Annotated in this window: 68 protein-coding genes and 1 tRNA gene (2 of these 69 only partly in view); 60 read left to right on the top strand and 9 right to left on the bottom strand. The window is 42.7% G+C overall.

Annotation, left to right across the window (positions count from 1 at the left end):
* From fliS (ES017_RS07255) to ES017_RS07160, 20 genes are all read left to right on the top strand, one after another.
* Window positions 1-222: the 3' portion of a flagellar export chaperone FliS gene (fliS, locus tag ES017_RS07255; RefSeq protein WP_021095714.1), read on the top strand. 192 nt of this gene lie to the left of the window's left edge; 222 of the gene's 414 nt are visible here — the last part of the coding sequence; the start codon falls outside the window, past its left edge; its stop codon occupies window positions 220-222.
* Window positions 223-235: 13 nt separating this feature from the next.
* Window positions 236-1051, top strand: a complete 816-nt coding sequence (locus tag ES017_RS07250) for a flagellin N-terminal helical domain-containing protein (protein WP_055441498.1) — start codon at window positions 236-238, stop codon at window positions 1049-1051.
* Between the two features lie 82 nt (window positions 1052-1133).
* Window positions 1134-1571 (top strand): YaaR family protein, encoded by a 438-nt coding sequence (locus ES017_RS07245; protein ID WP_035063520.1) that lies wholly within the window; start codon window positions 1134-1136, stop codon window positions 1569-1571.
* Between the two features lie 13 nt (window positions 1572-1584).
* A complete protein-coding gene (locus ES017_RS07240) occupies window positions 1585-1986 on the top strand; it encodes a TIGR03826 family flagellar region protein (RefSeq protein ID WP_021095717.1) in 402 nt (133 codons plus the stop codon).
* Between the two features lie 62 nt (window positions 1987-2048).
* The gene (gene flgM / locus ES017_RS07235) at window positions 2049-2309 is read left to right on the top strand and encodes a flagellar biosynthesis anti-sigma factor FlgM (protein ID WP_235045452.1); all 261 of its coding nucleotides are present in this window, start codon (window positions 2049-2051) and stop codon (window positions 2307-2309) included.
* A gap of 14 nt (window positions 2310-2323) precedes the next feature.
* Window positions 2324-2776: a flagellar protein FlgN gene (locus tag ES017_RS07230; RefSeq protein WP_021095719.1), complete on the top strand. Its 453-nt coding sequence runs from the start codon at window positions 2324-2326 to the stop codon at window positions 2774-2776.
* Window positions 2777-2788: 12 nt separating this feature from the next.
* Complete coding sequence (flgK, locus tag ES017_RS07225; RefSeq protein WP_171334931.1) at window positions 2789-4318, top strand: flagellar hook-associated protein FlgK; 1530 nt, start codon at window positions 2789-2791, stop codon at window positions 4316-4318.
* 11 nt (window positions 4319-4329) lie between these two features.
* On the top strand, window positions 4330-5202 hold the full coding sequence (gene flgL / locus ES017_RS07220) for a flagellar hook-associated protein FlgL (protein WP_021095721.1): 873 nt from the start codon (window positions 4330-4332) through the stop codon (window positions 5200-5202).
* Between the two features lie 14 nt (window positions 5203-5216).
* Window positions 5217-5771, top strand: coding sequence for a DUF6470 family protein (locus tag ES017_RS07215; RefSeq protein WP_021095722.1), 555 nt, complete (start codon window positions 5217-5219; stop codon window positions 5769-5771).
* Between the two features lie 13 nt (window positions 5772-5784).
* Window positions 5785-6222: a flagellar assembly protein FliW gene (gene fliW, locus ES017_RS07210; RefSeq protein WP_021095723.1), complete on the top strand. Its 438-nt coding sequence runs from the start codon at window positions 5785-5787 to the stop codon at window positions 6220-6222.
* Between the two features lie 12 nt (window positions 6223-6234).
* Window positions 6235-6483 carry a carbon storage regulator CsrA gene (gene csrA / locus ES017_RS07205; RefSeq protein ID WP_042894877.1) on the top strand — a complete coding sequence of 83 codons (249 nt, stop codon included), beginning with the start codon at window positions 6235-6237 and terminating at the stop codon, window positions 6481-6483.
* The gene (locus tag ES017_RS07200) at window positions 6473-6658 is read left to right on the top strand and encodes a hypothetical protein (protein WP_009362420.1); all 186 of its coding nucleotides are present in this window, start codon (window positions 6473-6475) and stop codon (window positions 6656-6658) included. Before csrA ends, ES017_RS07200 begins: the two co-directional genes overlap by 11 nt.
* Window positions 6659-6796: 138 nt before the next feature.
* On the top strand, window positions 6797-7642 hold the full coding sequence (locus ES017_RS07195; protein WP_042894880.1) for a flagellin N-terminal helical domain-containing protein: 846 nt from the start codon (window positions 6797-6799) through the stop codon (window positions 7640-7642).
* A gap of 590 nt (window positions 7643-8232) precedes the next feature.
* Window positions 8233-9453, top strand: a complete 1221-nt coding sequence (fliB, locus tag ES017_RS07190; RefSeq protein ID WP_055441497.1) for a flagellin lysine-N-methylase — start codon at window positions 8233-8235, stop codon at window positions 9451-9453.
* Window positions 9454-9497: 44 nt separating this feature from the next.
* Window positions 9498-10568: a glycosyltransferase family 2 protein gene (locus tag ES017_RS07185; RefSeq protein WP_240468856.1), complete on the top strand. Its 1071-nt coding sequence runs from the start codon at window positions 9498-9500 to the stop codon at window positions 10566-10568.
* Window positions 10569-10701: 133 nt separating this feature from the next.
* Complete coding sequence (flaG, locus tag ES017_RS07180) at window positions 10702-11076, top strand: flagellar protein FlaG (RefSeq protein ID WP_021093739.1); 375 nt, start codon at window positions 10702-10704, stop codon at window positions 11074-11076.
* Window positions 11077-11088: 12 nt separating this feature from the next.
* Window positions 11089-12642 (top strand): flagellar hook-associated protein 2, encoded by a 1554-nt coding sequence (locus ES017_RS07175; protein WP_042894883.1) that lies wholly within the window; start codon window positions 11089-11091, stop codon window positions 12640-12642.
* Window positions 12643-12657: 15 nt separating this feature from the next.
* Window positions 12658-13050, top strand: coding sequence for a flagellar export chaperone FliS (gene fliS / locus ES017_RS07170; RefSeq protein ID WP_042535029.1), 393 nt, complete (start codon window positions 12658-12660; stop codon window positions 13048-13050).
* A complete protein-coding gene (gene fliT, locus ES017_RS07165) occupies window positions 13050-13400 on the top strand; it encodes a flagellar protein FliT (protein ID WP_021093736.1) in 351 nt (116 codons plus the stop codon). The genes fliS (ES017_RS07170) and fliT overlap by 1 nt, the downstream gene beginning before the upstream one ends.
* Before the next feature lie 8 nt (window positions 13401-13408).
* Entirely contained in the window at window positions 13409-13798 is a 390-nt protein-coding gene (locus ES017_RS07160) for a DUF8042 domain-containing protein (RefSeq protein WP_035062849.1), read from the top strand.
* 65 nt (window positions 13799-13863) lie between these two features.
* On the opposite strand, the gene ES017_RS07155 is transcribed toward ES017_RS07160, so the two are convergent.
* Window positions 13864-14946: an HD-GYP domain-containing protein gene (locus ES017_RS07155; RefSeq protein ID WP_021093734.1), complete on the bottom strand. Its 1083-nt coding sequence runs from the start codon at window positions 14944-14946 to the stop codon at window positions 13864-13866.
* A 174-nt stretch (window positions 14947-15120) separates the two neighbouring features.
* Between ES017_RS07155 and hpf the strand changes: the two genes are divergently transcribed.
* The 12 genes from hpf (at window position 15121) to ES017_RS07095 (ending at window position 26654) form a co-directional block, all read left to right on the top strand.
* The gene (gene hpf / locus ES017_RS07150; RefSeq protein WP_021093733.1) at window positions 15121-15669 is read left to right on the top strand and encodes a ribosome hibernation-promoting factor, HPF/YfiA family; all 549 of its coding nucleotides are present in this window, start codon (window positions 15121-15123) and stop codon (window positions 15667-15669) included.
* 62 nt (window positions 15670-15731) lie between these two features.
* Window positions 15732-16310 carry a coiled-coil domain-containing protein gene (locus tag ES017_RS07145; RefSeq protein ID WP_021093732.1) on the top strand — a complete coding sequence of 193 codons (579 nt, stop codon included), beginning with the start codon at window positions 15732-15734 and terminating at the stop codon, window positions 16308-16310.
* A 118-nt stretch (window positions 16311-16428) separates the two neighbouring features.
* Window positions 16429-18933, top strand: coding sequence for a preprotein translocase subunit SecA (gene secA / locus ES017_RS07140; protein ID WP_021093731.1), 2505 nt, complete (start codon window positions 16429-16431; stop codon window positions 18931-18933).
* Window positions 18934-19014: 81 nt separating this feature from the next.
* A protein-coding gene (gene prfB / locus ES017_RS07135; RefSeq protein ID WP_108912075.1) for a peptide chain release factor 2 occupies window positions 19015-20122 on the top strand; the annotation gives its coding sequence in 2 pieces (ribosomal slippage) (window positions 19015-19086 and window positions 19088-20122; 1107 coding nt in all).
* Window positions 20123-20206: 84 nt separating this feature from the next.
* Window positions 20207-20464: a hypothetical protein gene (locus tag ES017_RS07130; protein ID WP_021093729.1), complete on the top strand. Its 258-nt coding sequence runs from the start codon at window positions 20207-20209 to the stop codon at window positions 20462-20464.
* Window positions 20433-20693 carry a type II toxin-antitoxin system RelE family toxin gene (locus ES017_RS07125; protein ID WP_035062848.1) on the top strand — a complete coding sequence of 87 codons (261 nt, stop codon included), beginning with the start codon at window positions 20433-20435 and terminating at the stop codon, window positions 20691-20693. Before ES017_RS07130 ends, ES017_RS07125 begins: the two co-directional genes overlap by 32 nt.
* Before the next feature lie 89 nt (window positions 20694-20782).
* Window positions 20783-21643 carry a YitT family protein gene (locus ES017_RS07120; RefSeq protein WP_009362326.1) on the top strand — a complete coding sequence of 287 codons (861 nt, stop codon included), beginning with the start codon at window positions 20783-20785 and terminating at the stop codon, window positions 21641-21643.
* Window positions 21644-21701: 58 nt separating this feature from the next.
* Entirely contained in the window at window positions 21702-22028 is a 327-nt protein-coding gene (cccB, locus tag ES017_RS07115) for a cytochrome c551 (RefSeq protein WP_021093727.1), read from the top strand.
* Window positions 22029-22189: 161 nt separating this feature from the next.
* Window positions 22190-22876 (top strand): cell division ATP-binding protein FtsE, encoded by a 687-nt coding sequence (gene ftsE / locus ES017_RS07110; RefSeq protein ID WP_021093726.1) that lies wholly within the window; start codon window positions 22190-22192, stop codon window positions 22874-22876.
* Entirely contained in the window at window positions 22866-23759 is an 894-nt protein-coding gene (gene ftsX / locus ES017_RS07105) for a permease-like cell division protein FtsX (protein WP_041639043.1), read from the top strand. The genes ftsE and ftsX overlap by 11 nt, the downstream gene beginning before the upstream one ends.
* A 19-nt stretch (window positions 23760-23778) precedes the next feature.
* Window positions 23779-25041 carry a murein hydrolase activator EnvC family protein gene (locus ES017_RS07100; protein WP_021093724.1) on the top strand — a complete coding sequence of 421 codons (1263 nt, stop codon included), beginning with the start codon at window positions 23779-23781 and terminating at the stop codon, window positions 25039-25041.
* A gap of 176 nt (window positions 25042-25217) precedes the next feature.
* Window positions 25218-26654, top strand: coding sequence for a S41 family peptidase (locus tag ES017_RS07095; RefSeq protein WP_021093723.1), 1437 nt, complete (start codon window positions 25218-25220; stop codon window positions 26652-26654).
* A 37-nt stretch (window positions 26655-26691) separates the two neighbouring features.
* Here the strand turns inward: ES017_RS07095 and ES017_RS07090 are convergent, their stop codons facing one another.
* Window positions 26692-27105 (bottom strand): MerR family transcriptional regulator, encoded by a 414-nt coding sequence (locus tag ES017_RS07090; RefSeq protein ID WP_021093722.1) that lies wholly within the window; start codon window positions 27103-27105, stop codon window positions 26692-26694.
* Window positions 27106-27283: 178 nt separating this feature from the next.
* Between ES017_RS07090 and ES017_RS07085 the strand changes: the two genes are divergently transcribed.
* The 27 genes from ES017_RS07085 to ES017_RS06960 all read left to right on the top strand — a co-directional run bounded on the left by ES017_RS07085 (window position 27284) and on the right by ES017_RS06960 (window position 51394).
* Window positions 27284-28447, top strand: a complete 1164-nt coding sequence (locus tag ES017_RS07085) for a PDZ domain-containing protein (RefSeq protein ID WP_483296340.1) — start codon at window positions 27284-27286, stop codon at window positions 28445-28447.
* 2 nt (window positions 28448-28449) lie between these two features.
* The gene (locus ES017_RS07080) at window positions 28450-28674 is read left to right on the top strand and encodes a CsbA family protein (protein ID WP_021093720.1); all 225 of its coding nucleotides are present in this window, start codon (window positions 28450-28452) and stop codon (window positions 28672-28674) included.
* A gap of 108 nt (window positions 28675-28782) precedes the next feature.
* On the top strand, window positions 28783-30756 hold the full coding sequence (gene uvrB, locus ES017_RS07075; RefSeq protein ID WP_021093719.1) for an excinuclease ABC subunit UvrB: 1974 nt from the start codon (window positions 28783-28785) through the stop codon (window positions 30754-30756).
* Window positions 30757-30759: 3 nt separating this feature from the next.
* On the top strand, window positions 30760-33612 hold the full coding sequence (gene uvrA / locus ES017_RS07070) for an excinuclease ABC subunit UvrA (protein WP_075039268.1): 2853 nt from the start codon (window positions 30760-30762) through the stop codon (window positions 33610-33612).
* A 74-nt stretch (window positions 33613-33686) separates the two neighbouring features.
* Window positions 33687-34016, top strand: a complete 330-nt coding sequence (locus tag ES017_RS07065; protein ID WP_021093717.1) for a magnetosome magnetite crystal formation protein family — start codon at window positions 33687-33689, stop codon at window positions 34014-34016.
* The gene (locus tag ES017_RS07060; RefSeq protein WP_021093716.1) at window positions 34013-34210 is read left to right on the top strand and encodes a PspC domain-containing protein; all 198 of its coding nucleotides are present in this window, start codon (window positions 34013-34015) and stop codon (window positions 34208-34210) included. Before ES017_RS07065 ends, ES017_RS07060 begins: the two co-directional genes overlap by 4 nt.
* Complete coding sequence (locus ES017_RS07055) at window positions 34207-34551, top strand: phage holin family protein (protein WP_042535042.1); 345 nt, start codon at window positions 34207-34209, stop codon at window positions 34549-34551. The genes ES017_RS07060 and ES017_RS07055 overlap by 4 nt, the downstream gene beginning before the upstream one ends.
* 79 nt (window positions 34552-34630) lie before the next feature.
* A complete protein-coding gene (gene hprK / locus ES017_RS07050; protein WP_021093714.1) occupies window positions 34631-35566 on the top strand; it encodes an HPr(Ser) kinase/phosphatase in 936 nt (311 codons plus the stop codon).
* Between the two features lie 14 nt (window positions 35567-35580).
* The gene (gene lgt, locus ES017_RS07045) at window positions 35581-36390 is read left to right on the top strand and encodes a prolipoprotein diacylglyceryl transferase (protein WP_075039266.1); all 810 of its coding nucleotides are present in this window, start codon (window positions 35581-35583) and stop codon (window positions 36388-36390) included.
* A 13-nt stretch (window positions 36391-36403) separates the two neighbouring features.
* Window positions 36404-37339: a nucleoside recognition domain-containing protein gene (locus ES017_RS07040; RefSeq protein ID WP_075039265.1), complete on the top strand. Its 936-nt coding sequence runs from the start codon at window positions 36404-36406 to the stop codon at window positions 37337-37339.
* On the top strand, window positions 37329-37985 hold the full coding sequence (ppaX, locus tag ES017_RS07035) for a pyrophosphatase PpaX (RefSeq protein WP_021093711.1): 657 nt from the start codon (window positions 37329-37331) through the stop codon (window positions 37983-37985). The genes ES017_RS07040 and ppaX overlap by 11 nt, the downstream gene beginning before the upstream one ends.
* Window positions 37972-38460, top strand: a complete 489-nt coding sequence (locus tag ES017_RS07030; protein ID WP_021093710.1) for an acyltransferase — start codon at window positions 37972-37974, stop codon at window positions 38458-38460. Before ppaX ends, ES017_RS07030 begins: the two co-directional genes overlap by 14 nt.
* A gap of 154 nt (window positions 38461-38614) precedes the next feature.
* Complete coding sequence (locus tag ES017_RS07025) at window positions 38615-39793, top strand: ATP phosphoribosyltransferase regulatory subunit (RefSeq protein WP_021093709.1); 1179 nt, start codon at window positions 38615-38617, stop codon at window positions 39791-39793.
* Complete coding sequence (gene hisG / locus ES017_RS07020) at window positions 39793-40434, top strand: ATP phosphoribosyltransferase (protein ID WP_165551134.1); 642 nt, start codon at window positions 39793-39795, stop codon at window positions 40432-40434. Before ES017_RS07025 ends, hisG begins: the two co-directional genes overlap by 1 nt.
* Complete coding sequence (gene hisD / locus ES017_RS07015) at window positions 40424-41701, top strand: histidinol dehydrogenase (protein WP_075039264.1); 1278 nt, start codon at window positions 40424-40426, stop codon at window positions 41699-41701. Before hisG ends, hisD begins: the two co-directional genes overlap by 11 nt.
* The gene (hisB, locus tag ES017_RS15765; protein ID WP_075039263.1) at window positions 41698-42285 is read left to right on the top strand and encodes an imidazoleglycerol-phosphate dehydratase HisB; all 588 of its coding nucleotides are present in this window, start codon (window positions 41698-41700) and stop codon (window positions 42283-42285) included. The genes hisD and hisB overlap by 4 nt, the downstream gene beginning before the upstream one ends.
* Entirely contained in the window at window positions 42286-42918 is a 633-nt protein-coding gene (hisH, locus tag ES017_RS15760) for an imidazole glycerol phosphate synthase subunit HisH (RefSeq protein ID WP_021093705.1), read from the top strand.
* On the top strand, window positions 42918-43646 hold the full coding sequence (gene hisA / locus ES017_RS07005; RefSeq protein WP_021093704.1) for a 1-(5-phosphoribosyl)-5-[(5-phosphoribosylamino)methylideneamino]imidazole-4-carboxamide isomerase: 729 nt from the start codon (window positions 42918-42920) through the stop codon (window positions 43644-43646). Before hisH ends, hisA begins: the two co-directional genes overlap by 1 nt.
* Window positions 43643-44401, top strand: coding sequence for an imidazole glycerol phosphate synthase subunit HisF (hisF, locus tag ES017_RS07000; protein ID WP_075039261.1), 759 nt, complete (start codon window positions 43643-43645; stop codon window positions 44399-44401). The genes hisA and hisF overlap by 4 nt, the downstream gene beginning before the upstream one ends.
* A complete protein-coding gene (hisIE, locus tag ES017_RS06995; RefSeq protein ID WP_021093702.1) occupies window positions 44398-45012 on the top strand; it encodes a bifunctional phosphoribosyl-AMP cyclohydrolase/phosphoribosyl-ATP diphosphatase HisIE in 615 nt (204 codons plus the stop codon). The genes hisF and hisIE overlap by 4 nt, the downstream gene beginning before the upstream one ends.
* A gap of 83 nt (window positions 45013-45095) precedes the next feature.
* Window positions 45096-46538, top strand: a complete 1443-nt coding sequence (locus tag ES017_RS06990) for a tetratricopeptide repeat protein (protein WP_021093701.1) — start codon at window positions 45096-45098, stop codon at window positions 46536-46538.
* Between the two features lie 93 nt (window positions 46539-46631).
* Window positions 46632-47579, top strand: coding sequence for a thioredoxin-disulfide reductase (gene trxB, locus ES017_RS06985; RefSeq protein WP_035062832.1), 948 nt, complete (start codon window positions 46632-46634; stop codon window positions 47577-47579).
* A gap of 233 nt (window positions 47580-47812) precedes the next feature.
* The gene (locus ES017_RS06980) at window positions 47813-48271 is read left to right on the top strand and encodes an NUDIX hydrolase (protein ID WP_042894406.1); all 459 of its coding nucleotides are present in this window, start codon (window positions 47813-47815) and stop codon (window positions 48269-48271) included.
* 17 nt (window positions 48272-48288) lie between these two features.
* On the top strand, window positions 48289-49179 hold the full coding sequence (gene rapZ, locus ES017_RS06975; protein ID WP_021093698.1) for an RNase adapter RapZ: 891 nt from the start codon (window positions 48289-48291) through the stop codon (window positions 49177-49179).
* On the top strand, window positions 49176-50141 hold the full coding sequence (locus tag ES017_RS06970; protein ID WP_021093697.1) for a gluconeogenesis factor YvcK family protein: 966 nt from the start codon (window positions 49176-49178) through the stop codon (window positions 50139-50141). The genes rapZ and ES017_RS06970 overlap by 4 nt, the downstream gene beginning before the upstream one ends.
* Before the next feature lie 12 nt (window positions 50142-50153).
* Window positions 50154-51116, top strand: a complete 963-nt coding sequence (gene whiA / locus ES017_RS06965) for a DNA-binding protein WhiA (RefSeq protein ID WP_021093696.1) — start codon at window positions 50154-50156, stop codon at window positions 51114-51116.
* A gap of 20 nt (window positions 51117-51136) precedes the next feature.
* Window positions 51137-51394 (top strand): HPr family phosphocarrier protein, encoded by a 258-nt coding sequence (locus ES017_RS06960; RefSeq protein ID WP_035062829.1) that lies wholly within the window; start codon window positions 51137-51139, stop codon window positions 51392-51394.
* Between the two features lie 27 nt (window positions 51395-51421).
* Here ES017_RS06960 and clpP read toward each other — a convergent pair whose 3' ends face one another.
* A complete protein-coding gene (gene clpP, locus ES017_RS06955; RefSeq protein WP_075039260.1) occupies window positions 51422-52057 on the bottom strand; it encodes an ATP-dependent Clp endopeptidase proteolytic subunit ClpP in 636 nt (211 codons plus the stop codon).
* A gap of 168 nt (window positions 52058-52225) precedes the next feature.
* Here clpP and ES017_RS06950 point away from each other — a divergent pair.
* Window positions 52226-52297: transfer RNA gene (locus tag ES017_RS06950), tRNA-Arg, on the top strand.
* Between the two features lie 140 nt (window positions 52298-52437).
* Here ES017_RS06950 and ES017_RS06945 read toward each other — a convergent pair.
* The 6 genes from ES017_RS06945 to ES017_RS06920 all read right to left on the bottom strand — a co-directional run.
* On the bottom strand, window positions 52438-53571 hold the full coding sequence (locus ES017_RS06945; protein WP_171334930.1) for a tyrosine-type recombinase/integrase: 1134 nt from the start codon (window positions 53569-53571) through the stop codon (window positions 52438-52440).
* Window positions 53572-53629: 58 nt separating this feature from the next.
* The gene (locus ES017_RS06940) at window positions 53630-54142 is read right to left on the bottom strand and encodes an ImmA/IrrE family metallo-endopeptidase (protein ID WP_171334929.1); all 513 of its coding nucleotides are present in this window, start codon (window positions 54140-54142) and stop codon (window positions 53630-53632) included.
* A gap of 77 nt (window positions 54143-54219) precedes the next feature.
* On the bottom strand, window positions 54220-54939 hold the full coding sequence (locus ES017_RS06935; RefSeq protein WP_171334928.1) for a DUF5131 family protein: 720 nt from the start codon (window positions 54937-54939) through the stop codon (window positions 54220-54222).
* Window positions 54940-55005: 66 nt separating this feature from the next.
* On the bottom strand, window positions 55006-56151 hold the full coding sequence (locus ES017_RS06930; protein ID WP_171334927.1) for a three-Cys-motif partner protein TcmP: 1146 nt from the start codon (window positions 56149-56151) through the stop codon (window positions 55006-55008).
* Between the two features lie 158 nt (window positions 56152-56309).
* Window positions 56310-56936 (bottom strand): HIRAN domain-containing protein, encoded by a 627-nt coding sequence (locus ES017_RS06925; protein WP_171334926.1) that lies wholly within the window; start codon window positions 56934-56936, stop codon window positions 56310-56312.
* Window positions 56937-56959: 23 nt separating this feature from the next.
* On the bottom strand, window positions 56960-57354 hold the 3' portion of the coding sequence (locus ES017_RS06920) for a helix-turn-helix domain-containing protein (protein WP_171334925.1). Its footprint extends 22 nt past the window's final position; the window shows 395 of its 417 coding nt (coding positions 23-417); its start codon lies beyond the right edge, outside the window — the gene reads right to left on this strand; its stop codon occupies window positions 56960-56962.

Genomic DNA, 57354 nt, shown 5'->3' with positions numbered 1-57354 from the left:
GACGCAGGCATTATCGCTCATCAATTAGATGCGCTATACAACTATATGGCCGAGCGTCTTATTGATGCCAATATGAAAAAAGACGTAGCCATGATGCAAGAAGTGTTAACGATCGCCAAAGACATTGCGACAGCATGGAACGAGGCACTAAAAAAACAACCGACAACAAACGTTGTGGCAAAAAAAGCGGCGACATATGAACAATTTATTATGACAGAGTAAAGGAGAGAAAAAAATGAGAATCAACCATAACATTCAAGCATTAAACGCTTATCGTAACTTAGCGGTCAACCAATCGAATACAGCGAAAAACTTAGAAAAACTTTCCTCTGGTTTACGCATTAACCGCGCAGCAGACGATGCAGCAGGTTTAGCCATTTCCGAAAAAATGCGCTCGCAAATTCGCGGATTAGAAGTTGCAGAACGCAACGCATTAGATGCCATTTCGCTTATTCAAACAGCGGAGGGGGCGCTCAACTCGATTCACAGCATTCTTCAACGTATGCGTGAATTAGCAGTGCAAGCGGCAAATGGTACAAATACAGATGATGATCGTGGACATATTCAAAATGAAGTTGAGCAATTAATTGAAGAGATTGATCGCATTGCGAATAAAACAACATTTAATGGCACGCCATTGCTGGATAATAGTTTTATTAATGTTAAATTCCAGATTGGTGCAAATGAAGGAGAGGAAGTAGAAATAAGTATAGCAGGTATGACATCATCACTGTTAGGTGTTAGCGGTTTAGATGTTTCTACTGCAGCTGGAGCATCGAGTTCTATTACAACGATTGATGATGCGATTAATATAGTTTCCACAGAACGTGGCAACCTTGGCGCTTACCAAAACCGTTTTGAGCATGCAATCAACAACTTAAAAACAGCGCATGAAAATTTAACGTCTGCGGAGTCACGCATTCGCGATACAGATATGGCGATGGAGATGACGAACTTTACGAAAAACAACATTTTAAACCAAGCAGCACAGGCGATGCTCGCGCAATCAAATCAGCTCCCACAAGGAATTTTGCAATTGTTAAAAAGCTAATGGGTAAAAAGGGTAGGTCGATGCGACCTCGCCCTTTTTTTGTACGTGTGGCATAATAAAAAGAAAAAAGGTGTGAACGATGATGGAAGTGCAAAAAGTATCGCGGGCGTCGTTGAATCGTGTCGAAAAAAAAGACGATGCGCCGATGGAATCGGTGTCGTTTACGGAAGTGATGCATAAGAAAAAAAGCGACGTGTTATTTGAACGTTTTCAAACGATGGCGCAAGAAATTGAAGCGCAAGGGAAAAGGTTAGCTGAGTCGCAAACGGTAGAAGATTTAAAAAAATATAAAAAGCTTGTGAAGCAATTTTTAGACGATGCAGTGAAAAATAGTTTGCAGCTCGAGGAACAGCGCGGATTTAGTCGCGGGGGACGGACGAAAATTTATAAGCTTGTGAAAGAAGTCGATCAAAAGTTAGTCGAGCTGACAAATGCGGTGTTGGAAAAAGAAAAAAAGGGACTTGATTTGCTTGGACTCGTCGGTGAAATTCAAGGATTGATTATTAATATTTACACATAAGGGAGGGGAAAGCATGTTAGATAACTGTCCAAAATGTGGAAGTTTGTTTGTGAAGACGCAATTTCGAGATGTGTGCGAGGCATGTTATAAAGAAGAAGAAAAATTGTTTGAAAAAGTGTACGCATTTATTCGAAAACGGGAAAATCGAACAGCAACGATGCCACAAGTAGTGGATGCCACAGGAGTAGAAGAAGCGTTAATTGTTAAATGGATTAAAAAAGGACGCCTGCAGCTCGTTCATTTTCCGAACCTCGGTTATCCGTGCGAAAAGTGTGGAGCAACGATACGTGAAGGGCGACTATGTTCAAAGTGCATTGGTGGTATCCAGAAAGAAATGACGAAAATTCAACGAGAAGAGGAACGACAAAAACAAGCGAAGCGTCAAACGACATATTTTACAGAGAGAGACGACTAAACATTTTTTTCTTTTAGCCGATAATAATCATAAGGAAAGAAGAACGGGAAAAGCGAGGTGGGATGATGAAAATTAATCGTATTCAGCCGATGAGCGTCAATCCGTATGAACGGACGTCGCGCGTTGAAAAACCAACAAAAGCGACGAAAAAAACAGATCAAGTCGAAATTTCAAGCGCGGCGAAAGAATTGCAAGAAGCGGCGAAATTTTCTTCGGAACGGTTAGAAAAAATGGAGCGGTTAAAAGCAGAAGTGCAAGCAGGGACGTATGCGATCGATGCGCGTGCCATTGCGGAAAGCGTGTTGCGCTATTATAAACGATGACGGAGCGAATGAACATGATCGATCTTATGGAAAAGCTGCTGACATTTCACCGTGGACTGTTGCAGCTGGCACAACAAAAAACAGAAGCGATTAAAAAAGGCGACATTCATGCGTTGCAACAAATGATGGCGAAAGAACAAAAATATGTCATGGCCATTCGCCAGCTCGAGAGCGAACGAATGAGCCTTCTTTCACATTTACCTGAAGAAGAGCGAACGGTTCGTTGTTACGCAGAACAGTTGGAAGAAACGGAACGTACAAAGCTTCTCCACTTAGCAAGCGATTTAAGCGAAACAATCGCACGGTTGAAAGAGCAAAACGAGCTCAATATGCAACTATTGCAACAGTCGCTTCAGTTCATTCATTTTACCCTTGATCTCATGATACCGAACGAACAAGATGTGACGTATGACCCGAAGCGAACGGATGAATTGCCGCCACGGTCGTCGTTTGAAGCAAAAACGTAAGGGGGTTTTTTTGTGCTTTCAACATTTCATGGATTAGAAACGGTACGGCGCGGGATGACTGCCCAACAACAAGCACTATACGTCACCGGCCATAATATCGCCAACGCCAACACACCAGGTTATTCGCGTCAACGCGTCAATTTCGAACAAACGCCGCCGTATCCGTTTGCGTCGAAAAATCGTCCGGTTATGCCAGGACAAATGGGAACAGGTGTAGAAGGCGGGACAGTACAACGCATGCGGGAACAATTTTTAGATGTGCAATATCGAGGAGAAAATATGAAATATGGCTACTGGAATACGCGTGCGGAAGCGTTATATAAGATGGAAGAAATTATGAACGAGCCGTCGGACGAAGGGTTAGCAAAAACGCTCGATCGTTTTTGGCAGTCGCTACAAGATTTAGCCGTCAATCCTTCCAACTCCGGTGCCCGTTCAGTCGTTCGTCAGCGCGGCATTGCGGTAGCAGAGACGTTTCATTATTTATCAAGCTCACTCAAATCGATTCGCGATGATTTAAAAAATGAATTGGATGTCACAGTGAAAGCGATAAACTCGTTAGCCCGTCAGCTGAATGATGTAAACAAACAAATTAGTGAAGTAGAAGTGCACGGGTATTTGCCGAACGATTTATATGATGAGCGCAATCGGCTGTTAGATGAGCTGTCGCAATATGTGAATGTGAAAGTAACGACTGTATCAAGCGGCGGTAGCGCGTTAAAAATTGCCGAAGGACGTTTTACGGTCGAGTTAGTAGATCGAACAGGAAGCACTGTGATAGGTACGCTTGTCGATGGACGTTTAGGGACGGTCAATGAACTTCAAGTGAATTATCAAGATAACATAACAAAAACAGGACCGATTGTCGGTTTTTCACTCGGGAATACAACGTTTTCAACATTTGAACGTTTGAAGGAAAACGGAAAAGTAGGTGCTCTTCTTTATTCGTATGGGTATAGCGAAGATGGGGGTACAACGACGAAAGGGCTATACCCTGAGATGTTAGGTGATTTAAATGCGATGGCAAAAGCGTTTGTAGACGAATTTAACACCGTTCATCAAACAGGAAAAGGATTGACTGGCTCTACAAATATTCCTTTTTTTGCGTATGCAGATCCGAATGATGTGATGGGAACATTAGATATAGCAGACGACATAAAAAACTCTCTGGACAATATTGCCGCTGCTTCATTAACAGGTGCTGGGACAGGAGACGGAAGTAACGCCCAAGCGCTCGCTGAAGTGAAAAATAGTACACTTTCTATTACAGGAGTAACAACAACGATTCAAAACTTTTATGAAAGCTTAATCGGACAAATGGCAGTCAACGCGCAAGAAGCGAAACGTTTGTCGGAAAATAGCGAAGTGCTTCGTCAATCCGTTGATGAGCGTCGCCAGTCGGTCAGTTCCGTATCGCTCGATGAAGAGATGATGAACATGATGAAATTCCAGCATGCGTATAACGCCTCTGCGCGTATGATTACAATGATCGATCAAATGTTAGATAAAATTATTAATAATATGGGCATCGTCGGAAGGTAGGTGAGTAATTCATGCGTGTAACACAAATGATGCTTGCGAATAATACGCTTCGTAACGTAAGTAAAAGTTACGATAAACTCGGTACGTATCAACAACAATTGGCGACAGGGAAAAAAATTCATCGCCCATCCGAAGATCCGGTCGTGGCGATGAAAGGGATGCATTATCGTACGAGCTTAACAGAAATCGAGCAGTTTCAACGCAACCTTTCTGAAGCGTACACGTGGATGGAAAATTCGGAATCAGCGTTAGGTCATACAACAAGTGTATTGCAACGCGCTCGTGAGCTTGTCGTACAAGCGAAAAACGGCACGCTCGGTCCAGAAGACCGTCAAGCGATCGCGCGGGAAATTGAGCAGTTGAAAAAAGACTTAGTACAAGTCGCCAACACGAAAGTAGCAGGGAAATATATTTTTAACGGCACAAAAATTGAACAAGCGCCTGTGACAGACGGCACCCCACCGACGGTTAACAACAACAACGATGATTTTATGGTCGAAGTCGCCAAGGGAGTAAAACTAAAAATTAACGTCACGCCTAATAATGTATTTAACCAAGGATTGTTTAATACGTTGCAGCAAATTGAAAACGAATTAGCCAATCCAACAGGGAATTTAGACAATTTGCTTTCTCAATTAGACGGACATATAAACGACGTCCTTGCCGAACGGGCAGAATTAGGGGCGCGCGTCAACCGTCTAGAACTTGTTGAACAACGTCTTTCTGAACAACAACTGATCGCGAAACGAATGATTTCAGATAACGAAGATGCGGACATTGAAAAAATTATTACCGAATTAAAGTCGCAAGAAAGCGTTCATCGCGCTGCGCTTTCTGTCGGTGCGCGCATCATTCAGCCGACGCTCGTTGATTTTTTACGTTAAGGGGATGAGTTGAAATGAAAATCCCGCAGCTAACGATGCAAGCGACATTTCCGCAATTATCGATCACGATTGAGCGCGGATATATGCATATGCGCCAACAACAAGCCGAGCTGTCGATTGAACAACCGAAACCGCAGCTGGAAATGAAAACGACGCCTCCGCGCTTAACGATCGATCAAACGGAAGCGCGTGCCGATGTCGATTTAAAACATATTTTTCGCCGCATTGAAGAAGCAGCGCAAGACGGTTATGCGAGCTGGTTATCATATTTAGAAACGACAGCGATGCAAGGCGATGAATTAATGCGCATTGAACAAGGTGGCGACGTGCTTGCGATGCAAGCGCAAGCGAACAGCGAGCGCCCACCTTTCGACTATAACGTTGGGCTAATTCCACGCCCATTTAGCGTAAAAATCGGCTTCGAACAAGGGCGCATCGAGATGAATTGGCAAACGTCAGGAGCGCGCATTCATATCGAACCGCGCCCTGTACAAATCGACTATAAACCGAACGTCGTGCATATCGATTTAGCACGTCATAACAACTTGCGCATCGATGTGAGCGTATAAATGAGGGATGAAGATGAACATCGAAACGAAATATCACGGAACGATCGAGCTGTCTGACATGGCGATCGTTTCATTTGAAAACGGGCTACCGGGTTTTGAACATGAAAAGCAGTTTGCATTGCTGCCGATTCATGACTCACCATTTACAATTTTACAATCGGTACAAAATAAAGACGTAGCGTTTGTCATGATCGAGCCGTTTTCTTATTTTCCAACGTACGAAGTTGAACTCGATGATGCGACGTGCGAACAACTAAACATTCAAGCAGAAAACGATGTCGCGCTATACGTCATTTTAACGGTCGCCGAACCGTTTACAAACACGACGGCAAACTTACAAGCACCTATCGTCATTAACGTCCACGAACGAATCGGCAAGCAAGTCATTTTAACAAATACACCGTATAAAACGAAACATCGCTTGTTTCCAGAAACGGTTGAAGCGAAATAAGGGGGCGAGAACATGCTTGTGTTAACGCGCAAATTAAAAGAAGCGATCCAAATTGGCGATGACATTGAAGTCGTCGTTCTCGCCATCGACGGCGATCAAGTGAAACTTGGCATTCGTGCACCGAAACATATTGACGTGCATCGAAAAGAAATATATCTCGCCATCCAACAAGAAAACAACGCAGCATCACTCGCCTCCATGACTTCGCTTCAACAGCTATCTCATCGATTAAAGAAAGGAGGGGAAGAAAATGAGCGTTAGCATCGGCGGTGTTCAAGTCCCTGGCGTCATCGCTCGCATCGTTCAAGACAACAAAGCGATCGCCGAACAAGCATTAAACGAAATCATTAATAAACATAAGGACGATCCTGCTCGCATCGTCAAAGAAATACAACAACCATCGCCGTTTTCACAATTTCTTGACATTAAAGTATAAAATTTTTTTCGCAACCTATTAAACTTTGAAAAAAACAACCGATAATAAACGTGAGGGCAAGAAAGAAGGGCGGCCGACTTCATTCTTGCTAGCTAAACCACATGGACGTGGGAAAACAAATTCAAGGAGGAATATGAAATGAGAATTAACCACAACATCGCGGCGTTAAATACGCATCGTCAATTAACAATCGGGCAAAGCGCTACAGCAAAAAACATGGAGAAATTGTCTTCTGGTCTTCGTATTAACCGTGCAGGCGACGACGCAGCAGGTCTTGCGATTTCTGAAAAAATGCGTAGCCAAATTCGCGGCTTAGAGCAAGCATCTCGAAACGCACAAGACGGTATCTCGTTAATTCAAACAGCTGAAGGCGGTTTACAAGAAGTACATGCTATTTTACAGCGTATGCGCGAGTTAGCTGTTCAATCTTCAAACGACACGAACGTTTCACAAGATCGGGAAGCTCTTCAAGATGAGTTTGAACAACTTGGAAAAGAGCTAGAAAGAATTAAAGATAAGACGACATTCAACACACAAGAATTGTTCCAAGGTGCTTCGGGAAGCAATGTAAACTCTAGTGGTAAGCTTGTGCTACAGGTGGGAGCCAATAAAGATGATACCATCGAACTAGATTTGACAACTAAGGGAATTGACTTGAGTGATATCGTTAGTGATGCTCAAGGTGAAGATATTAGTACTCAAAGTGGAGCGGCCGGCGCTATTAGCAAGTTAGATGATTTGATTAAGACTGTTTCTGAAGGTCGTTCGTACTTAGGAGCAATGCAAAACCGCCTAGAGCATACGATTGCGAATCTTGACAATGCAGCAGAAAACTTAACAGCTGCGGAATCACGTATTCGCGACGTAGATATGGCGAAAGAAATGATGGAGTTTACGAAAAACAACATTCTTTCTCAAGCAGCACAAGCAATGTTGGCTCAATCCAATCAAATGCCACAAGGCGTATTGCAACTCCTTCGGTAATTTGATTGGAAGGGCGTCTTAGCTGGAAACGGCTAAGAGGATGACTGGGTGAATTGCTGGGAAGCCCTAAAGCTTTCCTTGCCACAACGAAGCTGGAAACGGCAGGCGTGACGGCGTGAAAAAAGGAAAGATGGAACAATGGGCAATCAGCAGCCAAGCTCCTGTGAGGAAACTCTGGAGAAGGTTCAACGACTAGGACATACCACCTAAGGCGAGGGCTATGGTGATGAAGTCTGTAGGGAAATTCCCGAAGTGCCCAGCCCTTCGCTAGCCAAATGGCTAGAAAGGTGAAGAGATAGTCTACACAACGATCGAAAGACGTTGCGGCATGGCAAGCCAACCAACAACCACAAGGAGTATTACAATTGCTCCGTTAATAAAGCAAAAAGAGACCTTAGGTTTGCTAAGGTCTCTTTTTCTATTTGATAGACGTAGTCGAAAATCGCCATCACTTACCGTAATAATCGTAATTTATTTTTTTACACGTTCCCCTTTGTTCAGAAGAGCAATAAATACTTTATGTTTTTGCTTTTTTGCCGATATTATGAGTAGAAGTCAATTTCTTAATACGTCTGTTAGGAGTGTTTCATGTGAACAAAAAGCGAACGGCAAAAATGTTAGTTCCGCAGTATATGCATTCGTTTCGATGTATTGGTGGGGAATGTGAGGATACGTGTTGCGTAGGTTGGAATGTATGGATTGATCGAGACACATATAAAAAATATAAAAAGACAACTCATCGTTTGTTTGCTGAAAATGAACAAGTGATCAAAAGAAATAAAAATAACACATCAAAATTTGATTATGCAAACATTCGAATGAACGAGAGTGGTGCATGCCCATTTCTCTCAGAAGAGAAGCTTTGTCGTATACATGAAGAGTTGGGAGAGGACTTTTTATGCTCCACATGTGCCATTTATCCACGCACATTTAATTTAGTTAACGATGTAGTGGAGAAAAGTGGTACATTATCTTGTCCGGAAATTGCACGATTGGTGTTGCTAAATCCAAATGGAATTGAGTTCGATGAAATAGAAGGAGAAGTAGAAAAAAAAGCTGCTTATCACTCTGCACTTCATTTAAATAATGAAAAAGGGGTAAGAAAATATTTTTGGCCGATTCGTGTCCTATGTATTCAAATTTTACAAGATAGAAGACTTTCTTTGGAGGAACGTCTCATCGTATTAGGAATGTTTTTGAAAAAAATTAGTGAAAACAAGGATCATATTGACGTTATGTTTGAACAAATTTGTCAATATACTTATCAAATGTTGGATGACTTATTCGTCAAACAGCATATAGCTACCCTTCCTAAAAAGCTAGGTATTCAACTTTCTATTTGTCAACAGCTTATCGAAATTAGAAAAAAGATGGGGCTTCAAAACAATAAATATGTACAATATTTAGAACAAATGATTCAAGGATTTGGTGGCAGTGATAACATTGAGCGAATGGCAGAGTGTTATGAAGAGGGGATTACGAAGTATTATGAGCCATTTATGAAAGAAAAAGGCTATATGTTAGAAAACTATTTGGTCAATTACGTGTTTAAAAATTTATTTCCAATTGACAAAGAAGATGTATTTGATAGTTATGTCATGATTGTTGTTCATTATACGTTAATTAGGTTACATTTGATTGGAATTGCTCGTTTCCATCGAGGGCTCAATGAGCAATTGGTGGTGATGTTGATTCAATCCTTTTCTAAAACAATTGAACACAATAAGCAATATTTAAAGACAGTATTAGATATACTGCGTGCAAATGATATAAATAGTATGAGCTTCATGACTGTACTTATAAATAGTTGATCTCATATTTTTCGGAAACGAAAACAGTTCAATGAGGTGAAATATTGAAAACATTAGCTCTAGTGATGATTGTAAAAAATGAAGAAAAACATTTAGCCCGCTGCTTACAAAGCGTTCAACATATCGTTGATGATGTTATTATTGTTGATACAGGCTCTACTGATGGGACAAAAGATATCGCTTGTTCATTTGGTGCAAACGTGTTTCATTTTGAATGGGTAAATGATTTTTCAGCAGCACGCAACTATGCGCTTATGCAATCGACGTGTGATTGGAATCTCGTGTTAGATGCAGATGAGTATATTGTAAATGACTGTAAACATATCATTCGACATTTTATTGAAACGAATGAGAGAACGATTGGGCGAATTAAGCGAATAGATGAATTTGTGCAAAATGGGGAGAAAAGATATGCACAGAGTTACTTATCGCGCCTTCTCCCTAAAGGTGTCACATATGTTGGGAAAATTCACGAACAAGTCGATTCACCTTTTCCGCGCAAAAATGTTGATGTGGAAGTGTATCATGATGGATATGTTTACACAAATAAAACGGAACGCAATTTACAGCTACTGTTGGAAGAACTAAGTCAACATCCGACAGATGATTATGTTTTATACCAAGTTGGTAAACAATATAAGTTATTGATGCAATTCAACGTTGCGGAAAAATATTTTGAGGAAAGTTATCGCCTTGTACCGCTTGGGGCATGGTATCGTCATAGTTTAGTCATTGATTATTTATATACATTGATCGCGAATCGTTCGTTCGAAAAAGGATTACAGGTCATTGCACAGGAACAAAAAAGGCTACATGATTCCCCTGATTTTCATTTCGTATGCGGGTTATTTTATATGGATGCGATGTTTTACAATATGGAGCGATACGCGTATGTATTTTCGTCCATCGAGCGATCTTTCATTCGCTGTTTAGAAATTGGTGAGACGGATAAATACGATCGTGTCCGCGGAACAGGTAGCTTTTTAGCGGCTTATAACCTTGGCGTTTTTTACGAAGTGACAGGACAAATGGGGAAAGCGATCCATTTTTACAAACAATCAGCACACGAAGGATATGAAAAGGCGAGTGAGCGATTAAAGGTATTGAGACAGTAGTAACCATGTTGATGGATTTTTAGTGTATTTAGCCTCTCTAACGAACGAGAGGTTTTTTCTTTTCCCCCTTCAAATTTCCCTTCTTCCATCCGATATAAACAGTAGGAACGTATATGCAAAGGAGCGAACGGTGATGATTGAACGAATTTCTTCTTCTCTTTCTTCCACATATATGTATGAAAAAACGGTGAGCGAAAAAACGACAGAACGCCCAGCAGAACAACCGAAACAAGAGCAAACCACTTTACAACAACTAAACGCAAAACAAGAAGAAGATCGTATTTCAAAAGAAAAACTTGAAGAAATCGTCAAGGGAATGAACGAATTTTTACAACCGAGCCATACGTCGTTAAAGTTTAACGTGCATGAAGATTTAAAAGAGTATTACGTCCAGCTTATTGATGAACGAACGAAAGAAGTCGTGCGCGAAATTCCACCGAAAAAGCTGTTAGATATGTATGCAGCGATGATGAAATTTGTCGGTTTAATTGTTGATCGAAAAATTTAGGAGGTGACACATATGAGCATGATGCGTATAGGTGGATTGGCAAGCGGTATGGACATCGACAAAATCGTTGGCGATTTAATGAAAGTGGAGCGTGCGCCAATTGATAAATTAAAACAAAAAAAGCAATTACTTGAGTGGCAACGCGATGCATATCGCGATATGAATCGTTTACTAGACGCATTAGATAAACATATTTTCGACGGCGTGATGCGCCAAAGCACGTTTTTGCAGAAAAAAGTGACGAGTTCGAATGAAAACGTTGTGACAGCAACTGGGACTCCGTCTGCTGCGAACCAAACGGTAGAAATTAGCAATATTACACAACTTGCGACAGCGGCAAGATGGACGTCTCAAAATACGATTAATATAAGTGCGAATGACCAGTTGAGCACATTATTTTTAGGTACAGAGGTAATGCCAACTTCTTTACAGTTTAAAGTAAAAAATCCAGGTAGCAGTGTTGAAGAAACGGTTACTATCTCACTTGACCCAAGTAAGGAAACATTGAGTACGTTGATTTCAAAATTGAATCAAGATACTAAATTAGGCGTTCGTGCGTTTTATGATGATTTTACACAGAAAATGGTCATTACTAAAAATCAAACGGGCAGTGGATCTTCTATTGAAGTTACAAGTGGTGCGGAGCTTTTCACTAAATTAGGATTTAACCTAGATATACAGGTTGATGCAAGCGATCCATTAAATGTAATCACGAAAACGTTTTTACAACAAGACGCGGGAACAGGTCAAAACGCCAAATTTACAATTAACGGTCTTCAAACAGAACGCACATCGAACACATTTACAATTAACGGCATGACATATACATTGAAAAATACGCATGCAGGCACGGTGACGATTACATCTTCAACAAACACCGATGCGATTTTTAATTCGATTAAATCATTCGTTGATAAATATAATGAAACGATCGATGAAATCAATAAGAAGCTAAAAGAAACGCGTTATCGCGATTATCAGCCGCTTACAGATGAACAGCGCGAGAAGTTGACGGAAAAGCAGGCGGAAAAGTGGGAGGAAAAAGCGAAAAGCGGCATTTTGCGCGGTGATTCGATTTTGTCAAACGCCCTCTCTAGCATGCGCCAAGCACTTTATCGAAAAGTGGATGGAGTGGCGGACGGATTTTCTCAACTTGCACAAATTGGCATTACAACGACGCCAAACTATTTAGAAGGCGGAAAGTTAATTATTGACGAAGCGAAACTAAGACAAAAAATTGAAGAAAATCCAGATGCGATTTATCGTCTATTTAGCAACAACGGTGAAGGAAATGCGAAAGGGATTGTCCGCCAACTTCGCGATGAAATTAAAAAGACGATCAAAAGTATTGAAGATAAAGCAGGAAATACGTTAAAAGCTACGAATCAGTATATCATTGGAAAAAGTATTATTGACATTGATACGCGCATTAGTGCGGCCGAAGATCGGCTAAAACGAGTAGAAGATCGCTACTGGAAGCAGTTTTCCGCGATGGAAAAAGCAGTGCAACGTGCAAACTCGCAAAGTATGTATCTCATGAATGCCTTTGGCGGTGGAGCACAATAATTAGGAGGTTGAAAGATGAACCCATATCAATCATATCAAACAAATGCGGTGCAAACAGCGTCACCGGGGGAATTGACGCTTATGCTTTATAACGGTTGCCTAAAGTTTATTGCGCAAGCGAAGAAAGCGATCGAAGAGAAAGATATTGAAGCGCGCAATACAAATTTATTAAAAGCGCAAAAAATTATTCAAGAGTTGATGGTGACGCTCAATATGGAATATGAAGTAGCCAAATCGATGATGACGATGTATGACTATATGTATCGTCGTTTAGTTGAAGCAAATATTAAAAGCGACATCGCGATTTTAGAAGAAGTTGAAGGATATGTCAAAGAGTTCCGTGATACGTGGAAGCAAGTGATTCAACTAAATCGTCAACGTCAATACGCGCAAGGCGGTCACGTGTAATGAGCGTTGTTTCGGAGCTTTTGGGCATAACAAAGGCAATGGTTGAATTGCTTCGCGAGCCGATTGAAAAAGAAAAACGTGATGCGGTGATTGAACAAATCGAGGAAATGCTTGAGAAGCGGGAACAGCTTCTCAAGCAACTGCCTGCAACGTTAACGGAAGAAGAAAAGAAAATGGGGAAACAGTTGCTTGCGTTAGATCGTGAGACAAACAATCTTCTTCGGCAATTTAAACAACAAATCCAGCAAGACTTAAAGCAAATTAAACAAACAAGAGAAGCGGTCGATCGTTATGACGACTTGTACGATTCGTTAGCGAGCGACGGCATGTTTTACGATAAAAGAAGGTAGGTATCATGATGACTCAGTTAACTCCAGAACAATTGACGGTCGTTCGTCACTATGCAGCGCTATTGGACACAATTGAAGAAGGATTTCATTACGTAATTGAAAGTTTTTCCAATTATGGGCGTACGCAAGGGGATGTTGTGCTTGCGGATATTTTTACAGCGTTCGGTCAAATTGAACAGACAAATGAGCGATCGCTTGCACATTTTTTCGCTGATGATGTCGCACTATTGAATGAGCTACAACGATTTTCCGCCGTCGTAGAAGAGGCGTGGAAATTAGACGGAAAACTACACGATCCAAACGCAAAGAAGCAAATTGTTGAAAAATATGTAGCGCCAGCGTTTGAAGCGTGGAAAGTAAGCATGATGCAACATCTTCGTCCATATGTTGAACAATAAGAAGAGGAGGGCAGACAGCTCTCCTCTTTGTCATATATTAACATATTCACAAAAACGGGTGCTGTTTAAAATGCTTCTACAATGGTGACGTTTACTTCTTTTCGCAAGTCGATTTCAAATGGTGATTTTAGCGTTTCACCGTTTGGGTTTTGTAAAATACGAACGACAGGACGAAGCGGATATTCTGGGAAAATGTTTGAGACGACGCCTCGGTATCCTGTGTTGAGTACAATGTTTGTGCCAAGCGGGTAAATGGCGACGTATTTTAAAAACGTTTTAATGAGCTCGTAATCAAACAGCGTGTTGCCAGCTGCGCATAAATATTCGGCCGCTTCGTGTGGCGAATGTTGTTGGCGATGATCGCGCGGTGAAGTGAGCGCATCGAACACGTCTGCGATCGCAATAATGCGCGCGAATTCGTGAATGTATTTGCCGGCTGCTTTGTGCGGGTAACCGCTCCCGTCAAAACGTTCATGATGTTGTAAGGCACAGTAAGCGGAAGATGGTGAAATATTATTTTGCTTTTTCAATAGTTCAAATCCAAATTCCGTATGATGTGATATAATTCGGCGTTCCTCAGGGCTAAGAGGCCCTTTTTTCGCCCAAAGTGCACTCGGAATTTGCGTCATGCCGATATCAAATAAAAGCGCCCCAACACCTAAATCGAGCAATTGTTGCGAGGAATAACCTTTCGCTAATCCGATGACACCTGCGATCGTTGCGACGTTGACCGAGTGATGAAAAAAATATCCCTTTGAAATAACAAGGTCGGATAAGTTAATGAGCAAGTTTTCCCTGCTCAATAAGTAGTCTAAAATTTCTTTAAATATTTTTTGATATTCTTGCCCGAGATCTAGCGAAGATACGCGTTGAACAGCTTTTTGTTCTTCGATGAGTTCCGTCATCGTTTCGTACACTTTTTTTACGGCTTGTTGTCGTACAACCGGGCTAATCGTTGGCTTTTCCTCAATGTCAAATGTAAAAATGTCGTGAATATAAATATGACGAATGCCGTTTTCGCGCAATCCGCGAATGTATGAGTCGGTCAGTTTGACTCCTTTAGCAAGCAAAACGGCACCGTTCGGTCCGTAAATATCGACGGCGAGCACATCGCCACTTTTTGCTTCAAATATATGCACTTTGCGCATGCGATCACACCTCAGCAGAAAAATACGAACGCTTTTTCATCATCTATAAATTATAGCATAATTATCCATCATTTTGTTCATCATTTTTTCACAAAAAATGTGACGATTGAGGAGGAGTTTTGTAGGGAATTGTAGAAATAAGTAATCAACCTTTCATAAAAGGAGGAACAGCGTATGAAATACAACATTCGCGGAGAAAACATCGAGGTTACACAAGCGATTCGAGAATATGTCGAGAAAAAAATTGGGAAGTTAGAACGTTATTTTGAATCAACGGAAGGAGTTACTGTTCACGTTAACTTAAAAGTATATAACGATAAACAATCGAAAATTGAAGTAACGATCCCAATGCCACAAATTGTATTGCGTGCGGAAGAGCGCCACGACGATATGTATGCGGCAATCGATTTGGTTGTCGATAAACTCGAACGCCAAATTCGTAAACATAAAACGAAAGTGAATCGAAAAATGCGTGAAAAAGAAGTAAACGGTGTGACGCTTACAACAACTGCTCCTGTCGCAACAGAAGAGCATGAGGAAGAAGAATTTGAAGTTGTACGTACGAAGCGTTTTAGCTTAAAACCGATGGATAGTGAAGAAGCGATTTTACAAATGAATATGCTTGGCCATAACTTTTACGTCTTTATTAATGCGGAAACAAACCGCACAAACGTCGTTTACAAACGAAAAGACGGCAAATATGGCTTAATTGAAGCGAACTAATCCTACCGCCCTCTGTCGACATAAGACAGAGGGTGGTATAATGTGAAAGGGGGTGAAAAAAGGTGGAAGCAATCTTACGTGAAATTTTAGGGAAGTTGACGAGTATTGAGAGTCATTTTTTGCAATTTCAACAAGAAGTGCGCGAAAGATTTGCGCAAATTGATGAGCGCTTTGCCCAGATCGATGAGAGATTTAAGCAAATTGATGAAAGATTTGCCCAGATCGATGAGAGATTTAAGCAAATTGATGAGCGCTTTGCGCAGATCGACGAAAGATTTGCGCAAATTGATGAAAGATTTGCCCAGATTGATAAACGGTTTGCGCAGATTGACGAGCGGTTTGCTAATATGGAAAGTCGGTTAGATGCGCTTGAACAAGAAATGAAAGAAACAAATGAGCGCATCAGTCGCCTGGAGGAAGAGATGTGCGATGTCAAGAAACGTCTCGAGCATGTTGAAACACAGCTAAGCGACGTAAAAGAAACAGTGCAACGTTTAGAAATTCAACTAGCCGACGATGTGCGCACATTACTGCAAAACATTTATAAAAAGATCGACGAAAAAGGATTTGAAATTTACGCCCTCAACAAACGCTTACTCAGAGTCGAAGCCTCTATCGAGCAACTACAATCGCAAGTGTAATCCAGCGAAGAAGCTGGTTTTTTCTTTTTTCCCATCCCCTTTTCCGTATGAGTTGTCACCTTTTCTTGTAAGTGATATGATGGTAATTAGCGACTATATAAGCAAGGGGCGTTTTTGTATGCTTGGAATGTTAAAAAAAGTGTTTGATCCGAATAAACGACAAATTGCGCGATTAGAAAAAATCGCGAATGAAATTGATGCGCTCGGTCCGCAAATGGCGCAGCTTTCTGATGACGAATTGCGTCAAAAAACAGAGCAATTTAAAGCTCGTCTTGAAAAAGGAGAAACGCTTGATGATTTGCTTGTTGAAGCGTTTGCGGTTGTTCGCGAAGCAGCAAAGCGCGTGCTTGGCATGTATCCGTATAAAGTGCAATTAATGGGAGGCATCGCGCTTCATGAAGGCAACATCGCTGAAATGAAGACTGGGGAAGGAAAAACGTTAACCGCAACGATGCCTGTCTATTTAAATGCATTAACAGGAAAAGGCGTCCATGTCGTGACGGTAAACGAGTACTTAGCTAGCCGCGACGCGAACGAAATGGGCAGATTGTATCAGTTTTTAGGCTTATCTGTCGGACTAAATTTAAGCAATATGTCGCGCGAAGAAAAACAAGCGGCTTACAACGCCGATATTACGTACGGAACGAATAACGAATTCGGTTTCGATTATTTGCGCGATAACATGGTGTTATATAAAGAACATATGGTACAACGTCCGCTTCATTATGCGATTATTGACGAAGTGGACTCGATTTTAATTGATGAAGCGCGTACACCGCTCATTATTTCAGGTACAGCGCAAAAGTCTACAAAATTGTACATTCAAGCGAATGCGTTCGTTCGCACATTAAAACGGGATGTCGATTATACGTACGATGAAAAAACGAAAAGCGTGCAGCTCACGGAAGAAGGAATGAACAAAGCAGAGCGCGCGTTTGGAATCGATAACTTATTCGATTTAAAACATGTGACGTTAAACCATCATATTAACCAAGCATTGCGTGCGCACGTTGTCATGCAGCGCGACGTCGATTATGTCGTTGAAGACGGAAAAATCGTCATCGTTGACCCGTTTACCGGTCGCCTCATGCGCGGACGCCGATATAGCGATGGGCTTCATCAAGCGATCGAAGCAAAAGAAGGGCTTGAGATTCAAAATGAATCGATGACGCTGGCGACGATTACGTTCCAAAACTATTTCCGTATGTACGAGAAGCTTGCGGGGATGACGGGAACAGCGAAAACAGAAGAAGAAGAGTTTCGCAACATTTACAATATGCAAGTTGTCGTCATCCCGACAAATAAACCAGTCATTCGTGATGATCGTCCAGACTTAATTTATCGCACGATGGAAGGAAAGTTTCGTGCAGTTGTCGAGGATATTGCGGAACGTCATGCGAAAGGACAACCTGTCCTCGTCGGTACGGTGTCGATTGAAACGTCTGAATTGTTGTCAAGCATGTTAACGAAGCGCGGCATTCGCCATAACGTATTAAATGCGAAAAACCATGCGAAAGAGGCAGAAATTATCGCCCAAGCAGGTCAAAAAGGTGCGGTAACGATTGCGACGAACATGGCAGGACGCGGAACGGACATTAAACTTGGCGAAGGTGTGCGCGAGCTTGGCGGTTTAGCGGTCATCGGGACAGAGCGTCACGAAAGTCGCCGCATCGATAATCAGCTGCGCGGTCGTTCTGGTCGTCAAGGAGATCCGGGGGTATCGCAATTTTACTTGTCGCTTGAAGATGAACTGATGCGTCGCTTCGGTTCAGAAAATATGATGGCGATGATGGATCGTTTAGGTATGGACGATTCACAGCCAATTCAAAGTAAAATCGTTTCAAAGGCGGTTGAGTCGGCACAAAAACGTGTCGAAGGAAATAACTTCGATGCACGTAAACAACTATTGCAGTACGACGACGTATTGCGTGAACAACGCGAAATTATTTATCGTCAACGTTTCCAGGTGCTTGATTCAGAAAACTTGCGCGATATTGTTGAAAAAATGATTCAATCGGTCATCGAGCGCGTCGTGCGCATGCACACGCCAGAAGATGAAATGCCAGAAGAATGGAACGTGCAAGCAATTGTTGATTATGTGCAAGCGAACCTTCTTTATGAAGGGGATGTGACGATTAACGACTTGCGCGGTAAAGATCCGGAAGAAATGATTGAATTCATTTGGAATAAAGTGCGCGCACGTTATGACGAAAAAGAAAGCCGCATTCCAGCCGAGCAAATGCGCGAGTTTGAGCGCGTCATCGTCTTGCGTGCTGTCGATATGAAATGGATGGAGCACATTGATGCGATGGAACAGCTGCGCCAAGGTATTCATTTGCGTGCGTACGGTCAAATTGATCCGTTGCGTGAATATCAAATGGAAGGATATGCGATGTTTGAAGCGATGATCGCTTCCATTGAAGAAGAAGTCGCACGTTACATCATGAAAGCGGAAATCGAAAACAACCTTGAGCGACAAGAAGTGGCAAAAGGTGAGGCGGTCCATCCGAAAGAAGGCGAAGAAGTGAAGCGCAAGCCGGTGAAAAAAGCGGTGGAAGTTGGTCGGAATGATCCGTGCCCGTGCGGAAGCGGAAAAAAATATAAACATTGTTGTGGACGATAAGTGAGGGACTTTTCCCTCGCTTTCGTTATGTTGCGTTCGTGATGACGTTTGAATACAATAATGGTTGAGGTGAATGACATGATCGATTTAGTAGAAATTAAGCAAGAGCTTGAGAAAATGGCTAAGCGATTAGCGGATATTAGGGGGTCTCTTTGACCTCGAAACGAAAGAAGCGCGCATTGAACAGCTAGAAGCACAAATGGCTGCCTCTGATTTTTGGGACGATCAAAAAGCTGCACAAGCGGTCATTAGTGAAGCAAATGCACTAAAAGATTTAGTTGGTGAGTTTCGTTCGCTTGAAGAGCGATTTGAAAATTTAGAAGTGACGTACGAGCTTGTTAAAGAAGAGCCAGATGAAGAATTGCAAAAAGAGCTCGTGTCTGAGGCGAAAAAATTATCGAAAGACTTTAGTGAATTTGAACTGCAATTGTTGTTAAATGAACCGTATGATAAAAATAACGCCATTTTAGAACTTCATCCTGGCGCAGGTGGAACAGAGTCGCAAGATTGGGCGTCGATGTTGTTGCGCATGTATACGCGCTGGGCGGAGAAAAAAGGATACAAAGTGGAAACGCTCGATTATTTACCGGGTGAGGAAGCAGGAATTAAAAGTGTCACGTTGTTAATTAAAGGGCATAATGCATACGGATATTTAAAAGCGGAAAAAGGCGTCCATCGCCTCGTGCGCATTTCACCGTTTGATGCTTCTGGTCGCCGTCATACGTCGTTCGTTTCGTGCGAAGTTGTACCTGAATTTGATGACAACATTGAAATTGATGTGCGTCCAGATGAAATAAAAGTCGATACGTATCGTTCGAGCGGTGCCGGCGGTCAGCACGTCAATACGACAGATTCGGCTGTACGCATTACACATATTCCAACAGGCATTGTCGTCACATGCCAATCAGAGCGTTCGCAAATTAAAAACCGCGAAAAAGCGATGAATATGTTAAAGGCGAAATTGTATCAAAAGAAATTAGAGGAGCAACAGGCGGAGCTCGCAGAAATTCGCGGCGAACAAAAAGAAATTGGCTGGGGAAGCCAAATTCGTTCTTACGTGTTTCATCCGTACTCGCTTGTAAAAGATCATCGGACAAATACCGAAGTCGGAAATGTGCAAGCGGTCATGGACGGAGAAATTGACGTCTTTATCGACGCATATTTACGTTCGAAATTAAAACAAGGATAAGGTGTCCGACATGGGCACCTTTTTGTGTATTGACCCCTGAAAAAAGAGCGTGATAATCTGGACATAACGAAAGGAGGGAGTAACATGGCAGTAGACAAAAAATTGCTCCATGAGATGATTGAACAGTTAAACGAATCCGATCAACAATTAGCCTACGAATTTTTATTGCATTTACTGCAAAAAGCAAAAAAAGATCATAAATGGTGGGATGAAATGGAAGAAGTAAGCGAAGAAGAAGCGTTGTTAACAGAAGAAGAAAAACGCCAGTTACAAGGAGATGAAGGATATGTGACTGGTGGTGATGCAAAACGTGAATTTGGCTTACAAATTGATTTACCGTAAGGAAGCGGTAAAATTTCTTGCTAAGCAGGAGAAAGAAGTACAAGAACGGATAGCTATAGCGTTAAAAGGATTGCTTTACATTCCTCCTCAAGGAGACATTAAAAAAATGAGAGGACACCAAGGTTTGTACCGTTTACGTGTTGGCACATACCGCATTCTTTTCCGCATTGATCACCACGAGCAAATGATTTACATCGAGGCTATTGGAAATCGAGGAGATGTATATTAACTTCACTATATTAAATCATTATTGCGTTAATTCGATGTCATTTACTTCCTATATCGGGCATGCTATACTCACGAGGGAAGGTGAGAAGCATGCGAAAAAGAAGCAACATAACAAATCCATTTGTTGAAAAAGTGCTCGAATACGTATACATTCTTGTCGGCTCGGCTGTTGTGGCCGTTGCGTTCAATTTATTTTTACTTCCGAATCGTGTTGCATCAGGTGGGGTAAGCGGCATCAGTACGATTTTACATGCGACGCTCGGTTGGCAGCCAGCATACGTACAATGGGCGCTTAACATTCCGCTATTTATCGCAGGTGTGCTATTGCTTGGAAAGCAGTTTGGTGTAAAAACGTTAGTCGGTACCGCCTTTTTACCGTTTGTCGTTTATTTGACACATGACGTGGCACCGGCAACGCACGATCCATTGCTTGGGGCACTGTTTGGCGGCATTGGCGTCGGCGTAGGACTAGGCATCGTTTTCCGTGGTCGCGCATCGACAGGTGGAACAGATTTAGCTGCTCAAATTATTCATAAATATACAGGTTTATCGTTAGGGACGTGCGTCATTTTAATTGATGGTTTAATCGTTTTAACCGCAGCGTTTGTGTTCGATTTAGAACGGGCGCTATATGCATTAATTGCGTTATTTGTAACGAGTAAAACGATTGACTTTGTCCAAGTTGGTTTTGGCAATTCAAAAATGGCGATGATTATTACAACGAAAGAAGAACAAGTGCGGGAAGCGATTTTGCATAAAATTGACCGCGGTGTGACAAAACTACATGCATACGGTGGATATACAGAAAAAGAGCGCACGATGCTTATGTGCGTTGTGGCACAAAGCGAGTTCACAAAATTGAAACAATTAGTGAAAACCATTGATCCGTCTGCATTTGTCGTCGTTATGGATGCAGCGGAAGTGCTTGGCGAAGGATTTAAACGTGCCTAACGTAAAAACGATGCGATATAATAGAAGTGTATGAAAATGTTGACAAGGGGGATTTCGTATGAAGAAGAAGCTACTTAGCTTATTTGCTGGCACAGCGATCATTTTGGCTGCCTGTGGCGGAGGGGATAGCGCGAGCGAGAAACCAGCCAACGGTGGCGGGGATACAGCTTCAGCCGCAGAAGCCGCTTACAAAAAATCATGTGCAAGCTGCCATGGACAAAACTTAGAAGGTGGCGTTGGTCCTGCACTTGATAAAGCAGGTGGAAAATTTTCGCAAGAAGAAATTAAAGATATTATCGCAAACGGTCGCGGCGGTATGCCAGGTGGTCTACTCCAAGGCGACGATGTCGATAAAGTAGCGGAATGGTTAGCAGCGAAAAAATAAAGAGGATGCCAATGGGAGCATCCTCTTTTCGTTTGTAACACTCTTGAAATATAACTGTAAATAAAATTCGCCCCCTTTTTGTCGGAAATGATGATATAATGGACGAGGTAAGAATTTTGCAGGAATATGTAGAAAAACATCGAATACTTAGGTGGTTGCTTATGATTGAAATGCAAGATGTATATAAAACGTATCCGAACGGAGTCATTGCATTAAACGGAATTTCCGTTCGTATTAAGCAAGGAGAATTTGTATATGTCGTCGGTCCGAGCGGCGCTGGGAAATCGACGTTTATTAAAATGATGTATCGCGAAGAAAAGCCGACAAGCGGAAAAATTATGATTAACGGTGTCAACTTAGCGAATATAAAAGACAGCAAAGTGCCGTTGCTTCGCCGAAACATCGGAATCGTCTTTCAAGACTTTAAGCTTCTTCCCAAGTTAACCGTATATGAAAACGTCGCGTTTGCTTTGGAAGTTATTGAAGAATCGCCAAAAAACATTCGCAAGCGCGTCATGGAAGTGCTTGACTTAGTGCGGCTAAAACATAAAGCGCGCTTTTATCCAGATGAATTATCGGGCGGAGAACAGCAGCGCGTGTCGATTGCGCGTTCGATCGTCAACAATCCGTCGATTGTCATTGCCGACGAACCGACAGGAAATTTAGATCCGGATACATCGTGGGAAATCATGGACATTTTCGAGCGCATTAACGATCGCGGAACAACGATTGTCATGGCAACGCATAACCGTGAAATCGTCAATACGATTCGCAAGCGCGTCATTGCGATTGAACGCGGGAAAATTGCGCGCGATGAAGTGAAGGGGGAATATGGCTATGAAACTTAACACCCTTCGCCGTCATTTTCGTGAAAGTTTAAAAAGTCTCGGACGAAACGGTTGGATGACGTTTGCGTCCATTAGTGCTGTCACGGTAACGCTTTTGCTTGTTGGCGTATTTCTTGTCATTATGCTCAACATTCAACATATAACGAAACAAATTGAGCGCGACGTCGAAATTCGTGTGCACGTCGATTTAAGTGCGACAGAAGCAGATAAAGATGCGCTCAGAGCGAAGTTAGAAGCTCTTTCTGGCGTCGAAAAAGTGACGTATTCATCGAAAGACGAAGAATTGCAAAAGTTGATTGAAAGTTTCGGAGAAGACGGAAAGTCATTCCGCTTATTTGAACAAGATAACCCGTTAAGCGATGTATTTATCGTAAAAGCGAAAAATCCGCTTGATACAGAAAAAATTGCAAAGCAAATTGAACCGTTGCCATCTGTCGGCAAAGTGAAATACGGAAAAGGGCAAATTGAAAAACTATTTGCCGCAACGAAAACGATTCGCAATGTCGGATTAGCGCTTATTATCGGGTTGTTATTTACAGCGATGTTTCTCATCTCGAACACCATTAAAATTACGATTTTTGCCCGCCGTCGCGAAATCGAGATTATGAGATTAGTAGGCGCGACAAACGGATTTATTCGCTGGCCGTTTTTCCTTGAAGGGCTATGGCTCGGCATTTTCGGTTCGATCATTCCGATCGCTATCGTTCTTTCCGCTTACTCGTACGTATTTGACTTGTTGTATCCAAAGTTGAAAGATACATTTTTTCAACTTCTCCCGTTTTATCCGTTTGCATGGCAGCTGGCAGCTGTGCTCGTCTTATTAGGAGCATGCATCGGTATGTGGGGAAGCATGATGTCAGTGAGACGATTTTTAAAAGTATAGAAAGAGAGAGGGGTTTACGGTGCGAAACAGATGGGGAACGATCGTGGCAGTCGTGATGCTGTTTACAAGTGTTGCTGCGCCTGCATATGCGGTAACAAATCGCGACATTCAACAAAAAAAGCAAGAAATTAAAAGCGTGCAACAAAAACAATCATCGCTCGAAAGCAAGTTAGAGCAGTCGCAACAAGAAATTGAACGGTTAAAAGCAGAACAGAAAAAACTGGATGCGGAAATTAAAAAGCTCGATTTAGCGGTAGAAGAAACGAGCGCCAACATTCGTGCGAAACAACAAAACATTGAGGAAACGAAGCAACAAATTGTTGCGCTGAAAAAAGAAATTGAAGAAGTTGCTGCCCGCATTGAACAGCGCAATGAGTTGCTGAAAGAGCGCGCGCGTTCATTGCAAGAAAGCGGCGGTGTCGTGAGCTATTTAGACGTCTTACTTGGGGCGAAAAGTTTTAGCGACTTTATTGACCGTATGAGCGCAGTTGCGACTATTTTTGAAGCAGATCGTCAAATCATTAAAGAGCAAGAAGCAGATAAGGCGTTAAAAGAAGCGAAAGAACAACAATTAAACGATCAGTTAGTTAGCTTACAAAAACAGCTAACGGAGCTTCAACAATTAAAACAGACGTTGAATGAACAAATCGCGGCAAAAGAAAAATTAATGGCGCAGTTAAAAGAAGAACAAAAACATGAAGAAGAAAAACAACTCGCTTTAGAAGAAGAAAAAGAGTTGCTTGAAAAACAAGAAGCGGCAATGAAAAGCCAATTGCAAGAAATGATTCGCCGTCAAAAAGAGCAAGAAGAAGCACGGAAACGCGCATTAGCGAGTCGCGGTTCGTCTGAAGGCGATGGGGGCAGTTTGCCGCCTGTGTCAGATGGGGCGTTCATGCGCCCAGCAAACGGTCCAATTACATCGACATTTGGGCCGCGTTGGGGTGAATTCCATTACGGCATTGACATCGGTAAACGCGGTGCTAGCGTTCCTGTCGTTGCGGCAGCTGATGGCTACGTGTATCGCTCATACTATTCATCAAGCTACGGAAACGTTATTTTTATCATGCACTATATTAATGGACAAGTATATACGACAGTGTATGCTCATTTAGAATCACGTCTTGTTGGCGAAGGACAAAACGTCAGCAAAGGACAAATGATCGGCTATATGGGCAACACTGGTCGTTCGTTCGGTGCGCACTTGCATTTTGAGTTGCATCGCGGCCCTTGGAACGCATCGAAATCAAATGCAGTAGACCCACTAAAATATATTCCATTCTAAAGCACAGCTCGTTTGCTGTGCTTTTACGTATTGGTTGAGAAAATGGCGCGATCGGTGTAAAATAAATACATCTTTATCATAGTTATGAACGGTACAAGCTACTCATATAATGAAAATAAACAGGCATCGCACACGGTGTGATGCCTTTCATGTATCGAAGGGTGAGGAGGCAAACAATGAACAAAAAAACAATCGCAGCACTCATGGCTTTATCGATGTTGTTCGGTTCAGGAGTGACGTATGTCGGCATGCAGTCGCTTTCTTCCGATACGTCAACGATGACGATCAATATCCCAACGACAACGGAGAAGCCGGCGAATGAAGAGCTTCAAAAAATTGAACAAGCATACAGCATGATTAAACAAAAATACGTTCATGATGTCGATGACAAACAGCTCATCGACGGGGCGATTCAAGGAATGATCGCGACGTTAAAAGATCCGTATTCCGTTTATATGGATAAAGAAACAGCGGAACGATTTAACGAGTCGCTCGATTCTTCTTTTGAAGGAATCGGAGCGGAAGTAAGCATGGTTGACGGCAAAGTGACGATCGTTGCTCCGTTTAAAGGATCGCCGGCAGAAAAAGCCGGGCTCCGTCCGAACGATCAAATTATTAAAGTGAATGGCGAAAGTTTAGAAGGGCTTGATTTATATGAAGCGGTATTGAAAATTCGCGGGAAAAAAGGAACGATCGCTCGCTTAGAAGTCGTTCGACCGGGAGTAAGCGGCGTATTGACGATCGAAGTCGTGCGCGATGAAATTCCAATTGAAACAGTATATGCATCAATGAAAGAAGTAAATGGCAAACAAATCGGCTATATCGAAATTACATCGTTTGCGGAAAAAACAGCGGAAGATTTTAAAACGAAGTTAGCGGAATTTGAGAAAAAAGGCATCTCAGGGCTGGTCATTGATGTACGCGGCAATCCGGGCGGCTATTTACAAAGTGTGGAAGATATTTTAAAAGAGCTTGTGACAAAAGATAAGCCGTATGTACAAATTGAAGAGCGCGACGGCGATAAACAACGTTTCTTCTCAAATATGACGAAGAAAAAACAATATCCTATCGTCGTTTTGATTGATAACGGAAGCGCGTCAGCATCGGAAATTTTAGCGGCGGCGTTAAAAGAAGCGGGCGGGTATATGCTCGTTGGTGAAAACACGTTTGGAAAAGGAACAGTTCAACAAGCGTTGCCAATGAATGACGGAAGCCATATTAAATTAACGTTATACAAGTGGCTGACGCCAAATGGAAACTGGATTCATGAAAAAGGAATTGAACCGGATGTTAAAGTGAAACAGCCTGACTTTTTCTATGCGCATCCGCTTCAAATCGACAAGCCTTTAGCATATGACATGAATAACGAACAAGTGAAAAGCGCGCAACAAATGTTAAAAGGTCTCGGTTTTGATCCAGGGCGTGAAGATGGCTACTTTAGCAAACAAACAGAACAAGCCGTTCAAGCGTTCCAAAAAGCAAACGGTTTACAAGCGACAGGGAAAATTGATAAGCAAACAGCGAATATGTTGCAAACAAAAGTGATGGAAGCAGTTCGCGACGAACGATACGACGAACAATTGAAAAAAGCATTACAACTCATTGGAAAGTAAACAAACTCCCCCTCGCCTTCATAGGCAGGGGGAGTTTTTATAAAAAGAAGCTGATGATGCCGCGTCGTTTTTGTTTTGTTGGTTGTTCGATGATCGGTTCGGTTTGTTTTTGCCGTTCAAGTTCAACAATGCGTTGTTCGAGCTGTTGGATATATTGGAGCATTTCTTCCATTTCGCGTCGATGTTGCAGCAATTGAAAAGAGACGACGTCATCTGCTTTTTGTTCTATTTTTCGTTCAAGTTCATCGAGCCGTTGTTCTATGTGTTCTTTTTCTTCTTCATCCACGCCGAGAAATTTATATTTTTCTAATTGTTCGATCGCTTCGTTCGTAAATACATAATGTCCTGCTTCATTTTTTGTGCAAGGAATGTTATATTTTTTCACCCATCGTTGTACCGTTTTCGTCGACACCCCAAGACGCTTCGCTACTGCGCTCGTTTTTAACTCCATCGTTCCACGCTCCTTCCGATCATATATGAACAAACAGTTAGACACTTTTCATAAAATTCCTTGTTCGTTGACAAAACTAGTGTTCATTCGGCAAAGAAAGTGAATTTTCGTCAACCATAAACGTTTGAAATTTGTTACAATACAAAATAGACGATCGGAAAAAATGGAGATGATGGAAATGGAATGGGGAATGGCATGGCTGAAAGCGTTCGGAACGTTTTGGCTACAACCGTTATTATATTATGCGGTCATATTTGCATTGTTTATCGGCTGGCGTCGCGTGCAACGAGAACGGCGAGATTTTCATACGCGCGTGTACCGAACATCGCGTGAGTGGCGTGCCCTGATTCGCTCGCGCAGCTGGTTTGCGTTCATTTTTTCGCTTGTGACTGTTGGGGCTGGGGTTGTTCTCCCGAATGATACGCTCGTCTTTTGGACAATCGTCACGATCGTATGCAGTTTGTTTATGCAGCTTCGGTTGTTGTCGGCTGCATATGTCGGAAGCATCGTCATATTTACCGTTAGTTTTTTTGCGCAAACAGAGTGGGCGCAGCCGTTTTTTGCGCGTTTTTTCCCACACATGACAGAAACGAATGTGACAGCTGTCGCGTTTCTGATCGGGTTGCTTTTGTTTATCGAAATGTGGCTCGTTCATCGGGAAGGAGCAGAGCTAAGTTCTCCTCGTCTTGTGACGAGTAAGCGAGGGCTTGTGATCGGTGAACAGTTCGTTCAGCGGCTTTGGCTTGTGCCGTTGATCATCCCTGTGCCGGGGGATGGCGTGCAATCGTTTGCGGCGTGGTGGCCAATTATTTCTGGTGGCAATACGTATTCGTTCGTGCTCGTTCCGTTTTTGCTTGGTTTTTCACAACGTGTGCAAACGGGACTACCTGTCCATTTAGAGAAATGGACGGCAAAACGCATCGGTTGGTTAGCGTGTGTCGTCAGTTTATTGGCGATCGGTAGCTACTGGGTGAAGCCGCTCGCGATCGTTGCTGCAGTAGTAGCTATTTTATGGAGAGAATGGATCGCTTTATCCGCCAAGTTATATGAACAAAAATTTCCGCCATATTTTACGAAGCGAATGAGCGGACTTGTCATTTTAGGGGTGTTGCCGAACACGCCAGCGCATAAAATGGCGCTCTCAGTCGGGGAAGTAATTGTAAAGGTGAACGGTACCCCAGTCGCAATGGAAGATGAGTTTTACGCGGCGTTGCAACAAAATCGAGCGTTTTGTAAGCTAGAAGTACTAAACGAAAGCGGGGAAGTTCGTTTTGCGCAAACGGCTTTATTTGAAGGCGAACATCACGAACTCGGACTGTTATTCGTAAGAGATGAGGGATAGCTATGTGGTTTGTGTTAGCATTAATTGTACCGGCGTTGTTAGTCATTTTGTTTACGCGGGTTACGTATAACCATTATGTCGGTACGTTGCTTACTGTCGCTTTGTTAGTGGCGTCATACGTGAAAGGATATACGGATCAGTTGTATGAAATTGTTGCGGATTTGGCGTCGCTCATTGTCGGATTTTTATATGCAAAACAAATGGTCGAGAAACAAAAACAATCGTAAACCTGTCCAAATGGGCAGGTTTTTTCATAGAATATCTGTTCGTATTTTTCGCTTTTCGTTTCATTTGTATGGTACAATACGAAGTAGAAATGAAGTGGAGGGACCGTTGTGAGCACATTTCAATTAGTATCCGCTTATGAGCCGCGTGGCGATCAGCCGAAAGCGATTGAGAAGCTTGTCGAAGGAATTCAGCAAAGGAAAAAGCATCAAACGTTGCTTGGGGCAACAGGAACAGGAAAAACGTTTACGATTTCAAACGTCATTCAACAAGTAAATAAACCGACGTTAGTCATCGCTCATAATAAAACGTTAGCGGGTCAGTTATATAGCGAGTTTAAACAGTTTTTCCCGAACAACGCTGTTGAATATTTTGTTAGCTACTACGATTATTATCAGCCGGAAGCGTACGTGCCGCAAACGGATACGTACATTGAAAAAGATGCGAGCATTAACGATGAAATTGATAAATTGCGCCATTCCGCGACGTCTGCGTTATTTGAACGGCGCGACGTCATTATTATCGCAAGCGTTTCATGCATTTACGGTTTAGGTTCGCCGGAAGAATATCGTGAACTTGTCGTTTCGCTTCGCGTCGGTATGGAGATGGAGCGCGATCATTTGCTTCGTCGGCTTGTCGACATTCAATACGAACGAAACGATATTGATTTTCGTCGTGGGACGTTTCGGGTGCGCGGAGACGTCGTCGAAATTTTCCCAGCTTCTCGCGATGAACATTGTATTCGCATTGAATTTTTTGGTGATGAAATTGAGCGTATTCGCGAAGTAGATGCGTTGACGGGACATGTGATGGCGGAACGAGAACATGTGGCGATTTTTCCAGCCTCTCACTTCGTTACGCGCGAAGAAAAAATGAAACTGGCGATTGAAAATATTGAAAAAGAACTAGAAGAGCGGCTTCGCGAACTGCGCGAGCAAGGAAAATTGCTTGAAGCGCAACGGTTAGAACAGCGGACGCGCTACGATATTGAAATGATGAAAGAAATGGGCTTTTGTTCAGGTATCGAAAACTATTCGCGCCATTTAACGTTGCGACCGCCTGGTTCGACGCCTTATACATTATTAGATTATTTTCCTGACGACTTTTTAATTGTCATTGATGAATCGCATGTGACATTGCCGCAAATTCGTGGCATGTATAACGGCGATAAAGCGAGAAAAGAAGTGCTTGTCGAACATGGCTTCCGCTTGCCGTCAGCGTTAGATAACCGTCCGCTCACGTTTGAAGAATTTGAGCAAAAAGTAAATCAAGTCATTTACGTTTCTGCCACACCGGGTCCGTACGAGTTGGAACATTGTCCAGAAGTTGTCGAGCAAATTATTCGTCCGACCGGATTGCTAGACCCGACCATTGACGTGCGACCAATCGCAGGACAAATTGACGATTTAGTCGATGAAATTCAAAAGCGAATCGCTTGCAATGAGCGAACGCTTGTGACGACGTTGACGAAAAAAATGGCAGAAGACTTAACCGATTATTTAAAAGATATCGGCATTCAAGTCGCTTATTTGCATTCGGAAATTAAAACGCTTGAGCGCATTGAAATTATTCGCGATTTACGATTAGGTAAATATGATGTGCTCGTCGGCATTAACTTATTGCGAGAAGGGCTTGATATTCCTGAAGTGTCGCTTGTCGCGATTTTAGATGCCGATAAAGAAGGATTTTTACGTTCTGAGCGTTCGTTAATTCAAACGATTGGACGGGCAGCGCGCAATGCAAACGGTCATGTCATCATGTATGCCGATACGATCACAAAATCGATGGAAATCGCGATAAACGAAACGAAGCGGCGTCGCGCCATTCAAGAAGCGTACAATCGCAAGCATGGCATCGTGCCAAAAACGATTCAAAAAGACATTCCAGATGTCATTCGTGCGACGTTTGCTGCGGAAGAAAAAGAAACGTATGAAACAAAAGACGTTCGCCATTTATCGAAAGAAGAACGTATTGCGCTCATCGCCAAACTGGAACAAGAAATGAAAGAGGCAGCGAAAGCTCTTCATTTTGAACGGGCTGCTGAGCTGCGCGATCTCATTTTAGAATTGAAAGCTGGGGTGTAACGAATGGATCATATTGTCGTCAAAGGAGCGCGTGCGCACAATTTAAAAAATATTGATGTCGTCATTCCGCGCAACAAACTTGTTGTTTTGACGGGGTTATCTGGCTCTGGAAAATCATCGCTTGCGTTTGACACCATTTATGCGGAAGGACAACGGCGCTATGTCGAGTCGTTATCGGCGTACGCCCGCCAATTTTTAGGGCAAATGGACAAACCGGACGTCGATTCGATTGAAGGGCTGTCGCCTGCCATTTCCATTGACCAAAAAACGACGAGCCGCAATCCGCGTTCAACGGTCGGAACGGTGACGGAAATTTACGATTATTTACGTTTACTGTTTGCGCGCATCGGTCGCCCTGTTTGTCCAACGCATGGCATTGAAATTACGTCGCAAACGATTGAACAAATGGTTGACCGCCTTATGCAATATCCAGAGCGGACGAAGATGCAAATATTAGCGCCTATCGTTTCCGGACGAAAAGGGACGCATGTGAAAACGTTAGAAGAAATAAAAAAACAAGGGTATGTGCGCGTTCGCGTCGACGGAGAATTGCGTGACGTATCGGAAGACATCGTGCTTGAGAAAAATAAAAAACATTGTATTGAAGTCGTCGTAGATCGCATTGTGATGAAAGAAGGTATTCAGTCACGCCTTGCCGATTCGCTTGAAACGGCGTTAAAGCTTGCAGAAGGCAAAGTGCTCGTCGATGTGATCGGACAAGAAGAATTGTTATTTAGTGAACATCATGCTTGTCCGCATTGCGGCTTTTCAATCGGCGAACTAGAGCCGCGCCTATTTTCATTTAACAGCCCGTACGGCGCATGTCCATCATGTGACGGATTAGGGGCAAAGCTTGAAGTCGATCTCGATTTAGTCATTCCTAATAAAGAGCTGACGCTTCGTGAACATGCGCTCGCTCCATGGGAACCGCAAAGCTCGCAATATTATCCGCAATTGTTAGAAACGGTATGTCGACATTACGGCATCGATATGGACGTGCCTGTAAAACAGTTGCCGAAAGAACAGCTCGACCTTTTATTGTACGGATCAAATGGCGAAAAAATATATTTTCGTTATGAAAACGACTTCGGTCATGTGCGTGAAACGTATGTGGAATTTGAAGGGGTCGTGCGCAACGTTGAACGCCGTTATCGTGAAACGACGTCCGATTACGTACGGGAGCAAATGGAAAAATATATGACCGAACAGCCGTGTCCGACGTGTCATGGCAACCGTTTGAAAAAGGAAAGTTTAGCTGTGTTCGTTGGCGGCAAACATATTGGCGAAGTGACAGCGATGTCGGTGAACGAAGCGTTAACGTTTTTTGAAACGCTTCACCTAACGGAAAAAGAACAAAAAATCGCCCATTTGATTTTACGTGAAATTGTTGAACGGCTCGGTTTTTTAAAAAACGTCGGACTCGATTATTTAACGTTAAATCGCGCTGCAGGAACGCTTTCGGGAGGAGAAGCGCAACGCATTCGACTAGCGACGCAAATTGGCTCGCGCTTAACGGGTGTATTATACGTGTTAGACGAACCTTCTATTGGTCTTCATCAGCGCGATAACGATCGATTAATTGCGACATTGCAAAGCATGCGCGATTTAGGGAACACGCTCATTGTCGTTGAGCACGATGAAGATACGATGCTTGCGGCAGATTATTTAATTGACATCGGGCCGGGAGCCGGAGCACACGGCGGACAAGTCGTTGCCGCTGGAACACCGGAAGAAGTAATGAACGATTCGCATTCATTAACGGGCCAATATTTATCAGGGAAAAAATTTATTCCGCTTCCGATTGAACGGAGAAAGCCAGACGGTCGTTGGCTTGAAGTAATCGGGGCGCGAGAAAACAATTTGAAAAACGTCGATGTTCGCATTCCGCTCGGACTGTTTGTTGCGGTGACAGGCGTATCCGGTTCAGGAAAAAGCACGCTCATTAATGAAATTTTGCATAAAGCGTTAGCGCAAAAATTACATCATGCGAAAGTGAAGCCGGGAGAACATACAGACATTCGCGGCATCGACTATTTAGATAAAGTGATCGACATTGATCAGTCGCCAATCGGGCGGACGCCGCGCTCGAACCCTGCGACATATACAGGCGTCTTCGATGATATTCGCGATTTATTTGCGACGACGAACGAAGCGAAAATGCGCGGATATCAAAAAGGGCGGTTTAGCTTCAATGTAAAAGGCGGTCGTTGTGAAGCGTGCCGCGGGGATGGAATTATTAAAATTGAAATGCACTTTTTGCCTGATGTGTACGTGCCGTGTGAAGTATGTCACGGGAAACGGTACAACCGCGAAACGTTGGAAGTGAAATATAAAGATAAAAACATTGCGGAAGTGCTTGATATGACAGTCGAAGAGGCGTTGACGTTTTTCGAAAATATCCCGAAAATTAAACGAAAGCTACAAACGCTTTACGATGTCGGGCTTGGCTACATGCAACTCGGGCAGCCGGCCACGACGCTTTCTGGAGGCGAGGCGCAGCGGGTGAAGTTAGCATCGGAGCTACATCGCCGTTCAACAGGAAGAACGTTATACATTTTAGACGAACCGACAACGGGTTTGCATGTTGATGATATTGCCCGTTTATTAAACGTTTTACAGCGGCTCGTTGAACAAGGGGATACGGTGCTCGTCATCGAACATAACTTGGACGTCATTAAAACGGCAGATTATATTATCGACCTTGGACCAGAAGGTGGAGATGGCGGCGGACAAATCGTTGCGGCAGGTACGCCAGAACAAGTTGCACAAATAGAGCAATCATATACAGGACGGTACTTACTACCGATTTTACAACGCGACCGCGAACGCATGCGTCAACGTATACCGAGCGTATAATGCGCTCGGTTTTTTTACGAAACTTTCTTTTCCATCAATCGTATATATAAGTAAAGGGAAAGGGGAAGATATGGATGGAAGGAAATAAATTGCTTGCGGCGTTATGTTATTTCAGTGTATTTTTTGCTCCGTTTTTATTTCCGATTATCGTTTATTTTGTCACGAAACATGAACGAGTAAAAGAGCATGCGAAAAAATCATTATTGTCTCATCTCATCCCTATTGCGATTGTCATGATAGCGTTTGGATTGTTTTTTATATTCACAATCGTTGGAGTAGACGGATGGATCGGCCTTCCGTTTATCGGGATCGTTGTTGGCGGCATTGTACATGTGATTGTCATTGTTTGGAATGTTATAAAAGGTATACAAGTGATACAGGAAGCGGGAGGGATATATGAATGAAAAAGCTTGTGCGACCTCGTCATCATCGCATGGTTGCGGGCGTGTTGAGCGGATTAGCAGCTTACATGAACATGGATGCAACCGTCGTTCGTTTATTGTTTGTCGCGTTATTATTGATTACCGGCGTCATGCCGTTTGCGATTTTATATGCGCTTGCAGTGTTAATTATTCCAAGTGAGGAGAACATTGTATGAGATGGGTTGCACATATCGCAATCAACGCTGTTTTATTGCTGGCGCTAGCCGGATATTTTGACTCCATTTATTTATCAGGCGTTGGGGCAGCGCTCGTTGCCAGTGTCCTTTTGTCTTTTCTCAATACGTTCGTTCGACCGCTACTTGTTTTACTAACGCTTCCTGTCACTGTATTGACGTTTGGATTGTTTTTGTTCGTCATTAACGCAATCACATTAGCGATGACAGCATGGCTCATGGGAAGTTCGTTTCAAATTGGCGGCTTTCGTACTGCATTATTTGCATCGCTTGCTATTTCTTTATTTCACTTAATCATTGAGTCAGTGAGAAAAGAAAAGTAAAACGTTCCGCTTCGTGCGTGAGCGTTTTTATTTTTACGTGAAAGTGTTACAATGAGAAAAGGAAGAAGGAGGGATTCATATGCCGAAAGTGCGGACAAAAGATTTAATTGATGAGTTTCAATTTGAACTTGTAAGCGGGGCGGAAGGGATTCATCGCCCGATTACAACGAGTGATTTATCTCGTCCGGGCATTGAAATGGCCGGCTATTTTGCATATTATCCAGCGGAACGTGTACAATTGCTCGGCATGACAGAACTATCGTTTTTTGAACGATTAACACCTGTAGAAAAGCGATTGCGCATGGAAAAGTTATGTACCGATATTACCCCTGCGATTATCGTCTCACGCGGATTAGAAGTGCCAAAAGAACTGATTGAAGCATCAGAGAAAAAAGAAGTGCCGGTGATGCGTTCAACGATGAAGACGACGCGGCTTGCTAGCCGTCTGACAAACTATTTAGAAAGTAAGTTAGCACCGACGACAGCTGTGCACGGTGTGCTCGTCGATGTGTACGGTGTCGGCGTGCTCATTACAGGGAAAAGCGGTGTCGGAAAGAGTGAAACGGCGCTTGAGCTCGTGAAGCGCGGACATCGCCTCGTGGCAGATGATTGCGTCGAAATTCGCCAAGAAGATGAAAATTTGCTCATTGGTAGCGCACCAGAGCTGATTGAACATTTACTTGAAATTCGCGGACTTGGCATCATTAACGTCATGACGCTATTTGGAGCAGGAGCGGTGCGCCCGCATAAACGTATTTCGCTCATCATTGATTTAGAATTATGGGATCCAAACAAACAATACGATCGTCTCGGTCTTGAAGAAGAAAAGGTAAAAATTATTGATACGGAAGTGACGAAATTAACGATCCCTGTTCGCCCGGGACGAAATTTAGCGGTCATTATTGAAGTGGCGGCGATGAATTTCCGTCTAAAACGGATGGGCGTGAATGCGGCGGAAGAATTTTCTGCTCGTCTGGCGGATGCGATTGGCGATGCGGAACACGATTATGAATGAGAGGATGAGTAGGAATGTTCATGCATATTGAACCGCTCGATCGCGTTTTTTTCCAGATCGGTCCAATTACAATTTACTGGTACGGCGTCATTATTGCGACGGGTGTATTGCTTGGACTTTGGCTAGCTACGCGAGAAAGCGAGCGGTTAGGTATACGAAAAGAAACGTTTGTTGATCTTGTATTAATTGCTGTGCCGATTGCGATTTTATGCGCACGTGCGTATTACGTTATTTTTCAATGGGACTACTATTCCAAACATATAAGTGAAATTCCGCAAATTTGGCACGGTGGCTTGGCCATTCATGGCGGTTTAATTGGTGCAATTGTGACAGGTGTCATTTTTGCGAAAAAGCGAAAATTGTCGTTTTGGAAATTAGCTGATATTGCAGCCCCGAGCATTATTTTAGGGCAGGCGATCGGACGTTGGGGCAACTTTATGAATCAAGAGGCGCACGGTGGGCCGGTGTCGCGTGCGTTTTTAGAAAGTTTACATTTGCCAGATTGGATCATTAATCAAATGTACATACAAGGGCAATATTATCATCCGACATTTTTATATGAATCATTATGGAACATGCTCGGTTTTCTCCTTTTGCTTGCGTTGCGGAGAAGAAATTTAAGGCGGGGGGAGTTATTTTTCACGTACATCATTTGGTATTCAATCGGGCGCTTTTTCATTGAAGGATTGCGGACGGATAGTTTAATGTTGACTGAAACGATTCGTATGGCGCAGTTTATTTCACTGTTGCTTATTGCATTTGCGGTTGGAATGATCGTTTTGCGCCGCATGCGCGGCTTAGCAAACGAGCGGTACAACGATTAAGGGGGAGAGCGGCATGTTTCAAAGGGGTTTGTTTGTTGGATTGAAAACGACATGGACGCTCGGAAAAGTCATTTTTCCGATTACCGTCATTGTAACATTGTTACAATATTCCCCCGTTTTACCTTGGGTGACAAACATGTTGACGCCGATAATGCGTTGGATCGGTTTACCGGGGGATGCTGCACTCGTTTTAGTGCTCGGCAATTTTTTAAATTTATACGCTGGCATTGGTGCGATGTTAACGATGGATTTAACAGTGAAAGAAGTGTTTATTTTGGCTGTCATGTTGTCGTTTTCGCACAATATGCTCGTTGAGTCTGCCGTTGCCGCGCAAGTCGGTGTTCGTGTTTGGTGGACGGTTGTGGTTCGCGTCGGGTTAGCGTTTAGTGCTGCTTGGCTCATTCACGTCTTATGGGACGGCGGACAACAAATGGCGAAATATGGACTTGTACCACAGGCTTCAACAACGCCGAATACGTGGGGAGAAATCGTTTGGATAGGAGTGGAAAGAGCGTTATACGGCATTGGACAGCTTGCGTTGATCATTATTCCATTGATGATTGCCATTCAAGTGTTAAAAGAATTAAGGTGGCTTGATACGTTTTCGAAATGGTTATCTCCGTTTGCGCGCTTACTCGGCATTCGTGAAAATGCATCGCTGACGATGGCGGCAGGTTTATTGTTCGGGCTCGCTTATGGCGCGGGCGTGATGATTCAAGCGGTAAAAGAAGATGGAGTGTCTAAAAAAGATTTAACGTTAACGTTTTTATTTTTAGTGGCGTGCCATGCGGTTGTAGAAGATACGTTATTGTTTGTGCCGCTTGGCATTCCCGTCTGGCCACTTCTTGTCATTCGGCTCGTCACAGCTATTTTATTAACGGCTACACTTAGTTTTATTTGGAATCAAATCGAACATCGAAAAAGAAAGGAAGCAACGTATGAATATTAATACGATTTTGTTTGACTTAGATGGAACGCTTATTAATACGAATGACTTAATTATTGAGTCATTTTTGCATACGCTCAACCACTACTATCCAAATCAATATACGCGCGAAGATGTGCTCGCTTTTATTGGTCCGCCGTTGCGTGATACGTTTGAAGCAATCGATCCAGAGCGCGTCGATGAAATGATTGAAACGTATCGGGCGTTTAACCATGCCCATCATGATGCGTTAGTGAAAGAATATGAAACGGTATATGATACGGTACAAACGTTACACGAACAAGGGTTTAAACTCGGCATTGTGACGACGAAAATTCGTCATACGGTCAATATGGGATTGAAGTTAACAAAGTTAGATTCGTTTTTCGAATGCATTATTACGCTTGATGACGTTGAACATGCGAAACCGCATCCGGAACCGATTGAAAAAGCGCTCTCTTGTTTACAAGCGAAGCCGGAAGAAACGTTAATGGTTGGGGATAATCACCATGACATTTTAGCAGGAAAACAGGCGGGGACAAAAACGGCAGGAGTGGCTTGGACGATTAAAGGACGCGAGCATTTAGCAAAATACGAGCCGGATTTTATGCTTGAGAAAATGAGCGATTTGCTAAGTATTTTAGGGGTGACTGGCGTTGAGAAAAACTGAACGCCATGCTGTACAAGGGGCAAACTCTTTATGGCAGCTATATCGAACCGTTTCATTTTGGAAAGTATTGAAAAATGTCATCGTCATTTTGATCGGGCGGTATACTCCTTTTTTTCCGCTGAAAAACTGGTTGTATCGCACGTTTTTACGCATGGAAATCGGCGAACATACAGCGCTCGCGTTCATGGTGATGCCAGATATTTTGTTCCCAGAAAAAATTCGCATTGGCAATAACACAATTATTGGCTATAATACGACAATTTTAGCGCATGAATATTTAGTGAACGAGTATCGGCTTGGGGACGTCATCATCGGCAACGATGTCATGATTGGAGCCAATACAACCATTTTGCCGGGTGTCACGATCGGGGATCGTGCCGTTGTTTCCGCAGGCACGCTCGTACATCGCGATGTGCCGGCTGGCGCATTTGTTGGCGGCAATCCGATGCAAATCATTCGTCTTAGCGAACGCTAAGGCGTTTTTTTATTAATCATAGAAAGGATTCAAATCGAAAAACATCGAATGAGTTTGTAGTTGACGAAACGAAAAACGGAGAGTAAACTACAAATAACAAGCTTTACTTTGCTAATATATTAGCGAACTAAAGTAAAAGAAGGACGGGACGAAAATGAGAGTATTTATGTTTGAGAAGCCGCTCGGCATGCGGGATACGTTGCCGGATGTATATAAAACAAAACGTCTGTTGCGCGAAGCGATGATGGCAGAAATCGAAACGTGGGGATATTCGTTTATTGAAACGCCGACGTTAGAATATGACGAAACGGTTGGAAAGGCATCGGCTATTTTAGATCAGCAACTATTTAAGCTGCTTGATCGTGAAGGACATACGCTCGTATTGCGTCCAGATATGACTGCCCCCATCGCTCGTTTAGCGGCATCGAAGCTGTATGAGGAAGGTTGCCCGCTCCGTTTAGCGTATGCAGCAAATGTATTTCGCGCTCAACAGCGGGAAGGAGGACGACCGGCAGAGTTTGAGCAAGTAGGTGTGGAATACATCGGAGACGGCACGATGTATGCCGATGCGGAAGTCATTAGTTTAATGATTTTTGCGTTAAAGCGGGCAGGGCTACGTGATTTTACGGTAACGATTGGTCATATTGGTTACGTTGATGCGTTGTTTTTTGATATTTTGCGTCAAGAACAACGAGTAGAAACGTTACGTCGCTTTTTATATGAAAAAAATTATGTCGGTTATCGAGAGCATGTCAAGTCATTGCCGCTTTCTTCGATTGATCGCGATCGCCTTTTACGCCTTTTAACATTACGAGGTGGAAAGGAAGTCGTTGCAGAAGGAAAAGCATATGCGACGACAGAAGCGGAGCGACGCGCTCTTGATGAATTAGAACAATTATGGACGTATGTTGACCAGTATGGCGTTACCGATATGGTGAAATTAGATACGAGCTTAGTGAGCCATATGAGCTACTATACTGGTGTTCTTTTTGAAGTGTACGCCAAAAACGTTGGATTTTTACTTGGAAATGGTGGACGATACGATGAATTGCTAGCGAAATTTCATCGTCCATCACCTGCGACTGGTTTTAGCGTGCGGCTCGATCGTCTGATGGAAGCGATTGGGGAGCAACAGCGTGGAGAAAAAACGACGTGCATTATTTTTAGTCAAGAACGTTTCACTGAGGCATATGCGAAAGCAGCGGAAATGAGGCGAAAAGGAGAAAACGTTGTATTGCAGCACATCGCAGGTATTCAAAATATGGATCAATTTACTGCATCGTTTGATGATGTCGTGTACGTATTAGGGAAGCGCGGAAAGGATGAACAATGATGCTGACGGTTGCGATGCCAAAAGGACGTATTTTTACGGAGGCGCTCGTATTGTTAAAACGAGCCGGATATGACATTCCTGATGATTTAGAACATTCACGAAAATTGATGATTGACGTGCCGAACGAGCAGCTGCGCTTTATTTTAGCAAAGCCAATGGACGTAGTGACATATGTGGAACACGGGGTTGCCGATGTCGGCATTGCTGGGAAAGATGTGCTTCTTGAGGAAGAGCGTGATGTGTATGAAATGTTAGATTTGCGCATTAGCCCTTGTTATTTGGCGGTGGCAGGGCTACCGAACACGCGCGTTCATCCGATCGCCCCGAGAGTCGCAACAAAGTATCCAAATATCGCATCGACATATTTTCGTGAACAAGGGGAACAAGTGGAAATTATTAAACTAAATGGTTCTGTTGAATTAGCACCGCTCATTGGTTTAGCGGAACGAATCGTCGACATTGTTTCGACAGGGCGAACATTAAAAGAAAATGGGCTCATTGAGCTTGAACGAATTGTTCATGTAACGTCGCGTTTTATTGTCAATCCAGTAAGTTATCGTATGCAAGATCGGGCGATTGAACATATGGTTGATCGTTTAACATATGCGATTGAGAAAGCGGGGGAGAGCAATGAGAATTGAACGTGTACAAGGGACGGTTTCGCTTCGGCGGACGATTGAAAGCGGAACGGAAGAGCAAAGACAAGCGGTGAAGCGAATGATTGATGAGGTGCGAAATAACGGAGATGCCGCGCTAAAAAAATATACGGAAATGTTTGACGGCATTTCACTTCATACGCTAGCAGTTACGCAAGAAGAAATTGAAGAAGCGTATTGGCTCATTGATGAAGAAATTGTTCATATTATTCGCGAAGCGGCACAAAACATTCGCGAATATCACGAGCGGCAACGCGCGACGTCATGGTTTATGACGCGCGAAGATGGAACGATTCTCGGACAAAAAGTAACTCCGCTTGATGCGGTCGGTTTATATGTGCCGGGCGGAACAGCGGCTTATCCGTCATCGGTACTGATGAATGTCATTCCTGCGCAAGTGGCTGGAGTAAAGCGTATCGTCATCGTTTCCCCGCCAAATGAGCGTGGAACGTTGCCGGCTGCTGTGCTTGTTGCGGCATGTGAGCTCGGCGTTCAAGAAATATATAAAGTTGGTGGCGCTCAAGCGATTGCTGCATTAGCGTACGGCACGGAGACGATTGAGCCGGTCGATAAAATTTTTGGACCTGGAAACATTTATGTCGCACTTGCGAAAAGGGAAGTGTTCGGCCAAGTCGACATTGATATGATTGCGGGACCGAGTGAAATTGTTGTGCTAGCGGATGAGACGGCAAAGCCGAATGAAATTGCGGCGGATTTATTATCGCAGGCGGAACATGATGAACGAGCGGTTAGCATATTTGTTACCCCGTCTTTACAGCTTGCGTTAAAAGTAGAAGAAGAAGTCGAAAAGCAATTAGCTACCCTCCCGCGAAAAAACATCGCACAAAAAGCAATTCGCGATTACGGTGTCATTTATGTGACCGATACGATGAAGCAAGCGATCGATGTCGTAAACGAATTAGCGCCAGAACATTTAGAAATTATGACGGCCGAGCCGTTTGAGCAATTAAGTGACATTCGACATGCAGGTGCGATATTTTTAGGCCCGTACAGCTCTGAACCGGTTGGAGATTATTTTGCGGGAACGAATCATGTATTACCGACAAATGGGACCGCCCGTTTTTCGTCTGGGCTAACAGTTGATGCATTTATGAAAAAATCAAGCATCGTGTTTTATAGCAAGCAAGCATGGCAACAACATGTGGAAAAAATTGCGGCATTTGCGCGGTTAGAAGGGCTTGAAGCACATGCGCGAGCAGTAGAGGAACGGTTGAAAAGGAGAGAAAAATAATGCGAACAGCGACAATTAAACGAGTGACAAATGAAACACAAATTGAGCTTACGTTTGCGATTGATGGGGAAGGAAAAGCAGAGTTAGAAACAGGGGTACCGTTTTTAACACATATGCTTGATTTATTTACAAAGCATGGACATTTTAATTTGTCTGTTCATGCGAAAGGAGATACGCACATTGACGATCATCATACGACAGAAGATATCGGTATTTGTTTAGGGCAAGCGATTCGAGAAGCGCTCGGTGATAAAAAAGGGATCAAACGATACGGAAATGCGTTCGTTCCGATGGACGATGCGCTTGCCCAAGTCGTGATTGATGTAAGCAATCGTCCACATCTCGAGTTTCGCGGTCAGTTTCCAAGTGAAAAAGTAGGGACGTTTGATGTCGAGCTTGTGCACGAATTTTTATGGAAGTTAGCGTTAGAAGCACGAATGAATGTACACGTCATCATTCATTACGGTCGCAATACGCACCATATGATTGAAGCAGTATTTAAAGCGCTCGCTCGTGCACTCGATGAGGCAACGATGATCGATCCGCGCGTAAAATCGGTACCGTCGACGAAAGGGATGTTGTAAATGATCGGCATCATTGATTATGGAATGGGAAATTTATATAGCGTCAGTAAAGCGTTAGAACGGCTAAACGTACCGTATATTGTTGAAAGTGATCAAAATCAATTGCGCCAAGCAGATGGCTTCATTTTACCGGGTGTTGGATCATTTAAAGATGCGATGCACATTTTAGCAGAAACGAAGCTTGATTCGTTTATTCACGAACAAGTAGCGAAAGGAAAGCCGATTCTCGGCATTTGTTTAGGCATGCAACTGTTGTTTGAAGAAAGCGAAGAAAATGGTTTGACGTCTGGGTTAAAGTTGCTTCCAGGTCGCGTCGTTCGTTTTAGCGGTATGACAAAAGAGGGAAAACGGTATAAAGTGCCACATATGGGATGGAACGAGCTCATTTTTCATCAACGATCTCCGCTTTTCGATGGTGTTGAGCGAGGGCACGTATATTTCGTTCATTCGTATTATGTGCAAACGAATGAACCAACGGTTGTGTTAGCTAGCGCCCAATATGATGTGGAAGTTCCTGCAGTTGTTGGACGTAGCACAATATTTGGTACACAATTTCATCCCGAGAAAAGCGGAACGCTCGGTATGCGTCTATTGCAAAACTATGCGAGGATTGTAGAAAGGGAGAGGGGCTAATGTTTACTATTTATCCAGCGATCGATATGCGCGGTGGGAAGTGCGTTCGCCTTATACAAGGAGATTACAGTCAAGAAACGGTATACGGTCATTCCCCGGTTGAAATGGCTCGTTCGTTCGTTTCGCAAGGTGCGACATGGATTCATATGGTCGATTTAGATGGGGCGAAAGAAGGTAGACGAGTGAATGATACATTCGTCGTTGAAGTAGCAAAGACGCTTGGGGTGAACGTTCAAATTGGTGGTGGCATTCGTACGGAAGAAGATGTCGCATATTATTTAGAGCGAGGTGTGGCGCGCGTCATTTTAGGGAGCGCAGCCATTTCAAATCCTCCATTTGTGAAAGCGATGCTTCGCACATATGGTGAGCGCATTGTCATCGGCATTGATGCGAAAAATGGGTTTGTTGCGACAGAAGGATGGACGCATACATCAACAATCGATGCTGTTGAGCTTGGCAAACAGCTTGCGGAAGCTGGGGCGGAAACGTTTATTTTTACTGATATTGCGACAGATGGCATGTTATCAGGACCAAATATCGACGCGGTCGTTCGGCTAGCGAAAGAAACAAACAAACGTGTCATTGCCTCCGGAGGCATTCGCTCGCTTGATGATTTATGCTCCTTAAAACAATTTGAAAGCGATGGAGTATGTGGAGCGATTGTCGGCAAAGCGTTATATACAAATCAGTTTACAGTCGCTGAGGCGTTAAAGGCGGTGGGGAAATGATTACAAAGCGCATTATCCCTTGTTTAGATGTGAAAGATGGTCGCGTCGTGAAAGGTGTGCAATTTGTTTCCTTGCGCGATGCGGGCGATCCGGTTGAGCTTGCGCGCGTATACGATGAACAAGGGGCGGACGAGCTTGTTTTTTTAGATATTTCTGCGTCACACGAAGGTCGAAAAACGATGGTAGACGTCGTGCGCCGTGTTGCTGCTCAGCTTGCGATTCCGTTTACTGTCGGAGGGGGAATTCGCACATTAGAAGATATGAAAACGATTTTGCGTGCGGGTGCGGACAAAGTGTCTGTCAATACATCGGCATTGTTGCGTCCCGAGCTTATTACAGAAGGAGCGCAATTTTTTGGTTCGCAATGTATTGTTGTGGCGATTGACGCAAAGTATGATTCAACGATGCAGTCGTGGCGCGTCTATACGCATGGCGGTCGACGCCCAACAGATTGGGAAGTCGTTGACTGGGCGAAAGAGGCTGTGAAGCGCGGGGCAGGAGAAATTTTATTAACAAGTATGGATCGCGATGGCGGAAAAGATGGCTTTGATTTAGATTTAACGAAACGAGTAAGTGAAGCGGTGCCCGTCCCTGTCATTGCATCGGGAGGAGCGGGGTGCGCTCAACATTTTGTTGATGTGTTTCAAATGGCTCAAGCGGATGCGGCATTAGCAGCCTCGATTTTTCATTATAAAGAAACGTCTGTCCAACAAGTGAAACAGTACGTGCGCGAAAAGGGGGTAAACGTTCGATGAATATTCGATTTAATGAGCAAGGGCTTGTGCCAGCCATCGTACAAGATGCGCACAGTAAAGAAGTGCTGACATTAGCATATATGAACGAGCAATCGCTACAAAAAACGTTAGAAACGAAAGAAACATGGTTTTACAGTCGCTCGCGACAAGAGCTATGGCATAAAGGGGAAACGTCCGGAAACGTACAAAAAGTGGTTGATATTCGCTACGACTGCGATGCAGATGCACTTCTTATTCTTGTTGAACCAAAAGGACCGGCATGCCATACGGGAGAATATTCTTGTTTTCATCATCGGTTGCAAGATGAAAAGCCTGTTGCTAAACGAGATCGTTTTGCGGTGCTAAATGTGTTAGAATCAGTCATTGCGGAGCGTGAAGCGAAGCGTCCTGAAGGATCGTACACAACATATTTATTTGAAAAAGGAATCGATAAAATCGCAAAAAAAGTTGGGGAAGAAGCAGCAGAAGTCATTATTGCGGCAAAAAACCGTTCAAAAGAAGAACTGCGATGGGAAGTAGCCGATTTATTGTATCATTTGCTCGTTTTGTTGCGTGAACAGCGCGTGTCGCTCGATGATGTGCTTTCTGTATTAGCGGAGCGTCATCGGTAACGCTTTTTCGCCCATCCATGTTGTTCTGGAGCGAAAATGTGGTATACTTTCTTTCGGTGAAAGAAATCAACATGGAGGGTTCGATGGAAAAACATTTGCAAAAACGTGTCGGAAAAGTCATTCCGTTTATTCAAGACGGTACGTACTTTTTTAATAAAGGATTAGCATGTTATCGTCGCCGTGATTTGCATAAAGCGAAAGCATATTTGCAACGGGCGGTACAACTCGAGCCAGAACAAAGCACATTTGCATGTCAATTGGCGATTGTATTGTCAGAATTGGGGGAATATGCGCAATCGAACGAATGGTTATTGCGCGTTATTGAACGTGATGACGATTTAACGGAATGCTTTTATTTTTTAGCAAACAACTATGCCCACTTAGGGTTATTTGGCGAGGCGGCGAAGTATGCTGAACAATATATGGAGCGCGAGCCAGACGGGGAATTTGCGGAATATACGCTCGATTTATTAGATATTTTAACGATTGAACAAGATGATGATGAGTGGCTCAATTATGACGAGATGTTAATAAAACAAGAACGGGCTCGTTCGCTCCTTGAAAAAGGTGAATTTCAGGAAGCGATTGCTTTGTTTGAAGAAATGATTGAACAACATCCAGAAAATTGGGCCACTTACAACAATTTAGCGCTCGCTTATTTTTATCAAGGCAATGTCGGGAAGGCACGGCAAACGATCGAATACATTTTAAAGCAAAATCCAGGAAATTTACATGCGCTTTGCAATGATGCGGTGTTTTCGTATTATTTACAGGAACAAGAGCGATTGTTTTTACTCACTCATTCGTTGCAAAACGTATATCCGATTTCACTTGAGCACCGTTATAAGCTTGGAGTAACGTTTGCGATTGTTGGACGCTATGACTTAGCTTTTCAATGGTTCCGTCAATTACAACGGCGCGGCTTTGAAGGAGATGCACCGTTTTATTATTGGTATGCATATGCTGCATATCATATGGGATATCGCACGTTAGCGGAGTCGATGTGGCAAAAATTAATTGCGCTTCATCCAGATAAAAAAGGAAGCGAGCCTTGGCGCTATCGTGAACAGACGATTGAGCATATTCAATCGCTATTTGAAAAGCAAGATATAGCTTCTTCATTTTATGCGCTATATTTAATCAGCAAATCGTTTATAGCAGACGATTGTCCGTTTCCAAAGCAATCGTGGTCTCATCCGCTTTTACAACAGTGGAGCGATTATGTATATGGAAATGAATTTCAAAAACCTATGGTAGATGCGCACCGCATTGTTACGTTACTTGTTCAACATAACGGTTTTGAATACGAGCCTTTATATATTGCTTGGTTTTCTTTTTTTGTTCAGGCGATGAGGGAAATCGATTCATTTTCCAATCACGAGGCATGGGCAGCGGCATTTGAATATATGTTTCGTAAACATCGTGGTGAGCGTGTGACGCAGCGCATGCTTGGAGAGCGTTACGGGGTGTCAGTAGCAACGGTTGGAAAGTATGCGAAAATCATTAAACAACAGTGGCACGAATGAGCAAGTTAATAGACCCTTTTGCTTTGTTGTATTACGATAGAGATAGGAAACAATAAAATGAACAGTCATGTATGCAGAAAGGGTGAAAGAAACGTGTCACAAGAAAAAATTTATGATGTCATTATTATCGGCGCAGGTCCGGCGGGAATGACGGCGGCGGTGTACACTTCGCGGGCGAATTTATCGACGCTTATGCTTGAGCGTGGAGTTCCTGGGGGTCAAATGGCAAATACAGAAGAAGTAGAAAACTATCCGGGATATGACCATATTCTTGGACCCGAATTGGCGACAAAAATGTTTGAACATGCGAAAAAATTTGGTGCTGAATATGCATACGGCGATGTGAAAGAAGTGATTGATGGCGAACAATATAAAACGGTTGTAACAAGCAACCAACAATATAAAGCGCGTGCGATTATTATTGCGACAGGAGCGGAGTATAAAAAGCTTGGCGTTCCTGGTGAAAAAGAGTTAGGGGGACGCGGCGTTTCATATTGTGCGGTATGTGACGGAGCGTTTTTTAAAGGGAAAGAGCTTGTCGTCGTTGGCGGTGGAGACTCAGCTGTTGAAGAAGGCGTATATTTAACACGTTTTGCGAGCAAAGTGACGATCGTTCATCGCCGTGACCAGTTGCGTGCACAAAAAATTTTACAGCAACGGGCGTTTGCAAATGAAAAAATTGATTTCATTTGGAATCATACAGTAAAGCAAATTAACGAAAAAGATGGTCGTGTCGGCAGCGTGACGCTCGTTCATATGCAAACAGGGGAAGAGCGTGAGTTTCCATGTGACGGTGTGTTTATTTACATCGGTATGGTGCCATTAACAAAGCCGTTTGTTTCACTCGGCATTACGAACGAAAATGGCTACATTGAAACGAACGAACTGATGGAAACAAAAGTGGCTGGCATTTTTGCGGCGGGAGATGTTCGTGAAAAGTCGCTTCGTCAAATTGTTACGGCAACAGGAGACGGAAGTATTGCGGCACAAAGCGCACAACATTACGTGGAAGAACTAAAGGAAAAGCTTAACATTAAGTAATAAAAACGTAATGTTGCTTTAATTGAACTGTAACACGCTTGAAACAATAAAAGAGTATGATAAAAGTAAGTAATTGACCCCCTTTTTATATACACTTGTTGGCACGGGCTTTCGTCCCGTGCTTTCTTTTTTACGTGATGAAAACGTTTCAAAATTTATACTTTGTGACCGTTTGTAAGAAATAGTATAATGAAAAAAACATATTCATTATTGAGTATTGAGGTGAACGGACGTTGCAACGAGTAACGAACTGCGTATTAGTAAAAGACGGACACGTTCTTTTGTTGAAAAAGCCTCGGCGTGGCTGGTGGGTAGCACCGGGGGGGAAAATGGAACAAGGGGAATCGGTACGAGAAGCTTGTGTGCGTGAATATCGCGAGGAAACAGGCATTTATATTAAAAATCCTCAATTAAAAGGGGTATTTACATTTGTCATGAAACGAGGAGAAGAAGTCGTTTCAGAGTGGATGATGTTCACGTTTTTTGCGGAACATTTTGAAGGTGAAAACGTATTACAATGTGAAGAAGGAGAACTTGCTTGGCATCCCATTGAGCACATTCCAACGCTTCCGATGGCGCCGGGCGATTACCATATTATTGATTATGTCATTAAAGGAACAGGAATGATGTATGGTACGTTTACGTATACAGAGGAATTTGAGTTGTTGTCTTACCGACTTGATCCGAATTAAAGAAAGGGGAGAGGAAGATGAGCACAGGTTCAGCACATGTTCAAATGGTTATTATTACAGGGATGTCGGGGGCAGGAAAAACGGTAGCTATCCAAAGTTTTGAAGACTTAGGTTATTTTTGTGTCGATAATTTACCGCCGACATTGTTGCCGAAGTTTCTTGAATTAATTCGAGAATCAGGAAATAAAATGAATAAAATTGCACTCGTCATGGATTTGCGGAGCCGTGACTTTTTTGACCGTCTTTTTGCGGCGTTGGATGATTTAGCGGAAACATCATGGGTAACCCCACAAATTTTATTTTTAGATGCAAGCGATGCGACGCTCGTCAGCCGCTATAAAGAAACGCGCCGTTCTCATCCGCTTGCGCCAAGCGGGTTGCCGCTTGAAGGGATTAAGTTGGAGCGCGAGTTGCTTGAAGAATTAAAAGGGCGCGCACAAATGATTATTGATACGTCCAGCTTAAAACCGCGAGAGCTGCGTGAAAAAATTGTTCAAACATTTGCAACGCCAGCAACGACCACTTTTTCTGTCAATGTCGTTTCATTCGGGTTTAAATACGGTCTACCGATTGATGCTGATCTCGTTTTTGATGTCCGCTTCTTACCAAATCCGCACTACATTGAACATATGCGCCCAAAAACAGGATTAGATGAAGAAGTGTCATCTTACGTATTAAAGTGGACGGAAACGCAAAAATTTATTGAAAAAGTCACAGATTTGTTGGCGTTTATGCTTCCGCACTATAAACGAGAAGGAAAAAGCCAAGTGGTGATTGCCATCGGATGTACAGGTGGACAGCATCGTTCTGTTACGTTAGCGGAGTATATCGCGCGCCATTTTGCAGACGAATATACAACGCACGTGTCACATCGAGATATTGCAAAAAGAAAGGATACGCACCGATGAAAAAAATTGTTGTCATTGGTGGGGGAACAGGTCTCCCTGTGTTGCTTCGTGGGTTAAAGCAATATAATGTCGATTTAACAGCGATCGTGACCGTTGCAGATGACGGCGGAAGCTCGGGAAGATTGCGCGACGAACTCGATATGCCCCCGCCTGGAGATATTCGAAATGTGCTTGCTGCGCTTTCTGATGTGGAGCCACTCATCGTTGAACTGTTTCAACATCGTTTTGAAAACGGAAATGGGTTATCAGGTCATTCGCTCGGTAATTTAATTTTAGCGGCGATGACGTCTATTACGGGCGATTTTGTGCATGCAGTTCGTGAAATGGGGAAAGTGTTAAATGTGCGCGGAAAAGTGTTGCCAGCAGCGAATGAAAGCGTTGTGTTGCATGCGGAAATGGAAGATGGGACGATTGTATCAGGGGAGTCGAAAATTCCGTATTCCGGAAAAAAAATAAAACGTGTATTTTTAACTCCCGCAAATATTGAACCGCTCGAAGAAACGATTATGGAATTGCGGTCGGCTGATTTAATTGTCATCGGTCCCGGGAGTTTGTATACAAGCATTTTACCGAACTTACTCGTTCCTAAAATTGGCGAAGAGGTATGTCAATCAAAAGCGAAAAAAGTATATATATGCAACGTCATGACCCAAGCAGGAGAAACGTTAAACTATACGGCGAGCGATCATGTGAAAGCGCTGTATGATCATATGGCGTGTGCATTTTTAGATGCAATCATTGTAAACGATGCGCCGATTTTGCCAGAAACAAAAGAACGGTATGCAAAAGAATGGGCTGCACCAGTCGTTTGTGATACGGAAAAGTTAGAGGCGCTCGGTTTACAAGTCATTTGTGATGCGATCATCGATGAGCGAGATGGAACGGTGCGTCACGATACAAAAAAAGTAGCGGCGTTGCTCGTTTCGCTCCTTGCACCTCCTTCGCACGGCACATATTCATAGGAGGTGAGATTGTTGTCGTTTGCATCGGAAACAAAAAAAGAATTGACGAATATCGAAGTAAAAACGTGTTGTTTAAAAGCGGAATTGTCCGCCTTAATTCGAATGAACGGTTCGATTTCGTTTTCCAATCGCCGTTTATTGTTAAATATTCAAACGGAAAATGCCGCGATTGCAAGGCGAATTTATACGTTATTAAAAAAAGGGTACGACGTAGCGGTCGAACTACTTGTTCGTAAAAAGATGCGCCTGAAGAAAAACAACGTGTATATTGTACGCGTGGTAGAAGGGACGCATGAGTTATTGTCAGATTTAAAAATTATGGAAGAAGGATTTTCTTTCGTCCGTTCCATTTCACCAGAGCTTGTGCAAAAAAAATGTTGCAAGCGCTCGTATTTGCGTGGTGCCTTTTTAGCAGGGGGATCCGTCAACAATCCGGAAACATCGTCTTATCATTTAGAAATCTTTTCATTGTATCGTGAGCATAACGAATCGCTTTGTGAACTGATGAACACGGCTTTTCATTTACATGCCCGCACATTAGAAAGAAAAAAAGGATTTATTACGTATTTAAAAGAAGCGGAGAAAATTGCCGAGTTTTTAAGCGTTATCGGAGCACATCAAGCGTTACTGCGATTTGAGGATGTGCGCATCGTCCGCGACATGCGCAATTCTGTCAATCGTCTTGTCAATTGCGAAACGGCGAACTTAAACAAAACGATTGGCGCAGCGTTACGCCAAGTTGAAAACATTCGTTATATTGACGAAACGATTGGACTTGATCAACTGCCAGAAAAACTTCGTGAAATTGCAAAATTGCGCATGGAATATCAAGATGTAACATTAAAAGAACTTGGGGAAATGGTTACGGGAGGAAAAATTAGCAAATCTGGTATTAACCATCGTCTGCGCAAATTAGATGAAATTGCAGAACGGCTTCGCGCCGGTCAGCCAATTGATTTTCATAAATCTTTATAAAATTATAGGAGGAATACATGATGGTAGAAAAACAAGTGGAAGTACGCCTAAAAACAGGATTACAAGCGCGCCCAGCCGCGTTGTTTGTTCAAGAAGCGAACCGCTTTTCAGCTGACGTTTATATCGAAAAAGACGGAAAAAAAGTAAATGCAAAAAGTATTATGGGTGTTATGAGTTTAGCGATTCATACAGGGGCGGTCATTACGATTTATGCGGATGGATCCGATGAACAAGAAGCGTTAAACAAGCTTGTGCACTATGTTGAACAAGAAGCATAATAAAAAAAGGCGGGCATGCCGCCTTTTTTATTTTTCGTCAACGCGTGTTAATACGCGGTCAATTAAACCGTACTCTTTTGCTTTTTCTGCTGTCATAAAGTTGTCGCGGTCTGTGTCGCGCTCAATGACTTCGATCGGTTGTCCTGTATTTTCAGACAAAATGCGGTTTAATTTATCACGTAAGAATAAAATGCGTTTTGCCGCAATTTCGATTTCTGTCGCTTGACCTTGTGCGCCACCAAGCGGCTGGTGAATCATAATTTCACTATTTGGCAATGCGAAACGTTTTCCTTTGGCACCTGCTGCAAGTAAAAATGCACCCATGGAAGCCGCCATACCGATACAAATGGTCGATACGTCTGGCTTAATAAATTGCATCGTATCGTAAATCGCCATGCCCGCTGTAATCGATCCACCAGGGCTGTTAATGTAAAGAGAAATGTCTTTCTCAGGATCTTCAGCTGCTAAAAATAAAAGCTGAGAAACGATCGAGTTGGCAACATGATCGTCAATTGGGCTTCCTAAAATAATGATGCGGTCTTTTAATAAACGGGAGTAAATGTCATAGGCGCGCTCCCCGCGGCTCGTTTGTTCAATAACTGTAGGAATTAAGTTCATACTCTTCCTCCTCCGATCATTCGTTTTTTTATGTACTTTTATCATACAAAAAAGGTCAATAAAGGTCAAATGAAATCCCTTTTGCTTATATGTATTCGTGTTTTTGGTTCATCATCCCTTCTTTCATCGTTTCCGCTTTCCGAAATTTTAAACGTCATGGCTATTGCATTTTTTTTTCTTCTTCACTATAATGGTAAGTGCATTTATCTTTATGCCCTCGTAGTGTAGTGGATAGCACGAGAGATTCCGGTTCTCTTAGCGTGGGTTCGAATCCTGCCGAGGGCGTTTTTTTTATCTCGATGGTTCAGATTAAAAATCATCAAACCCTTGATACGACTGCGTTTGCGGTCGTTTTTTATTTTTCGAAAATCCGATTGAAAACGATAGAATTCGAAAAAATTTTGCACGAATTTTGCACGGCTTTTTTATTTTGCATTGTACAATTCTATCATCGTTAAGTCTACTTGTCGGGACTCTTTTTGTTCCATCTCATCTAAAATGTGCGAATATGTTTGCAAGGTGGTTACAATATCTTTATGGCCAAGCCGTCTGGACACATACTTAATGTTTATCCCCTTGTATAAAAGCATAGAAGCGTGCGTATGGCGCAGTCCGTGGCAGGTGATAGGTTTAACCCCAACCTTTTTACATAACGCTTGTAGCGTCTTGTTTACCGCGTTATTTGTGATGACTTCCATTTTCGTGTTAACGAACACTAAGTTCTTTGAATTTCGCAATCCAGTTTTCATCGCCAACTCGTTTTGGTGTTTCCGCAGCTCTTTTAGCATGTTTAACGTTTCGTCATCAATCGTAATCGTTCGTTTTGAATCAAAAGTCTTCGTGTCGCTAAAATCATGTTTATCTTTAAAGTCCCACGTTTTATTGATTGTAATCGTTTTGTTTTTAAAATCAACGCAATCCCATGTAAGTCCCATAATTTCAGAGAACCGTGCACCGGTGGCAATCGCGAACAGAATGATGTATCTGGAGATGTATTTTGGCTTCATGTCTTTTTTAACTTCGACTACCAGCTTTTTTACTTCATCGAAATTAAGGTACTTTAATTCCTCTGATTTTGTTTCTAATTCGCCTTTTATAATGACTTTATATGTCGGATCGCGCGTAATAATTCCGTCCTCGATCGCGTCCCGGAGACACGATTTAATGTACGTGTGCCGTTTCTGGACCGTCGCCGTCGTGTGGTTTTTGCTGATTTCGTTAATAAATTTTTGGTACATGTCACGTGTAATATCTTTCAATTTTACGCCAGCGAAATGTTCTTCGACCAACCGGACGGATAATTCGATATTTCGTTCATGCGCCAAGCTGTATTTCCCTTTCTTATACACCTCATACCAATTCCGCATATACTCCGAAAACAGCTGATCGCCAGCGTTGATGTCGTATCCTTTGTGTAATTGTTTTTCTAGCTCCGCAGCAGCCAATTCTGCTTCTTTTTTGGTACGAAATCCTCCCTTCGTTTTCGTTTTGTATTGCCCATTTTCTTTGTATGAAACACGATAACGCCAACCGTTTTTCATTTTTTGAATGCTGGCCATATGTATTCACCCCTTTCTTTATCATTTTAAGCGTTTTGTCGTCCGGTGCTGGTATAATTCAAGCAAAACACATAAAGTGATTGCTAAAGCATGAATGATTGACTAATATGCGATTTTGAATTTGTGTTAAGCGCTCTTCGCATAACTTTGGTGTCACCTTAAACATGTGAGCCATCTGCTCGATTATGTATCGCTCATTCCAGTCGATGAAATCAAGCATGTGATATGGAATAGCTGCGTATTTCGTGAAGAGCTTTGCATCGCGTTCTTGAAGTTCACGGAACGCCTCTGGCATCATACTCTGCACGCCAACGTGGCGAAGAATATGACACAACTCATGAAAGAAGGCTTCGCGCTTCTCTTCTTTCGACAATCGGGAATCGACGACGATGCAGCGGAATCGCCCGAAAACTTGATGCGTGGACGGAAACGGTTTCTCACGCAAGAAAATATTCATCCGTCGCGCTATGTATTCAATGTCAATATGTGATGGATGGAAGATGCCGAGACGTTGGTATAAGTTTGTTACCCAATCTTCAAGCGCTGTTGTGTAGTAATGACATAATTGCATAAAATCCCCTCCCTAGAGGAGATTATACGAACAAATGTTTGTTTTGGCAAGAAAAAGAAAAAGCCCTAGTGTTAGGGCTAAGTAGTAACTAATGTTGGATATTCATCGTATGTTTTGTTATCTAGTATACGACCTGTTCTGTGCTTCTGAACTCCACCCCATTGTTTGAAGAAAAATGCTACATTCTGCTGATGACATTGATCCCTGATACTTCGAACCCATTCAATTTTCATTGGTCGTGCCCCAGGACCGGATTCGCCACCGACAATGACCCAGTGTATATTTGTAAGGTCTAGGTTGTCTAACGGACCGATAAGTGGCTCACAAGATAAAAATCTGATTTGAGCAGGAACTTGACGTAACAAATCAATTCGCGATTTCACTTGTTCATTCTCTACACTTGTTCCCATCCAAATGTTTGGAGTGAAATTCAGAGATGGCGAGAGTTTCAAAAGTCTTTCGGGACGCTTAGTGAGAATTTGATAAGTATGGTGCGGCGTTTCGTTCATCGTTTGAAATACCTGTTGAATAAATTCAAGCGGAACATCTTTGTGAAATAGATCTGACATGGAATTCACAAAAATTTTCCTTGGTTTCTTCCAACTGCGTGGCAGATCAATGAGATCGTGATGTAGTGTTACATTAAAACCGTTTTTATAACGCGGATTTCCCATTGCGTGCAGTCTGTTTGCCATGCGTAACGCATAGCAGTTGCGACAACCTTCAGAAACTTTTGTGCATCCAGTGACAGGGTTCCAAGTGGCTTCCGTCCACTCAATACTTGAGTTACCAGCCATGTTTATCCCTCCTATTAGGGATATTATACAACAAAATCTCTCCATGCAAAAGCAAAAATAAGAACACTAGTTCTTAGGAGGGAATGTAATTTTGACTGTGTCTGCTAATGTGCGTACACCTTTGATTATCTTTCTTTTTTCAGCTGGTGGATCTGCTGATATTTTGGTTTCTTCCTCTAGTCTTCGAAGAGCTTCTTTATAATTTGGTTTAGTGAATGGAGTTCCTACATGGTGTTTTTGATAAATTTGCTCCACAGTTAAAGTTTTACCTGCAAATGTACATAGTAAATCCTGTCCTAAACTATCGAGAGGTCTTTCGTATTGAGATAATAAAGAAAGCTGAACATTTTGGTATTTCTCAATATGTTTAACTGGTATATAAGAGAAACTTGCAACTCCGTCATCCTTTAAGCTGCTTTCGCTGGCCATAATATCTTTCATAATCGAGTAGCCTAACACATGTTTCGATACGAAAATGAGGTAATGACTTGTCTTGTTTTTCTTTTCATCTAAAAATCGAAACGGTAAAACATAGTTAGCCCGATTATTCGATAGAGTTTCTGCTAATTCATTCACAATATATAATTCTTTCTCTTCTGGTGTTAGATTTTTGATTTTTAAACGCATTTCACCAGCTCTTTCTGGACCAAACAATGCATCCATATGTTCTTTTACTAATGGATTGTTTAGTCCCATGCTAATTCTGTTATAGTTAAAAAAGAATATACAGTCAGAGCCAAAGTCTTTAATTAATGCATTGACAAGGTTAGTAGTTAATCCTTTATAACCCCAAGGATCGATGAATGCAAGAGTAGGTATTAAATTCATTCCTGAAAAGATTTGAGCAATTTCGTCACCAACAACTGAATTTAATATCTGGGGCTTGTAGGTCAGTGTATCTATATTTGGAATGACTTGTATATTTTTTTGTAACTCTTCAACGAATTTTGGATCCGCATCATTAAAAATGGTTAACACGCTTTTACGAAGTTTGTCATCTTTAACACATTTTTCGAGAATGATTAAAGGAGTTGAATTTTCTCCCGTTTCGAATTTCCCAGGACCACTAAATAAATCTATGTATGCTACTCTACCAGTTCGCGAGCGTGGAATCAAAATTTGGGTCCAAGCACCGAAATATTTGGTTAGTATAGCTGTCTTAACCTTTGATTGTTCACGTTGATTAGCAAAGAATTTTGTTGAATTAGTCATAATCCCTCTCCCTTTCGACTGTGTAATGATTAATTTTTAAAAATAAAAACACCTAAAATGTTTATCTATGCCCTAGGTGTTTAGCCACGTTGATTTTATTCTTCACATTCATCTTATGAGTAACCCATCTTGATTCATTGTTTTCTTGCTCCGATACATTAAAGAATAACGATCAGAACCGAAATAATAATTATGATGATAAAAACCAAACATCCACACCCTAAACAGCTGAATTTTGTTTTTTCTTTTTGTTTTTTTGCGCCTTCGGTATTCTGTTGTTTAGGTACAGTATCCTTAACTACGTGCATTTGTGTATTATGTATTTGCGTATCTTGACTTGCATTTGTAACATCCATTGCTGGTTCTTTATTATTGATTGGATAGACAAAAGTGTTTGGCTTAATCTTAATCTCGTTAATGAATGTGTTGTCCTCTTCCTCTGGATGCGGATCTAAAATAAGTTTGATATTGCAGCCATAAGATTTGTCATCGTATCCCCCAGTAACAGCTGTCACAAAACATGCAACGCGCATCCCTTTATCCATCTGGGGAGCTAGTCTAGATGCTAAATCTTTATTTATATACCCCAGCTGTTCGCCATATTCATTCCATACCGAAATAGCGTTTGGATCATGTTCGTTATCAGGTTCTCTTTCCAAAAATAATTCTTCGCCCTCATAGCACTCAGCGATTAGCTCTTGTCGTGATGTACCATCTTCATTTTTTCGTGTAACGCCTACAATTTTTGTGTTAATAACTCTTTCTATTGTTATCCCCTCCTGCAAAATAAAAAAGACACCTTGTCTATTTATTCTTCGGTGTCTTTTCCTGGTGACTTATTTTTTTGTGCAGCTTTATGCGCTACCCACTCGAAATGTTGAATAATCTCCCTAATTTCGTCTTCGGTTAGATGCTTCCACTTCTCAATATCAAAGAATCCCATCTGCTCGATTCCATACTCTTTGATGAGCTGATTAATCCTCGCCAGTGTACCTAATTCCTCATTGTCGCTCTCTGGCGGATTCGGATCATCGGTGCGACCGAGTAGGTAGTCGGTGGTGACGTTGAAAAACTGCGCCAATCTATTGATGGTATCAATGTCCGGTTGGCTTTGTCCGTTTTCGTATTTCGAGTAGCCTTGGCGAGTTATTCCTAAAAAATCAGCCATATCTTGATGTGTTAGCTTCTTTTGCAATCTCAACG

The organism is Anoxybacillus sp. EFIL, from assembly GCF_013096955.1.
In the GTDB taxonomy this organism is placed as follows: domain Bacteria; phylum Bacillota; class Bacilli; order Bacillales; family Anoxybacillaceae; genus Anoxybacillus; species Anoxybacillus ayderensis.
The sequence above is the reverse complement of the archived record's forward strand: the minus strand, read 5'-3'. Positions and strand labels throughout refer to the sequence as shown.

Coding starts and splice junctions, on each gene's coding strand:
- ES017_RS07250 (WP_055441498.1), top strand. CDS start 236: ATGAGAATCAACCATAACATTCAAGCATTAAACGCTTATCGTAACTTA.
- ES017_RS07245 (WP_035063520.1), top strand. CDS start 1,134: ATGGAAGTGCAAAAAGTATCGCGGGCGTCGTTGAATCGTGTCGAAAAA.
- ES017_RS07240 (WP_021095717.1), top strand. CDS start 1,585: ATGTTAGATAACTGTCCAAAATGTGGAAGTTTGTTTGTGAAGACGCAA.
- flgM (WP_235045452.1), top strand. CDS start 2,049: ATGATGAAAATTAATCGTATTCAGCCGATGAGCGTCAATCCGTATGAA.
- ES017_RS07230 (WP_021095719.1), top strand. CDS start 2,324: ATGATCGATCTTATGGAAAAGCTGCTGACATTTCACCGTGGACTGTTG.
- flgL (WP_021095721.1), top strand. CDS start 4,330: ATGCGTGTAACACAAATGATGCTTGCGAATAATACGCTTCGTAACGTA.
- ES017_RS07215 (WP_021095722.1), top strand. CDS start 5,217: ATGAAAATCCCGCAGCTAACGATGCAAGCGACATTTCCGCAATTATCG.
- fliW (WP_021095723.1), top strand. CDS start 5,785: ATGAACATCGAAACGAAATATCACGGAACGATCGAGCTGTCTGACATG.
- csrA (WP_042894877.1), top strand. CDS start 6,235: ATGCTTGTGTTAACGCGCAAATTAAAAGAAGCGATCCAAATTGGCGAT.
- ES017_RS07200 (WP_009362420.1), top strand. CDS start 6,473: ATGAGCGTTAGCATCGGCGGTGTTCAAGTCCCTGGCGTCATCGCTCGC.
- ES017_RS07195 (WP_042894880.1), top strand. CDS start 6,797: ATGAGAATTAACCACAACATCGCGGCGTTAAATACGCATCGTCAATTA.
- flaG (WP_021093739.1), top strand. CDS start 10,702: ATGATTGAACGAATTTCTTCTTCTCTTTCTTCCACATATATGTATGAA.
- ES017_RS07175 (WP_042894883.1), top strand. CDS start 11,089: ATGAGCATGATGCGTATAGGTGGATTGGCAAGCGGTATGGACATCGAC.
- fliS (WP_042535029.1), top strand. CDS start 12,658: ATGAACCCATATCAATCATATCAAACAAATGCGGTGCAAACAGCGTCA.
- fliT (WP_021093736.1), top strand. CDS start 13,050: ATGAGCGTTGTTTCGGAGCTTTTGGGCATAACAAAGGCAATGGTTGAA.
- ES017_RS07160 (WP_035062849.1), top strand. CDS start 13,409: ATGACTCAGTTAACTCCAGAACAATTGACGGTCGTTCGTCACTATGCA.
- ES017_RS07155 (WP_021093734.1), bottom strand. CDS start 14,946: ATGCGCAAAGTGCATATATTTGAAGCAAAAAGTGGCGATGTGCTCGCC.
- hpf (WP_021093733.1), top strand. CDS start 15,121: ATGAAATACAACATTCGCGGAGAAAACATCGAGGTTACACAAGCGATT.
- secA (WP_021093731.1), top strand. CDS start 16,429: ATGCTTGGAATGTTAAAAAAAGTGTTTGATCCGAATAAACGACAAATT.
- ES017_RS07130 (WP_021093729.1), top strand. CDS start 20,207: ATGGCAGTAGACAAAAAATTGCTCCATGAGATGATTGAACAGTTAAAC.
- ES017_RS07120 (WP_009362326.1), top strand. CDS start 20,783: ATGCGAAAAAGAAGCAACATAACAAATCCATTTGTTGAAAAAGTGCTC.
- cccB (WP_021093727.1), top strand. CDS start 21,702: ATGAAGAAGAAGCTACTTAGCTTATTTGCTGGCACAGCGATCATTTTG.
- ftsE (WP_021093726.1), top strand. CDS start 22,190: ATGATTGAAATGCAAGATGTATATAAAACGTATCCGAACGGAGTCATT.
- ftsX (WP_041639043.1), top strand. CDS start 22,866: ATGAAACTTAACACCCTTCGCCGTCATTTTCGTGAAAGTTTAAAAAGT.
- ES017_RS07095 (WP_021093723.1), top strand. CDS start 25,218: ATGAACAAAAAAACAATCGCAGCACTCATGGCTTTATCGATGTTGTTC.
- ES017_RS07090 (WP_021093722.1), bottom strand. CDS start 27,105: ATGGAGTTAAAAACGAGCGCAGTAGCGAAGCGTCTTGGGGTGTCGACG.
- ES017_RS07085 (WP_483296340.1), top strand. CDS start 27,284: ATGGAATGGGGAATGGCATGGCTGAAAGCGTTCGGAACGTTTTGGCTA.
- ES017_RS07080 (WP_021093720.1), top strand. CDS start 28,450: ATGTGGTTTGTGTTAGCATTAATTGTACCGGCGTTGTTAGTCATTTTG.
- uvrA (WP_075039268.1), top strand. CDS start 30,760: ATGGATCATATTGTCGTCAAAGGAGCGCGTGCGCACAATTTAAAAAAT.
- ES017_RS07065 (WP_021093717.1), top strand. CDS start 33,687: ATGGAAGGAAATAAATTGCTTGCGGCGTTATGTTATTTCAGTGTATTT.
- ES017_RS07060 (WP_021093716.1), top strand. CDS start 34,013: ATGAAAAAGCTTGTGCGACCTCGTCATCATCGCATGGTTGCGGGCGTG.
- ES017_RS07055 (WP_042535042.1), top strand. CDS start 34,207: ATGAGATGGGTTGCACATATCGCAATCAACGCTGTTTTATTGCTGGCG.
- hprK (WP_021093714.1), top strand. CDS start 34,631: ATGCCGAAAGTGCGGACAAAAGATTTAATTGATGAGTTTCAATTTGAA.
- lgt (WP_075039266.1), top strand. CDS start 35,581: ATGTTCATGCATATTGAACCGCTCGATCGCGTTTTTTTCCAGATCGGT.
- ES017_RS07040 (WP_075039265.1), top strand. CDS start 36,404: ATGTTTCAAAGGGGTTTGTTTGTTGGATTGAAAACGACATGGACGCTC.
- ppaX (WP_021093711.1), top strand. CDS start 37,329: ATGAATATTAATACGATTTTGTTTGACTTAGATGGAACGCTTATTAAT.
- ES017_RS07025 (WP_021093709.1), top strand. CDS start 38,615: ATGAGAGTATTTATGTTTGAGAAGCCGCTCGGCATGCGGGATACGTTG.
- hisG (WP_165551134.1), top strand. CDS start 39,793: ATGCTGACGGTTGCGATGCCAAAAGGACGTATTTTTACGGAGGCGCTC.
- hisD (WP_075039264.1), top strand. CDS start 40,424: ATGAGAATTGAACGTGTACAAGGGACGGTTTCGCTTCGGCGGACGATT.
- hisH (WP_021093705.1), top strand. CDS start 42,286: ATGATCGGCATCATTGATTATGGAATGGGAAATTTATATAGCGTCAGT.
- hisA (WP_021093704.1), top strand. CDS start 42,918: ATGTTTACTATTTATCCAGCGATCGATATGCGCGGTGGGAAGTGCGTT.
- hisF (WP_075039261.1), top strand. CDS start 43,643: ATGATTACAAAGCGCATTATCCCTTGTTTAGATGTGAAAGATGGTCGC.
- hisIE (WP_021093702.1), top strand. CDS start 44,398: ATGAATATTCGATTTAATGAGCAAGGGCTTGTGCCAGCCATCGTACAA.
- ES017_RS06990 (WP_021093701.1), top strand. CDS start 45,096: ATGGAAAAACATTTGCAAAAACGTGTCGGAAAAGTCATTCCGTTTATT.
- rapZ (WP_021093698.1), top strand. CDS start 48,289: ATGAGCACAGGTTCAGCACATGTTCAAATGGTTATTATTACAGGGATG.
- ES017_RS06970 (WP_021093697.1), top strand. CDS start 49,176: ATGAAAAAAATTGTTGTCATTGGTGGGGGAACAGGTCTCCCTGTGTTG.
- ES017_RS06960 (WP_035062829.1), top strand. CDS start 51,137: ATGGTAGAAAAACAAGTGGAAGTACGCCTAAAAACAGGATTACAAGCG.
- clpP (WP_075039260.1), bottom strand. CDS start 52,057: ATGATAAAAGTACATAAAAAAACGAATGATCGGAGGAGGAAGAGTATG.
- ES017_RS06945 (WP_171334930.1), bottom strand. CDS start 53,571: ATGGCCAGCATTCAAAAAATGAAAAACGGTTGGCGTTATCGTGTTTCA.
- ES017_RS06940 (WP_171334929.1), bottom strand. CDS start 54,142: ATGCAATTATGTCATTACTACACAACAGCGCTTGAAGATTGGGTAACA.
- ES017_RS06935 (WP_171334928.1), bottom strand. CDS start 54,939: ATGGCTGGTAACTCAAGTATTGAGTGGACGGAAGCCACTTGGAACCCT.
- ES017_RS06930 (WP_171334927.1), bottom strand. CDS start 56,151: ATGACTAATTCAACAAAATTCTTTGCTAATCAACGTGAACAATCAAAG.